This window comes from Rhodopila sp. (genome assembly GCF_965277825.1).
Classification (GTDB): domain Bacteria; phylum Pseudomonadota; class Alphaproteobacteria; order Acetobacterales; family Acetobacteraceae; genus Rhodopila.
On record NZ_OZ255846.1, the window covers coordinates 4,458,562 to 4,516,232 of the forward strand.

Here is a 57,671-nt window from a genome sequence, read left to right on the forward strand (position 1 = left end):
AGCCGACCATCACGATCAGCGGATAATCCCGCAGGTGGCGAAAGCTGGCGATGTGGCTGACATGGCCGGCGCCATCGCGAAGCCCGAGCGATCCGCTTGGATGGTCGAGCACCTCGCGCCGTTCGGCTTGTGTGGCGACGGCTTGCGGGCCGTTCAGCCCGGGCGCCCACGGACCGCCCGCCAAGGTGGTTCCGTTCAATGATAGGATCGAAATGAAACCGCTTCCCAGATCCAGCGATCCGGAATGCCGCGCCAGCTCGGCGCCGCCGACGGACAACGCCACCACCCCGGCGAAGGCGCCGTCCGGACCGACTAGCCTGCGGCTGAACTGGATGCTTCCCGCCCCGCCGTCAGGGCCGGTCATCGGCCGCCCGACGAAAAGATCGTCACGCGCCGGATCGAGCTGTGCCCGGAACCGCCTCCGTTTAGCGATGCTGCTGCCCGACGCCAGCGTGTCGGTGCTGGCAACCACCAGTCCGGTGCGGTCCGCCATCGCGACCCGCGCCGTCAGATCCTCGGCAAAGGTCTGGGTGCGGACCCAGCGCTGGAAATCGAAACGCTCACCCTCGGCGAGCTTCAATTGCCGTGCACTCAGCAGGATGTAGTCGATCTGGCCGATCGTGCGCCTCGTGCTTTCCTCCAGCGTCCGAGCCAGGTTGCCGGTGGCGCGCACCGCCGCGGCCTCGGCGCCGCGGCATTCGTGGTGCAGCCCGGCGATGATGCCGATCCACGGCAGGATCAGGAAACAGCCGATCGCGATCAGTTCCGGCAGCGGCGTTTCCGTCTTGGAACTTGGCAGCAACGAGCGGATCGCGTGGCCCGACCGGGCGAAAAACCGGCTTGCCCCGGCGAACGAATGCCACCGGGCCGTTGCCTCGTCTGGCGGCGGTGCTCGGCGGCCGTTTCGCGGCAATCCGGCAAGTCCCAGATCGGCTGTCTGCATGCGGGAAACCAGCGCCTTGGTGGTCAGGGTAACGATTGATCTGCCGTGGTCCTCCGCAGTAGCCCCGTGATTCCTAACATTCGGTTAATTTTGCCATAAAAACCGGACCGTCGGGCAACCCAAGGCGGCCTCCAACCTGGGTCGACCGAGATCATCCTCTAAAGCCCGGCCAGCCGGGGCCCACGGCCAGTTGGCGCGCCATGTCGAATGCAGCCGGTAGCGCTTCGGACGAACCCGCCGCCGAGGCGCGGTCACGCCGCCTCAGCCGAGGGTCGGCCAACGATGCCGGATCAGGCGGCCTTGCGGCGAAACGCGTCCAGGCTACCGGCATGGATCAGCTCGCTGGGCAACTGGTGCCCGACGATCTGTTCGGCCATCCGCCCGACCTCGATCAGCGCATCGAGGTCGACACCGGTCTCGATCCCCATCTCCTCGCACAGCAGCACCAGTTCCTCGGTGCAGATATTGCCCGCGGCCTTGGGCTGGCCGGCGAACGGACAGCCGCCCAGCCCACCGACGGTGGAGTCGAACTCGGTCACCCCCAGTTTCAGCGCCGCATGGGCGTTGGCCACCGCTAGGCCGCGGGTGTCGTGCAGATGCAACGCGACGGTCATGTCCGGCCAATGGCTGCGCACCTCGTTGACCACCCGCTCGATGCGCGCCGGCGTCGCCCAGCCCATGGTATCGGCCAGCGAGAACAGGCTGATCGGGGCATCGGTCTGTTCGGCGATCGCCATGCCGTCGCGCAACGTGCTGACGACCTCGGCCGGCGAGATGTCACCCTGGTAGTTGCAGCCGAACGCCGCCATCACCCCGATGCGCGTCACCTTGACCCCCTTGGATTGCTGCAAGGCGCTGTGTTTCTTCATCGCGTCGAGGTTTTCCGACGGGCTGCGGTTCAGGTTCTTGCGGGTGAACCCGGCCGACGCGGTCAGCGAGATCGACCCATTGATCGTCAGCTTGCCGCTGAACGCCAGCGCCCGGTCGAGCCCGTTGCCGTTGAAAAACAGCCCGGTGTAGTGCACGCCGGGCTTGGCGCGGAAACCTTCCACCACCGCCTCGGCGTCGGCCCACCCCGGCACCAGGCGGGTGTTGACGAAGGAGCAGGCCTGGATATGGCGCAGGCCGGTTTCCGCCAACGCCTCGATCAGCCGGATCTTGTCCGCGGTCGGGATCGGGCCGGGTTCGATCTGGAAGCCCTCGCGGGGGCCTTCCTCGTGGATTTCAACGCGGCGGGGCAGATCGGTCATGGCACGGTTCCTTACTCTGTCCGCTCCAGACTGCATCCGGTGCGCCGATTTTGCCAGAGGCTGACGGTCCGGCTTCGCTCCCTAGGCCATCCAGTTCTCCACGCTGAGGCCCGGGATGCGGCGAAATTCGTCGATGTTGCCGGTAACGACCGTGGCGCCCAGGGCACGGGCATGCGCGCCGATCAGAAGGTCGTTCGGACCGATCGGCCGGCCGGCCGCTTCCAGGGCCGCACGAATGCTTCCGTATTCGGCGTCCACCGGCACATCGAGCGGCAGGATCGGCATACGCCGCAGCAACGCCTCCACCCGCGCCAAAAGGCGGGAGGAACCACTCTTGGCCGCCCCGAACCGAAGTTCCGCTGCCGTGACAATGCTCAACGAGACGCTGTCCTCGCCCACCCTGGCAATGTGGCTCGTTATCTTCCCCGCCGGATTGCGCACCATCGCCGACACGGTGTCAGTATCCAAAATGTAGCCGGTCAAAGCTTCACATCCCGAAGTGGCAGCAGTGTCTCGTCCACATTCGGAAAGTGCTCATCGATCTCCGGCCAACTGGCAAGCAATTCGAGCAGGCTGCCGGTTGGCAGGGGCTCGATAATCAGCCGATCGCCGTCGCGGCTGATCAGGGCCTCCTTACCGGGTAGCTCGAATTCCACCGGGACGCGTATGGCCTGGTTGCGGTTGTTGCGGAATAGTCGGACTTGGCGCGACTCCGGATTACGTTTGACCATCATATCTGCTTTCTGGCATATGCCAGAAACATACCCCATCTCTGACCGCGGTTCAAGCTCGCATTTGGGCCACGCCCCACCGATACGGCCGGACCAGCCGGCGGTTACCGCCGGCTACTCATCCCGCACCACCCGATTGCTCGCCTCGTCCCACTCTGCCAGCACCGCCTGCCCCGCCTGCAACCCAGACGCCACCCCCGCGCCGCCATCCTGCTGGAACGCGATCAGCCGATCACCCCCCGGCAGGCGCAGGTAGTAATGCACCATGAAGCCGCGATAGACGACCTGCTCCAACGTCGCCACTACCGCGTTCGCCGCCGCTGGCTGGCCCAAATCCGGACTCACCCGCACCGCTTCGGGACGCAGCGCCACGCTGATCGAACCGTCCGCCACCGCCTGCCCCGCCACCGTCAGGTGCAGGCCATCCGGGCACACCACCCGAACCGAACCCATCGACCGGCCATCGACCGTTCCTTTAAAGAAATTAGACACCCCCAGGAATCCGGCGACGAACCGCGTCGCCGGATACTGATACACCTCAGCCCCCGAACCCACCTGTTCCAGCCGCCCGTCGCGCATCACCACGATGCGGTCGGCCAGCGTCAGCGCCTCGTCCTGGTCGTGCGTCACCATCACCGTGGTGATCCCCAGCCGCCGCTGCAGCAGCCGCAGCTCGACCTGCATGCTCTCCCGCAAGCTCTTGTCCAGCGCCCCCAGCGGTTCATCCAGCAGCAACATCGCCGGCTCGATCACCAGCGCACGCGCCAGCGCGACACGCTGTTGCTGGCCGCCGGAAAGCTGCGACGGCAGCTTGTGCTGATGATCGCCCAGCTGCACCAGATCCAACGCCTCCTGCACCCGAACCCCCGCCGCGCGGCGCTTGATGCCGCGCATCTGCAGCCCGAATGCCACGTTCTCCGCCACCGTCAGATGCGGGAACAAAGCGTAGCTCTGGAACAGCATGCCGATGTTGCGCCGATGCACCGGAATCCCGGTGATCGCCCGACCATCGACGAAAATCTCCCCCCCGTTCGGCTGCACCAGCCCGGCGATCATCCGCAGGCTGGTGGTCTTGCCGCAGCCGCTCGGACCCAGCAGCGCAACAAGCTCGCCAGGTTCGATGGCCAGCGAAAGCCGATCGACCGCAACCGAACGGCCGTAATACTTGGTCAGATCCGTGAGCCGGACGGAGGCGGGTTGCGTGTGCAATCCGCTCAGCTTCCGAAGATCTGGTTATACTTCTCCAGCCACGCCGGACGCCGCGGATTGACGTAACCCCAGTCGCAGGCGAACAAACCCATCGCATCCATCTTGCTATCCGGATAGGCGATGTATTTCGCCGCCTCCGGCTTCAGGTTCAGCCCGCTGATCGAAGGCGCGGTCAGCGTCGCCTCGGCCAGCCCCTGCTGCACCGAGGGCTCCAGCATCCGATTGATGAACGCCGCCCCCAGGTCCGGTTCCGGCGCGCCCTTGACGAAGCTCAGGCAGTTGATGCCGGCAAACGTCCCCTCCTTCGGGAACACCATGTCCAGCGGCGCCCCGGCCACGGTGTAGGGATAGATGTCCTTCGAGTAATCGATGCCGCCGACATCCGCCTGACCCTGCGCCACCATCATCACCATCGACGGATTGGCAAACGTCGTCAGCACGCTCGGCTTCAGTTGCGTCAGCTTGGGCCACGCCTCGTCGGCAACATACTGCGCCTCCTTCAGCGGCTTGCCGGTCACCATGCTGGCGGTCGCCACCAGCATGTAGATACTCTGGGTGTATTGCGGCGGAGCCATCAGGAAGCGCTTCTCGAACCGCTTGTCCCACAGATCGCCGTAGCTGACGATCTTGATGCCGTTCTGCGGATTGATGAACAGCCCGCCGGTGGAGATGGCGAACGCCGCGCCATAGCCCTCATTGAACAGAAACCGTTTGTATACCCGAGACAGATTGGGGATCTTGTCCACCGGCAACGGGTCCAGCAGACCCTCTCGCTTCGCCAGGTCGATGCCGATGTCGTCCATGAACATCGCGCTGTATTTCGGATTGTTCCGGGTCGCGCGCAACGCCGCGATCTGCGTCAACGTCACCCCCTCGGTGGTGAACACGCGGCATTTGTAGTCGGTCTGGAATTGGGGAATGATCTGCTTGCGCACATATTCGCCCTGCTGCGCACTGTAGATCCCGATCTGGATCGATTTTCCCTCGGCCCAGGCGCGCGAACTCAGAATGGTGGGCATCGCCAACACCACGGTGGCGCCTTTGGCTAGATCCCTGCGACCGATCGTCATCACCATCTCCCTACATCCCCATTGCGCGCCGCAGACCGACCAACCGATCCAGGATCAGCACCACGACGATCGCCAACCCGATCATCAAGGTCGAAATGGTCGCAACCGAGGGGTCAAATACGCTGCTCGCCTTGCGATAGATCAGCATCGGCATCGGATCGTTCTGCGCATCCGCCAGCCACATCGACACCGGGTAGTTGTCGAACGACACCATGAACGCGAACAGCCCGCCGGCCGCGACGCCGGGCGCGATCTGCGGCAGCGTCACCCGGCGGAACGTGCGCCAGCGCGACGCACCAAGCGTCCGCGCGGCTTCCTCCAGCGTGACGTCCGCCAGCATCAGGCTGGCGGTCACGGTGCGCACCACATACGGCGAGGTCACCAGGATATGCGCAATCAATAGGTTCACCGGCACCGAACTCCAGCCCAGGGCGGAAAACAGTTGCAGCAGCGCAAGTCCGGTCACCAGCACCGGGAAGATCAGCGGCGACAGCAGCAGCGACCGCACCGCCGCGGCCCCCGGCACCGGGAACCGCACCAGTGCGAACGCCGCCGGCAGTCCCAGCAACACCGCGCCCGCCGTCGCGAACCCGGCGAGCCACAGGCTGAACGACAGCGACGACAGGAACTCCGGGTCACGCAGCACCTTGCCATACCAGGCCAGGGTGAAGCCCTTCGGCGGAAAGCTGACGAACAGCGTATCGGACACCGACAGTGACATGGTCACCAGCAGCGGCGCGGCGAGGAAGATCAGGGTCGCGACGGCGGCGGTATAAAGCGTCGCCGAAGCCGCGACTCCATGCCGGTTCATGCCAGCTTGCGCCGCCGCTCGAGGAACCAGCTTGAAGCCAGGTTGATCCCCAGCACCATCACCACCAGAACCACCGCCACGGTCGCGCCGAACGGCCAGTCATACACCGCGGTAATCTGCTGTTCGATGAGGTTGCCCAGCATTTGGGCAGACGTGCCACCCAGTATGGCAGGCGTGACGTATGAGCTCGCGGTCAGCGAAAACACCAGGGTCAACCCGACGGCCAGCCCCGGCAGACTCAGCGGCAGGGTGACCCGCCAGAACACCCGCCACGACGCCGCCCCCAAGGTCCGCGCGGCATCTTCTAGCTGCGGATCGATTTTCGCCAAGGCCGAGGCCAGCGGCAGCACCATCATCGGCAGGAATACGTGCAGCGAACCGATCACCACCGCGGTTTCGGTGTAAAGGATCCGCATCGGCTGGTGGATCACGCCAAGCGACAACAGCACCCAGTTCACCACCCCGGAGCGGCTATTGCCCAGCAGCAGTTGCCAGCCATAGGTGCGCACCACGACGCTGACGATCAGAGGCGCGATCACCACGATCGTCATGATCCGCATCACCAGCGCGTTGCTGCGCACCATCACAAGCGCAACCGGATAGCCCAGCAGCGCCGCCAGCCCCGCGGTGACCGCCGCCATCCTCAACGTTGCAACCAGCACGTGGGTGTACAGCTCGGTGCCAACGAAGTGCTGAAAATGCGCCAGCGTAAACGGCAGCGTCACCACCCCGTCGGGCCGCTGCGTCAGCACGCTGTAGCCGAACAGAGCGAGCGCGGGGGCGATGAAGAACGCCAACAGGAACCCCGAAGCCGGCAGCAATAGAAGCAGCCCCGCCACCCGGCTCCCGCCCAGCGCCAATGGCCGTGCCGAGGCACGCACGACACGCAAGGCGGGGGAAAAAACAGCAGCGGTGACAGTCATCGTTTCGCCAACGCTCCACATGGGTTGAGCCGGCCGTATTGACCGGTCTGCAATACACATGCCATGCCACGATCGCATCCGCCCGCGGCCGGCGACCCCATCAACGATCAGCCGGCCGCCAAGGCGGGTAATAGGTGATATGACCGCGGCCGACAGGACCCGCCAGCCGGCCAGGCCCCATCGCGTTCGGTGCTTGCTTCGCTCCCGTCGATGTTGAACAGTGCGGCCTCAATAAATGCGGCTCAATAAATGCGGCCGACGAAGACCCCTGTTCGATATGTCGCCTGACGTGGTCCAGGGTCCACGATACGTCCCGCGCGCCCGACTTCAGCATCCGGTGCCACGCCGCATCCGATGGTAACGACCGGGAGCCCGGCGCGCTCCACAACGCGGAGAATTCGTCCATGCCGTTCAAGGTCCAGGTCGGCCCGCCGCAGATTGCCATCCATCAGGCCATGACGGTGCTGGTGACCGAATCCGACGGCCAGATCGACTGGCCCGGCGACAAGGGGCTGTATTTCTTCGACACCAGGGTGATCAGCGCCTGGTCGGTCTACGCCAACGGCACGCCGTGGGACCTGCTGAACGGCGGCGCGGTAAGCTTCGATGCCGCCCGCATCTTCCTGACCAACCAGCCGTTCCTCACCGAGGATGGCGCGATCCCCGCGCAAACCCTGGCGTTCGAAATCTCGCGCGCGTTGGACCAAGGCATGCACGAAGACCTCGATATCACCAATCACGGCCAGAAGCCGGTCCGCTTCAACCTTGAAATCGCCATCCGCTCGGATTTCGCCGACGTGTTCGACGTCAAGGCCAAGCGCGACATCCGCCGCGGTCACATCCACTCCGACTGGACCGAGACCCGCCAGACCCTGCGCACCACATACCACAACGCCGATTTCTCCCGCTCGGTCGCGGTTTCGGTCGGCAAGAGCGACTCCCGCGCAGTGCTCGCCAACGGCCGGCTCAGCTTCGAGGTCAAGCTGCCGCCGCGCGGACGCTGGCACTGCTGCCTGATGTATGAATTCGCCGACGGCGACAAACGCTTTCACGCGCCAAAGGATTGCGCCGCCGACTCCGGGCTGTCGTCACAGGCCAAGGCGCATCGTGACTGGCGCGAGACGGTGCTGAAGTTGCGCACCAGCAATGAAGAATTCTACCGCTTCTACCACCAGGCAATCGACGACATGGCGGCACTGCGCCTGCCGATCGGGGGCACCGACCACATGGTGTTCCTGCCCGCCGCCGGGCTGCCCTGGTTCATGGCGCCGTTCGGCCGCGACAGCCTGATCGTTTCTTTACAGAACATACTTGTCTACCCCGAGTTCGCGCGCGGCTCGCTGGAGGTGCTGGCCGGCTGGCAGGCCAAGCAGCGCGATGATTTCCGTGACGCCGAGCCGGGCAAGATCATGCACGAATTGCGCTATGGCGAGCTGGCGCATTTCAAGCTGATACCGCACACACCGTACTACGGCACCGCCGACGCGACGCCGCTGTTCCTGGTCACCCTGCACGCCGCCTGGCGCGCCACCGGCGACATGTCGTTGCTGGAACGCTATCTTCCCAATGCGCTGGCCGCGCTCGACTGGATCGACAACTACGGCGACCGCGACGGCGACCTGTTCCAGGAATATCAGACCCGTTCGCCGGTCGGCTACGAGAACATGGCCTGGAAAGACGCCGGCGATTCGATGATCTACGCAGACGGGTCCCCGGTGCGCGGCCCCAAGGCGCTGTGTGAACTGCAAGGCTATGTCTACGACGCCTGGGTCCGCATGGCCGAGGTGTTCGATGCGCTCAAGCAACCGGATCGCGCCGCCGCACTGCGCGAGAAGGCAGCGGCGCTGTTCACCAAGTTCAACCAGGCGTTCTGGGACGAGGACGCCGGCTTCTACGCCTATATGCTGGATGGCGAGAAACAGCGGGTGATGACCGTCGCCTCCAACCCCGGACACCTGCTGTGGTCGGGCATCGTGCCGCCGGATCGCGCCGCCCGCGTGGTGCGGCGCCTGATGCAGCCCGACATGAACTCGGGCTGGGGCATCCGCACGCTGTCATCCCTGCATCCCGCCTTCAACCCCTATTCCTACCAGAACGGCTCGGTTTGGCCGCACGACAACAGCCTGATCGCGCTTGGTTTCAAACGCTACGGGTTCAGCATCGAGGCGGGACACATCGCCCGCGACATCAGCGAGGCCGCGAGCTATTTCCTGCTGAACCAGTTGCCCGAACTCTACGCCGGGGTGCAGCGCGACGGAGCCAATTTCCCGGTGCAGTACCTGGGCGCCAACGTGCCGCAGGCCTGGGCGGCGGGGTCCTGTTTCGCGCTGCTGCAGGCGATGCTGGGCATCCAGCCGGACGCACCCGCCAACACGCTGTACGTCGATCCCGACCTGCCGCCCTGGCTGCCCGACGTCACCCTGACCGACCTGCGGCTGGGCAAAAAGCACCTCGATATCCGGTTCCACCGCGACGGCGACAAGACCCGGTGGGACGTGCTGCGCGGCGATGCCAAGCTGGTCAAGTACCGCGGCGCCGTCGAAGCGCGCGAAACGCTCGGCGTGGCTTGACGCGGTCAGTCCAACACAGTCTAGATCTCTCGTTACTTCGCTCGGTCCAGAAGGTGGTCCCTAATGTCTGACCCTGATCGAAACTTCGAAGCCGAACTGGACAACGCCCAGGATCACATGAGAACGAATGTCGTCGCCGCGATCGACCAGCGCACGAGGCTTTCGCGGCAACCATGTCGGCCGCTGGCACCAGCCGACCGCCGCCTCCCAGGCAGTTTTTCGCGAGCTGCGTCATGCAACTTGCCAACTGCCTGCAATGCGGCGCGGACATCAAACGCTTTCAAGGCGGCGATCCCAAGCTCGCTTGGCACGCCATCAAGAACGCGGTCGATATTTCCAATCACTATTGGGGGTCCAAGTTCGAGCTACAAGAGAAATAGGTGCTGCCCCAAAAGTCCGCCGCATTATGCGGCGGAGTTTTTGGATCAGCATGCCATTGAAACAAAGAGCTGGCTGCCGTCGGAGGAACCTAATGAAGATCACCAGCCACGAAACCACCACGCTGCGCCTGCCGGAAGATGACCCGCTGGCCAACATGCCCGAGCAAGCCGGCCGCACCCGCCCCGTTGTCATCCTGCGCCTGCGCACCGATAGCGGCATCGAGGGCATCGGCGTCACCTTCTACGGCGGCCGGATGACCGGAAGCCTGCACACCGCGGTCGACGAACTCGCCACCCTGACCGTCGGCGAGGACCCGCTGCGCATCGAGAACATCATCGCCAAGCTGCGCGCCGGCACCGGTGATTCCTGCGGCCCCGGCGGCATCTTCACCCTGGCGTTGTCAGCCATCGACGTCGCGCTCTGGGACATCAAGGGCAAGGCGCTCGACCAGCCGCTGTGGAAGCTGCTGGGCGGCCACCGCGACCGGGTGGCGACCTACGCCTCGGGGTCGCTGCGCCGGGGCTTGACCGACGATCAGGCACAGCGGGCGGCCCGCATCCTGGTGCAAAAGGGCTTCACCGAAATGAAGACCCAGATGGCGCTGCCCGGCAACCCCACCCCGGCCGAGGAATTGCGCCGCGTGCGCGTGGTGCGCGAAGCCATCGGGCCGGACGTCAAGCTGATGTGCGACATCAACCAACGCTGGCGCCCCGAACAGGCGATCGACATCGGCAGCCGCGCGCAGGACGTCGGACTGTTCTGGCTCGAGGACGTCACCGCCGCCGACGACTACCCGGGCCTCGCCCGCGTCACCGCCGCGCTGAACACGCCGATCGCGGGCGGCGAATACCTCTGGGGCATCGTTCCGTTCCGCCACATGATCGAGGCCCGCTCAGTCGATATCATCATGATCGACATCTGCCGTGTCGGCGGCATAACGCAATGGATGAAGGTCGCCGCCATGGCCGAGGCGTTCAACCTGCCGGTGGTCAGTCACGTGATGCCCGAAATCCTGCTGCACATGGTCGCCGCCTGCCCGAACGGGCTGACCGTCGAATACATGCCGTGGATGCTGGCGCTGTACGAGGAAACCCCGGCCATCGACAACGGCATGCTGGTGCTGCCGGAAAAACCCGGGCTGGGGCTGACCTTCGACGAGAAGGCGATCGCGGCGTTCAAGGCGTGAGCGCTGGTGGGTGACGATTGCAAACGCTCGGTGCTGTTGCCATTGATATTCGATTTGGTGGGTGGCTCTTGATCCAACACGAGGTTCCGAAACTCGCAAGACGCGGCCCGCGATGGTGCTCAGCGCCAATGGGCTGAACCGGGTACGCCGAACAGTCGTCGTCGTGTCGCTTTCCACCGGCCCGGAACCGCGCCCGCCGATCGTCGTGGAAGTGCTGTCGGCTGGCGAGGCATCGGTGGCGGTTTGTGACCAGATTAGCGCCGTGGACCGATCCCGCCTGACGCGCGCGACAGGAGCACTATCCCGTCAGGACCTGCAGGCAATCGAGGAAGCCATGCGCGCGGTGCTGATGCTAATAACACCGTCGTCGCCCACACCCTCAACTCGGGTCTGCGGTCAACCCCGCCGCCGCCAAACCCGCCAGCGCCGCCCCCTCGTCGTTGTCGGAACTGTCCCCGGTCACCCCGACCGCGCCGATGATCGACTTGTCGTCGCCGCGGATCAGTACACCGCCGGGCACCGGGATCAATGACCCGCCCACCGCATGGGTCACCGCGGCGATAAACTGCGGCCGCTCCTCCGCCCGCTTGGCCAAGGTGCGCGACCCCACCCCCATCGACAGCGCGCCATAGGCCTTGCCGATCGCGATGTCGGCGCGCCGCAACGCGGTTCCGTCCTCGGCCGCGTAAGCCTTCAACACGCCCCGCGCGTCCAGCACCGCCACCCCCATCGGGGCCAGCGACTTCTGCCGCGAGTGCGCCAGCGCGGCGGTGATGATGGTCTGCGCCTTGGCCAAGGTCAGTTGCGTCATCGTCTGTCTTCCCCCAATCGAAATCGCCAGCGGCGGAAGCGCCACGGACATTTCGTTTAAAACTGTTGCGGCACCCGCGAACCGATCAGTCCACGGACCACCGGCTACAAGAATACCCCGTCCGGATCACCGTTGAACATCGCTCGGCCAACCGCTTCGAAATGCGCCTCCCGCGACTGGATCTGCTGCGACAGCGTGTGGATATCGCGGAACCGCCGCTCGAACGGCGTACCGGGAAAAATCGCCGAGGTCCCAGCCGCCTTGAACACGTAGTCAGCGACCTCGATCGCGCTGCTGATCGCGTGCGCACAACCAAGCCGCACCCGCACCCTGGCCGCCAGGTCGATCGGGGCAACCTCGTCGGCCCCGGCCCAGACCTCCTTCAGGATCTCCACCAGCCAGGCGCGCGCCGAACCAAGCTGAGCCTCCCGCCGCGCCACGTCAGCCTGCACCACCGGACTGTCGGCCAGCCGCTGCAACCCACGTGGCGCCTTCTCCGCTGCCAGCGCGATGAACCCATCCAGCATCGCCCGAGCAATGCCGAAGCCGACGCCGGCGACGCCCACGGCATAAAGCCCCTGCATGGTGAACGCATACAACCGACCGCTGTCACGGCGCAGGGCCGGGTCCTCGCGGGTGCCGCTATAGGCCTCCGGGACGAACAGATCGGTCAGCCGATACCCCTCCGACGCGGTGCCGCGCATGCCGATCGGGTTCCAGTCGTGGATCGGTTCGGCATCCCGCTTGGGAAACAGCAGCGTGCGGACGGTCGGCCGGCCGAAGCGGTTCAGCCGCGCCGACCCGTCCGGCTCGATCACCGCACAGTGCGCTCCCATCCAAGTGGCTTGGCGGCACCCGCTGGCGAAATGCCACTCCCCGCTGACCCGATAGCCGCCCGCCACCGCCTGCGCCTTGCACTGATTGGGGGGTCCCCAGGCCACCCAGGCGCGCGGGTCGGCAAAAATCTCCCGCGCCGTCGGCAGCGGAATGAACGGAGCGATCAGCGCCGCGCTGTTGGCCACGAACAGGTTCCAGCCGACCGACCCGTCATGGCGGCTGATCTCCTCGATCGCCCTCAGGTAGGTCCACGGCTCTAGCTGGTCCCCGCCCACCGAACGCGGCAGCAGGATGCGCGCCAGCCTGGCGTCGTGGATCTGCGTCAGCAGCGGTGCGGGAATGCACTGGGTGCGCTCGATCTCGTCCGCCGCGGCGGCGATCGCCGGCCCCAGATCCCGCGCGCGGGCCACCGGATCGGTGCCAGCGGCCCCGCTCTCCATCGCGCTCGGGCTGATATGGTTCATGCAACGCTCCCTGCGCCGTTCCGGGGCAATTACCGGTCGGTCGCGCCTGGGTTGTCAATCCGCGCCCGACCTCCAGGCGCGCTCCATGACCCCAGCCACGCGCAACCGGTGCGCCACCGACAATGCGGCTTGGCGGCCACTGACGGATCGCGCACGGGATGGTTCATTGAACGGAATAGCGGCTTCCGCTACCACTGGTCGTAATGCGCCCGATGCCGATCCTGAGCGCGGTTTTTCTGACCGCCGCAACGCCCGCAGTCGCACAGGTCACCGTCGACCTGCGCGCGCTCCAGGCGCTGCCCGACCACTCGGCCGGCGACCGCCAGGCCCCCTACCGCCCAGCCCCGGACCGCCAAGCCTCGGACCGTCGCGCCCCGGACCGTCAAGCCCCGGATCGCCAAGCCTCGGATCGTCAAGCCCCGGACCGTCAAGCCCCGGACCGCCAAGCCTTCGTTCGCCAAGCCCCGAACGGCCAAGCCCAAGACAGCCAGACCCCGAACGCCCCGGCCTCCAACGCCCAGGCCTCCAACGCCCAGGCCTCCAACGCTCAGGCCTCCAACGCCCAGGCCTCCAACCGCTCCGCCGCCGATCATCCGGCCTCGGAACAAGCCCTGCGCACCGCACCCGGATCCCCGCCCTCCACCAGCCCACCCGCAACATCGACGCCGGGACCCGCGGCCACGAACCAAACCACCGTCGCCACAACCGACCACGCAACGACGCAAAAACCACCCCCCGCCGCACCCCCCGCGATGCCCGAAAGCGTGCCGCAAACCGCTAGCATCGCCCCGATCGCCCCCCCGCCCCCGGCTGCCGGAGTAGCGCCGCCACCGCCGCCACCGGTCTCCGACAAGGCCGCCACCGCCGTGGCGCCCACCACCACCGGCCTGCGCCTGACCTTCGCCCCCGGTGACGCCGATCTCAGCCCGGCCAGCGCCTCCTCGATCAAGCAACTGACCGCCGCCGCGCCAACCGGCGACTCGACCACCTTCAACGTCCTCGCCTACGCGCCGGGCAAGCCGGACGACCCATCCACCGCGCGGCGCGTTTCCCTGTCGCGAGCCATGACGGTGCGCAGCGCCCTGGTCGCCGACGGCGTGCCCTCCGCCCGCATCTTCGTCCGCGCCTTGGGTGAGCAATACGGCGACGGCCCGCCCGACCGCGTCGACCTCAGCGTCACCGGCGCGGCCACGCCCGCCCCCACACCCCCCGCCCCCACGCCCCCTGCCACGGCGGCCACCAGATGACCCGCCCGTCCGCCTACCTGGTCCGCATGCTGCTGTTCCTGGTGGCGGTCGCCGTCGTCGCCGCGCTGCTGTCGCCGGTGCTGATCACCGCGTTCAACAACAACCCGGTGCTGAACAGCCTGATCATGCTGATCCTGCTGCTGGGGATCGGCTGGAACCTCAACCTGGTGCTGCGCCTGCGGCCCGAGGTGCTGTGGCTGGAAACCTACCAGACCTCGCGCTCGCGCCTGGCCGCCTTGCCCTCGCCCAAGCTGCTGGCGCCGATGGCCTCCATGCTGGCGATCCGCGAAGGCCGCGGCGGCAACGCTGAGGCCCGCCACTTCACCCTGTCCACCGGCGCCATGCGCAGCCTGCTCGACGGCCTCGCCTCAAGGCTAGACGAAAGCCGCGAACTGTCGCGCTACATGACCGGCTTGCTGATCTTCTTAGGCCTGCTGGGAACCTTCTGGGGCCTGCTGAAGACCGTCACCTCGGTATCCGACGTGATCGCCAGCATGACCATGGGCAACGGCGACATGAACCTCATGTTCGATCAGTTGAAGACCGGCCTGGCCCGCCCGCTCGCCGGCATGGGCACCGCGTTCTCCGCCAGCATGTACGGCCTGTCCGGCGCCCTGGTGCTGGGCTTCCTCGATCTCACCGCCGGCCAGGCGCAGAACCGCTTCTTCAACGAGCTCGAGGAATGGCTCGCCGGCCTCACCCGGCTGTCATCGGGCGTGCTCTCGGAAGGCGAGGGTTCGGTTCCGGTCTATGTCCAGGCCCTGCTCGAACAGACCGCCGAGAACATGGAAAGCCTGCAGCGCGTGCTGACCCGGGACGAGGAAAACCGCTCCCAGGTGAACCAGGCGGTGGTCACCTTGAACGAACGCCTGGGCGCCCTGGCTGACACCATGCGGGCTAACCAGCAACTGATGATGCGGATCGCCGAACTCCAGACCACGCTCGGTCCGGCGATGCAGCGCCTGGCCACGATGCAGGGCGGCGACGAGACCAGCCGCGGCCATCTGCGCAACATCGAGCTCTATATGCAGCGCATGCTGGCCGAAACCGAACTGGGCCGCGCCCGCGCCACCGCGGACCTCAGAAACGATCTGCGGCTGCTGACCCGCACCGTCGCCGCCCTGGCCGAACCGCAGCGATAGATGGCCGCGCGCATCCGCAGGCATGGCGGCAACGGACTGGACGCGTGGCCAGGCTACGTCGATGCGCTGTCCACGCTGCTCATGGTCATCATCTTCGTGCTGCTGGTGTTCGTCCTGGCGCAGGCGTTCCTGACCGTGACCCTGTCCGGGCGCAGCCACGAACTGGACAAGGCCAACCAGCAACTCTCGGCACTGGCCGACGCGCTGTCGCTGGAACGCGGCAAGTCATCGGAACTGCAGGTCTCGGTGTCGCAACTGGGCAAGGAACTGGCGGCTCGGTCGGCCGAACGCGACAAGCTGGCGTCGCAACTGGCCGACGCCAACCTGGCGACCCAGGCGGCCACCGCCGCCAACACCCGGCTGCAATCGCAACTCACCGCCAGTTCGGCGCAGGCCACCACCACGCAGTCCCAACTGGCCGACGCGCAGAACCAGTTGGCCGCGATGAAGAAGCAGATCGCCGACCTCGATCGCACCGTCGCGGTCGACAAGAACACGTTGCAGGCCAAGCTGTCCGACCTGGCGACGCTGGACAACCAGACCCAGGCCCTGACCGCGCTGCGCGACGAGCTGGAAAAACAGGCCCAGGACGCCGCCGCCAGAGCGATGACTGAGCAAAAGCGGCGCCAGGCGGTCGAGGCGCAGTTGAGCGACGAAAAGAAACTGGGCGACAGCGCACGGGCACAGATCGCGCTGCTCAACCAGCAGATCGATCAGTTGAAGACCCAGTTGTCCTCGATCGCCGCCAGCCTCGATCTGTCGCAGAAGCAGAATACCGCCAAGGCCACCGAAATCACCAACCTCGGCCAGCGGCTGAACGTCGCGCTGGCCTCCAAGGTCGAGGAACTGCAGCAATACCGCAGCGAGTTCTTCGGCAAACTGCGCACCCTGCTGGCCAACCGCTCCGGCATCACCATCGTCGGCGACCGCTTCGTATTCCAGAGCGAGGTGCTGTTCCCGGTCGGCAGCGCCGACCTGACCGCACCCGGTATCGCCCAGATGACCACCTTGGCGGTGACCATCAAGGACATTGCCGCCCAGATCCCGCCCAGCCTGCATTGGATTCTGCGGGTCGACGGCCACACCGATCCGCAACCGGTGAAGGGTGGTCAGTTCAGCTCCAACTGGGAACTCTCGTCAGCGCGCGCGATCACCGTGGTCAAGCTGCTGATCGCCGACGGCGTGCCGGCCGATCATCTGGCGGCCACCGCGTTCGGCGAATACCAGCCATTCGGACCCGGCGACACGTCCGACGCCTACGCCAAGGACCGCCGCATCGAGCTTCGCCTGACCGACCGATAACCGGCCTCGACCTTTTGAGGCCCGATCGCCGCCTATGATCCGATCGTCCTTCCTCGAAACGAAACACGATCACCTCGCAAACACCGTTCTTCCCCGAAGTTTCACAGCGTCTCAAGCAATAAGAATCGACGCAGATGCACACAAATAAACCCGGATGAACACAAATCGCCCGATCGCAAGTTGCAATACCCGGTAATCGCCCGTAACCGCTGGCTGAAAACGGCGCTTCACCGCTGGCTGAAAACGGCGCTCCCGAAGAGCCCGAATTCTCACATCCCGCCACTCGAGCCGACCCGACCCACGCCACCCATCTCTGCCGTGCGCAAACCGCAGCCATTTCTGCAACAACAGAACAACAAGCCGCTCGCAAACCCAATCATCCTATCTGCGTTCCTCTGCGCCTATCCGCGTGCATCTGCGTTCCAAAAAACTGGCAAAGCCCGCACCAGCACCCCGGCCATTCCCGCAAACCGTCACCAATCGCGGTGACGCCAATACCGATCAAGCCCAACCGTCACCGCTCAACGCCGCTTAGGCGCCTTCGCCGTCACGATCTTAGCCCTCCCCACCGGCTTAGCCTTCCCCGACGGCTTAGCCGTCCCCGCCGGCCGCGCCGCGCTCTCGGTCAACCTCTCCCGCTCCGGCACAGCAGGCAAGCGCCGCCGCTTGCGCTCGAAATCCGCCCACGGATCGGCCTTCAGCTTGGCCAGCCTCGCCGGCACGGTCTTCAGCGTGAACGCCCCCGGATCCAGCTTCGGCGTCACCTCCCGCCACGCCAGCGGCGTCGCCACCCCCGCACCGGGCCGCGCCCGCGGGCAGAACGACGCCACCGCGGTCGAGCCCAATCCGTTGCGCAGCCAATCGATCAACACCCGGCCGCGCCGGTCGGACAGCTTGACGTGCGCCAGATACTTCCCCGGATCGGCCGCGCTGACCGTCTCGGCGAACGACCGGCAAAACGCCCGCACCGGGTCCCATGGCTGTTCGGCGATCAGCGGCACCACAACATGCAGGCCCTTGCCGCCGCTGGTGCGGCAGAACGACCCCAGCCCGATCGCCTCCAGTCTGTCGCGCATGTCCAGCGCGGCGGCGACGATCTCGGCCACGCCGACCCCTTCGCCGGGATCGAGGTCGAACACCAACTGGTCAGGATGCAGAGCATCGGCCTCGGTCGCGCCCCAGAGGTGCAGCTCGATCGCCGACATCTGCGCCATCGCGACAAGGCCCGGCAGCCCGTCGATCGCCAGGTATGGCGCCTTGTCGGCGGTGCCGTCGCGCACGCCGGGCGGCATCGTCCCGTGGCCGTGTTTCTGAAAGAAATGCTCGCCGTCGATGCCTTCCGGGCAGCGCACGATCGCCAGCGGCCGACGCGCCAGCCCGGGCAAGGCGTGATCGGCCACCGCCTGCCAGTAGCCGGCCAGATCGCGTTTGCTGATGCCCGGCCACAATTCCCGGTCCGGGTGGGTCAGCGTCACCCCCTCGATCGTCTCGGTGCGCGCAGCAGGCGCCTTGGCGGTAACGATGGCGCTACCGCCGCGCGCCGCCGCCGCTCTGGCCTGGCGTTTCGGCGGCACCGCGATAACCGGGCCCCGCTTCTTCGCCGACCCAGCATAATCCTTCGCCGCGACCGACCGGCGTTCCGCCTCGGGATCGGCCGGATCGCGCACCACCTGATCGGCCGGCTTGTCCTCGCGCAAGCCCAGGAACACCGCGTGCCGCACCCGCCCGGCGCCGGACCAGGTGCTGAAACTGATCTCCACCACCAGGTCCGGCTTCACCCAATGGATGTTGCGCTCCAGCTCCTCGCCGGCGACCATCAATGCCGCGGGCGGTCCCGAACCCAGCCCGTCCAGCCGATCCCGCAACAGCGCCAGGGTCTCGTCCGAGAACCCGGTGCCGACGCCGCCGGCATAATGCAGCCCACCGTCAGGGTCATGGTAGCCAAGCTGCAGCGAACCCAGACCGGTGCGGCTGCCGGCCGGTTCGGTCCAGCCCAGGACCAGCAGTTCCTCCCGCCCCTGACACTTCAGCTTCAGCCAGTCGTGGCTGCGCCCGGAGCGGTAGGCAGCGTCGGCTTTCTTGCAGATAACGCCTTCCAGCTTCATCTTGCAGGCGGCCTGGCGCATGCGATCGGTGTCGCCCTCATGATGGTCGTTGTAGCGCAGCATGCCGCGCCAGGTGTCGATCCCCTTCAGCCGCTGCTTGCGCTCGCGCAGGCCGCACGGCCGCAAGTCCCAGCCGTCCAGGTGCAGCAGGTCGAACAGATAGTACACCAGGGTCTGATCGCGGCCGCCGGACAGCGCCGCCTGCAACGCCGGAAAGCTGGGAACCCCATCCTTGTCCAGAGCCACCAGTTCGCCGTCCAGCATCGCCTGCTCGACGTGCAGCCGCCCCACCGCTCGGGCCACCGCCGGCAGCCGATCGGTCCAGTCGTTGCCGTTGCGCGTCAGCAGCCGCACCTTGCCGTGGTCCAGCGCCGCCAGGATCCGATAGCCGTCCAGCTTGATCTCGGTCAGCCAGCCGTCGCCGTCGGGCGGCGCCTCGGTGACCGCGGCCAGCATCGGCGCCTGCTTGTCCGGCAGTTCGCCGCGCACCGCACCCGGGATGGCCGGCTTTCCCGAACCGCGGCCGGGCTTTCCGGAGCCGCGGTCGGACTTTCCGGAACCGCGGCCGGACTTTCCCGGCGCCGGGATGGCGGCTTCCAGCGCCAGCGCATCGGTACCCGGCCGTTCATCGCCATCGTGGCCCTTGATCAGCAACCAATTGTCCTGCCGCCCGCGCTGGCCGGCTTTCGGCTTCAGCCGGACCAGGGTGAACTTGCCGTGCAGCCGCTGCCCGGACAGCACAAACTTGATCTCGCCGTCGCGCAGCCCGTCGTCGGGGTCGATCAATGGCTCCCACGTCCCGCGGTCCCAGGTTTCCACGCTGCCGGCGCCATACTGCCCATCCGGGATGGAACCCTGGAAATCGGCGTAGTCCAGCGGATGGTCCTCGACATGCACGGCGATTCGCTTGTCGGTGGGGTCCAGCGACGGCCCCTTGCGCACCGCCCAGCTCCACAGCACGTCATTGTGCTCCAGCCGAAAATCCCAATGCAGCCCGGCGCGGTGCGCCTGGTGCTTCTGCACCACGAAGATCGGCGCCGCTGCCTTGCCCTTGCCGCGTACAGCGCCCGGTGGCCCGTTAGCGGACCGGGCGGCTGGCGGCGGCTCCGCCGTGGCGGCGAAATCGCGCTTCGAGTGGTAACTTTGGATCGAAGTATCGCGTTTTGACGTAGCAGACCGAGCCATGCGACGACCCTCACGGCATGATCGAGCAAAACGGTGCCGCGACTGGCTTGGTTGCGTCCCGCGCCGGCTTGGATGAAAGATTGCGCCCCGACTATTGTGTGTTAAACATGCCCAAATCATGGGCAACTGTCGTTCACACATCACACCTACTGCCCTCGGAGCAGTCGATTTGCAGCCAATCGACCTCGGACACGGTGTCAAAATCGAAGTCCCCGTCATCCTCGCGCCAATGTCGGGCGTCACCGATCTGCCCTTTCGCCGCACCGCCAAGCAGCTCGGCGCCGGAATGGTGGTGTCGGAAATGATCGCCTCCTGGGCGATGATCCGGGAAAACCAGAAGACCCTGGGAATGGCGGAAATCGACGGCTGCGGCGGCGTCTCCGCGGTGCAGCTCGCCGGCTGCGACCCCACCGCGATGGCCGAGGCCGCGCGCCTGGCGGCCGACAAGGGCGCCGACATGATCGACATCAACTTCGGCTGCCCGGTGAAGAAGGTCGCCGTGGGCCAGGCCGCCGGGTCGGCGCTGATGCGCGACGAGGCAGCCGCGGCGGCGATCCTCGCCGCCACGGTCAATGCCGTGCCGGTCCCGGTCACCCTGAAGATGCGCATGGGCTGGGACCACGCCAGCCTGAACGCCCCCCGCCTGGCCCGCATCGCCCAGGACGCCGGCATCCGCATGGTCACCATCCACGGCCGCACCCGCCAGCAATTCTACACCGGCACCGCCGACTGGGCCTTCGTCCGCCAGGTCAAGCAGGCGGTCGCCATTCCGGTCATCGTCAACGGCGATATCCTGACCGAACGCGACGCCGTCGAGGCCCTGAGCCAATCCGGTGCCGACGGCGTAATGATCGGCCGAGGCTGCTACGGCCGGCCCTGGTTCCTGGCCCAGGCGGCGCATTATCTGCGCACCCGCCAGCGCCTGCCCGACCCCTCCCTGGCCCAGCAGAAAGCCATTCTGCTCGGACACTACCACGCCATGCTGACCCAGTTCGGCAGCGGACCCGGCGTCCGCCTCGCGCGCAAGCATCTGTCCTGGTACTCGCGCGGCCTGCCCGCATCGGCGGAGTTCCGCGCCACCATGAACCGGCTGGCCGACGCCGCCTCGGTGCTGGACCTGATCGACCGCTTCTACGACCCGCTGATCGCCCACGGGTATGACCCCCACGGACATGATCCCCAAGGCCTGGCCCCGGCGGCCACCGAACCCGACGCGGCGCTGACCGCGGCAGCGGCATGAGCGCGGTGATCACCAAGGCGTCCCGCCTGCTCGCCGGGCGCGGCGGCCGCGCCACCGCCGATGCCGCCGCCATCCTAGGCGCGCTGCCGGTTCCGGTGGTCCTGCTCGACGCCGAAAACCGCTTCCGCCACGCCAACCACGCCGCCGAACAGTTCCTCGGCATCTCCGCCGCCTGGCTCGCCCAGCACCGGCTCAGTGACCTGCTGCCGCCCGACAACCCGCTGTTCCTGCTGATCGAGCAGGTGCGCGGCACCGAGGCAACCATCGCCGACCACGACCTCAACCTGGAAAGCCCCCGCCTGCACAAACGCGGCATCACCGCGCAAGCCTCGCCGCTGCCCGAGGAACCCGGTTCGGTCCTGCTGGTGATGCAGGACGCCTCCACCGCCCGCGCGCTGGATCGCCAGTTGGCATTCCGCGGCGCCGCCCGCAGCGTCTCCGGCATGGCGGCGATCCTGGCGCACGAGGTGAAGAACCCGCTATCGGGCATCCGCGGCGCCGCGCAACTGCTGGAATCCAGCGTCGGCCCGGCCGACCGCGAACTCGCCGAACTGATCCGCGACGAAGCCGACCGCATCCGCGAACTGGTCGACCGCATGGAAGCGTTCGGCGAAAAACCGATCGCCCGCACCGCGATCAACATCCACCGCGTGCTGGAACACGTGCGCAAGCTGGCGCAATCGGGCTTCGCCGCGCATATCCGCTTTCAGGAACACTACGACCCGTCGCTGCCGCCGGTCTGGGCCAATCGCGACCAGTTGGTTCAGGTGGTGCTGAACCTGGTGAAGAACGCCGCCGAAGCCGCCACGCAAGAGGGCATCAACCACCCCGAGATCATCCTCGCCACCGGCTTCCAGCACGGCATGCGCGTCGCCATCCCCGGCAGCACCCAGCGCATGGACCTGCCGCTGTTCGTCGCCGTCCGTGACAACGGCCACGGCATCCCCGAGGACATCCGCCCGCATCTGTTCGAACCGTTCGTCACCTCGAAAAACCACGGCAGCGGCCTCGGCCTTTCGCTGGTCGCCAAGATCATCGGCGACCACGGCGGCCTGATCGAAGTCGACAGCCGCCCGGGCCGCACCGAGTTCCGCCTGCATTTGCCGGTGGTCAGCGAGAAAGACGCCGATCAATGACCCTGCCCACGGTGCTCATCGCCGACGATGACCGCTCGATCCGCACCGTGCTGACCCAGGCGCTGGGCCGCTCCGGCTACCAGGTGCGCAGCACCGGCAATGCCGCCACGCTGTGGCGCTGGGTGGAGGACGGCGAGGGCGATCTGGTGATCACCGACGTGGTCATGCCCGACGAGAACGGCCTCGATCTGATCCCGCGCATCAAGCGCATCCGCCCGGAACTGCGCATCGTCGTCATGAGCGCGCAATCGACGCTGATTACCGCGGTCAAGGCCACCCAGCGCGGCGCCTTCGAATACCTGCCGAAACCGTTCGACCTGCGCGAACTGCTGTCGGTGGTCGGACGCGCCCTGGCGGCGCCGTCCGAACCGGCGTTCAGCCCGCCCGAACCGAAGGACACCGACGAACGCCTGCCGCTGATCGGCCGCAGCCCGGCAATGCAGGAAATCTACCGCACCATCGCCCGCCTCACCACCGCCGACCTCACCGTCATGATCAATGGCGAATCCGGCACCGGCAAGGAACTCGTGGCTCGCGCCCTGCACGACTACGGCAAGCGCCGCAACGGCTCGTTCGTCGCCATCAACATGGCGGCAATCCCGCGCGAACTGATCGAAAGCGAACTGTTCGGCCACGAGCGCGGCGCCTTCACCGGCGCCACCAACCGCTCCCAGGGCCGCTTCGAACAGGCCAACGGCGGCACCCTGTTCCTCGACGAGATCGGCGACATGCCGCCCGAAGCACAAACCCGCCTGCTGCGCGTGCTGCAGGAAGGCGAGTTCACCAGCGTCGGCGGCCGCCAGCCGATCAAGGCCAACGTCCGCATCATCGCCGCCACCCACCGCGACCTGCGCACCGCGATCCGCCACGGCCAGTTCCGCGAGGACCTGTTCTACCGGCTCAATGTGGTGCCGATCCGCCTGCCGCCGCTGCGCGAACGGGTCGAGGACACCGCCGTGCTGGCCCGCCATTTCCTGGAACGCGCGCGCGAAGACGGATTGCCGGCGAAAAGCCTCGACCAGGGCGCGGTCGACCGGCTGAAGCAGCACGGCTGGCCCGGCAACGTGCGCGAACTGGAAAACCTGATGCGCCGCATGGCGGCGCTCTGCCCCGACGAGGTCATCGGCGCCGAGGTGGTCGACGCCGAACTGGCCGATCCGTTGCCCAGCCCCGGCCCGGCCGCCGCCGCCCAGGCGGCCAACGGCCCGGAAACCCTGTCCAGCGCAGTCGAGCGCCACATCAAGGAGTTCCTCTCGGCGCACAACGACGGCCTTGGCGTCACCGACGTCTACGACAAGATCATCGCCGAGGTGGAACGCCCGCTGATCCGCCTGACCTTGGCCGCCACCCGCGGCAACCAGATCAAGGCCGCCTCGATGCTGGGCCTCAACCGCAACACCCTGCGCAAGAAAATCCGCGACCTGGAAATCCCGGTCGTGCGCGGCCTGATGTAATGCCTCCGCCTGGCCCGCACCCGACCCTACGTGTCATGGCTCGCCCTACCCTCCGTGTCATGGCCGGGCTTGGCCCGGCCATCCACGTCTTGAACCCCCACAAGGGCTCAGAACCAACACAGATCGAACCCGCCCATACCGCCGCCGCAATCCCATCCCCACGCGGAACGCCCGATGGCTGACGATGTGAACGTCCCAACCCGCAACACCGCCCTGCAGCGCAGCGTGATCCGCGACGTCATTTCTGAACCGAGACTATCCGTGCTCGGCCGCCTCGGCGACATCATGCTGGGCAAGGTCGTCACCCTCGTGCTCACCATCCTGGCGCTGATGGTCGGCCTCGCCACCTTCATCATCCTGGCGCGCGGCTCCCCGCTCGGCTGGAAACCCGGCGTCACCGTCGGCCTGGTGCTGGCAAACCTCTCCGTACTTCTGTTGCTCGGCACCGTCGCCGCCGGCCGCCTCACCCGGGTCTGGGTCGAGCGCCGCCGCGGCTCCGCCGGATCGCGCCTGCACGTCCGCCTGGTGTTCCTGTTCAGCGGCGTCGCCGTCGCCCCCACCATCGTCGTCGCCTGCTTCGCCGTCGCCTTCTTCCACTTCGGCATCACCGCCTGGTTCAACGACCCGGTGCGCGACAGCCTGGAGGAATCGCTGCAGGTCTCCCGCGGCTACCTCGACGAGCACCGCAACAACATCCGCGCCGTGGCGCTGGAGATGGCCAACGACCTGGCCCGCGCCGGCCGCTTCATGTCGGCCGACCCGACCGTGTTCGCCGAGGTGCTGGATACCCAGACCACGCTGCGCGGCCTGACCGAGGCGGTGATCTACGAACCCAGCAGCGGACAAGTGCTGGCCGCCGCCGGCATGTTCGTCGGCATGGGCGTCGAGGCACCGCCACAATCGGTCACCCAGCAGGCGCTCAACGGCGACGTCGCGGTGCTCAACGCCGGCGACGGCACCCGCGTGCGCGCCGTGGTCCGGCTGGAATCCACGCCGCCGCTGATGCTGATGATCGGGCGCCCGATCGACCCCTCGATCCTGTCCTACATGAAGCGCACCGAACAGGCGGTCTCGCAGTACCATCGGCTGGATGAAAACCGCTCCTGGCTGCAGATCGCCTTCGCCTGGATCTTCGCCATCGTCGCCCTGCTGGTGCTGCTCGCCGCCGGCCTGATCGGCCTGATCATAGCCAACCAGATCGCCCGCCCGGTCGGCATGCTGATCAGCGCCGCCGAACGCGTGCGCAGCGGCGACCTCGGCGTGCGGGTCAAGGAAGCCGCGACCGGCGATGAACTCGCCGGCCTGTCACGTGCCTTCAACCGCATGACCGGACAACTCGCCGCCCAACGCACTGAACTGATGGACGCCTACAGCCAGATCGATGAGCGACGACGCTTCACCGAAACCGTGCTGTCCGGCGTCTCCGCCGGCGTCATCGGCCTCGACGCCATGGGCCGCATCGAACTGCCGAACCGCACCGCCGACGAACTGCTGGGCCTCGATCTGCTCGCCGTCATCGGTCATCCGCTGGCCGAGATCGTGCCCGAGTTCGCCGCCCTGTTCCGCGACGTCGCCGCCTCCCCCGACAAGGCCTGCACCGCCGAGATCCAGGCCGGCCCGAAAAGCCATCGCCGCATCCTGCTGGTACGGATCGGCGCCGAATTGTCGGCCGGGCGCACCGACGGCTTCGTCGTCACCTTCGACGACATCACCGAACTGCAATCGGCGCAGCGCAAGGCGGCCTGGGCCGACGTCGCCCGCCGCATCGCCCACGAGATCAAGAACCCGCTGACCCCGATCCAGCTTTCGGCGGAGCGCCTGAAACGTCGCTTCACCAAGGAAATCCAGTCCGACCCCGACACGTTCTCGCAATGCGCCGATACCATCATCCGCCATGTCGGCGACATCGGCCGCATGGTGGACGAGTTCTCGGCATTTGCCCGCATGCCGCAACCGGTGATAAAGCCCGAGGATATCGGCCGTGTCGCCCGGGAAGCCCTGGTCTTGCAGAAGACCGCGCGTCCCGGCATCGAATGGACGACCGATATCCCCGAACGGGGGCCGGTGATACCCTGCGATCGGCGCATGTTGCGTCAGGCGCTGACGAATTTGTTGCAAAATGCGGCTGACGCGGTCGCTATGTGTGAAGGTCGAGACGGCTCTGGCCATATTGCCCTGACGGTGCAAGACCTGCCGGACGCGGCGCTGATCAGCGTCGCCGACGATGGCATCGGCCTGCCGAAGGAAGACCGTGCGCGGTTGACCGAACCATATGTGACGCACAAGGCGAAGGGAACCGGTTTGGGACTGGCGATCGTGAAAAAGATCATGGAAGACCATGGCGGTGTCCTGACACTCGATGATCGGCCCGACCGTTCGGGAGCGGTGGCCAGCCTGCTGCTGCCGCGCCAACCCGCGGCGCTGCCATCCGGCGTCCCCGCCCGCGCCGAGATGACACAGGTGCAGCATGGCGCATGAAATCCTCGTCGTCGACGACGAACCCGACATCCGCCTGCTGATCGAGGGCACCCTGCGCGACGAAGGCTACGAAACCCGCGGCGCCGGCGACGCCGAGGCAGCGATCAGCGCGTTTCGCACCCGCCGCCCGTCACTGGTCATCCTCGACGTCTGGCTGCAAGGCTCCCGCATGGACGGGATCGCCATTCTGGAAACGCTGCAAAGCGAAAAGCCGCACGTCCCGGTAGTAATGATCTCCGGCCACGGCACCATTGAAGTGGCGGTCGGCGCCATCCAGCACGGCGCCTACGACTTCATCGAAAAACCGTTCCAGACCGACCGCCTGCTGCTGGTCGTGCGCCGCGCCCTCGAAGCCGCCGCGCTGGCTCGGGAAAACCAGGAACTGCGGCTGCGCGCCGGCCCCGAGGCCACCCTGACCGGCGACTCCGCGCTGATCGCCCAACTGCGCTCCCAGGTCGAGCGCGTCGCCCCGACCGGATCGCGCGTGATGGTCTCCGGACCGGCCGGATCGGGCAAGGAAGTCGTCGCCCGGATGATCCATGCGCGATCACGCCGAGCCGGCGGACCGTTCGTGGTGATGAACTGCGCCACGCTCAACCCATCCCGTTTCGAGGAAGAACTGTTCGGCCTGGAGGCGGGCAACGATCCCTCCGCCCATCCCAGGCGCGCCGGCGTGCTGGAACGCGCCCACGGCGGCACCCTGCTGCTCGACGAGGTGTCCGACATGCCGCTGGAGACCCAGGGCAAGATCGTCCGCGCGCTGCAGGATTCAACCTTCGAGCGCCTGGGCGGGTCGTCCCGCGTCAAGGTGGATGTGCGCGTGCTGTCCACCACCAACCGCGATCTGCAGACCGAGATCGCCGCCGGACGATTCCGCGAGGATCTGTACTATCGTCTCGCGGTCGTTCCGGTGAAGCTGCCGGCGCTGCGCGAACGCCGCGAGGACGTCCCCAACCTGGCGCTGCTGTTCATCGAGCGTTCAGCCGAAAGCTCCGGCATCCCGGTGCGCGCGCTGTCGGCCGACACGCTAGCGGCGCTGCAGGCCTACGATTGGCCCGGCAACGTGCGCCAGTTGCGCAACCTGATGGACTGGCTGCTGATCATGGCGCCCGGCCACGCCGGCGACCCGATCCGCGCCGACATGCTGCCACCCGAAATCGGCTCCCGCGCCCCCGCGCTGCTAAACATCGACCCCACCGCCGACATCATGTCGCTGCCACTGCGCGAAGCCCGCGACCTGTTCGAGACGCAATACTTGCATGCGCAACTTCTTCGTTTCGCCGGCAATATCTCACGCACCGCCCAGTTCGTCGGCATGGAGCGTTCGGCGTTGCACCGCAAGCTGAAGCAGCTAGGCGTGAACTCGGACGAACGCGTCGGCGGGTAGCCCGCGTTTGCCAAACATCGCGTCCCGCCTGAGCCGCCTACTTCTGACCCCCCTCCGCGTAGTATTTCCCATTCACTTCAGTACCGATCACAGCGAACGCCGCCGGCGGACATTTCTCGATCGGGTCGCTTTTCCAGGTGAACCCACCCGACGTCACCCGCGCCTCCATCCGGCAGCTCGCGACAAATCCTTCAACCCGAAACAGCTTGCTCTTGTCGTCATAGGTGACCGCCTTGTCGGTGGCCTCGAATGTCATCTTGAAGCTCATGCGCGCCGGCGAGGCAGGCGCACCGTGCGCCGGCCATTTCGGCTGGTCGATCACCGCCACGTCGCGCATCTCGATCGTCGCGGCTCTTCCGCCGTTGTCCCATTTCAACGCCCCGGTCGGCACCGGCACGACCCAATAAAGCCCGGCATCGGTGATCGGTGGATGAAAATCCTGAACCTGGTTTTCAGGGCCAAACTGGCCACGGAAAAGCGTCAGTCAGATGTGGGCAAAGGTTCCGGCCTGCGGTGATCGGGCGGCCCAGTATTCACCATCCATGATCCCGAAATCTGTCGTCTTCGTGCCGAACAGGAGTCGTTCACCCTTGCCGTCGGTGCCAATTCCATTGAACCCGGAGCACCGCGCCACCTTGCCCTTGAAGTGGAAGATGTGCGACGGATCCAGGTCAGCTCCCGCCGGCTGGTTATGGCTGCCGTTCATGTCGAGCCAGGGAATCGGAAACGGACCGGAAGGGCCGTCCGGATCGACATGACGTCCGGACCGCGCAACGCTCTGCGCCGATCCGTCACGGCTTGCCGTCAGCACCGCGCCCCCAGCCGCGCCGGCTCCAAGCACTCGGCGGCGTGACAGATCAGTAGTTTTATTCATGGCATCGTTCTCCTGCCCTTCGGTCTCGCTGGCACGCTGCGAGCGCATGTCCGTGGTCGTCTGATAGGCCATCGCACTCCGGGCGTCGATGCGTCCCTGAATACACGACGATGACAAGAACCATGCGACCGAGCCGAAGCATCAAGCGATTGGGATCATCGATGTGGTGTTGCTCAAGTCCAAACACCGCCAACCCGCCGCCGCCACAGCGCCGCGACCGCCCCCAGCACCACCGCGACCACCGCCACGATCACCGTCGCCAGCGCATAGATCTCAGGCGTCACCCCCAGCCTCGTTGCGGAAAACACCACCATCGGCAACGTCGACGCCCCCGGCCCCGAGGTAAAACTCGCCACCACGACATCGTCCATCGACAGGGTGAACGCCAGCAGCCACCCCGCCACCAGCGCCGGCGCCATCAGCGGCAGGGTGATCACCGCGAACGCTTTCCAAGGCGGCGCATACAGGTCCATCGCCGCCTGCTCCAACGTCACCCCGGCATCCACCAATCGCGCCCGCACCACCACCGCGACATAGGCCACCGACACCGAGGCGTGCGCCAGCGTCACCGTCCAGGCGCCGCGCCCGGCCGGCCAGCCGACCACCTGCTGCAAGGTGACGAACAGCAACAGCAGCGACAACCCGGTGATCACCTCCGGCAGCACCAGCGACGCGGCCAGCGCACCCTCGAACAGCAGGCGGCCGCGAAACCGGCCGAACCTGGCCAGCGCCAAACCGGCCGCCGCCCCGACGATACAGGCGATCGTCGCCGAAACCGTGGCGATCCGCAGCGACAGCCAGGTGGCGTCGATCAGCGTCCGGTCATGCCACAGCGCCACATACCAGCGCGCCGAAAACCCCGACCATTCGGTCACCAGCCTGGAATCGTTGAAGCTGAACACCACCAGAAAGCCGATCGGAGCATACAGAAACGCGTAGCAGGCGATCATCCACCCGATCAGCGGCGCCCGCCGCCTCGCCCCGCTCATCGCCACGCACCGACCCCCTGCCCCCAGCGCGCCAGGCCAGGCCGACGGCTCACAGCAGCAACAGCAGCCCAAGAGCCACCGCACCGGCGGCGATGCAGTAATAGGCGAACGGATTCAACGCCCACGAATCCTGCTGGCGGAAATACCGCATCAGGAAAGCCGTGCTCAGCAGCGCGGTCACCCCGGCCACCACCGCCGCCAACACCGACATCCCCAGCACGCCCTGCGCCACGTGCTCGTGCAGCAGCTTCGGCACCTCCAGCACGGTAGCGCCCAGGATGATCGGGGTGGCGATCAGGAACGAGAAATGCGCCGCGCCCTCGTGGTTGATACCGCGCAACAGGCCGCCGACAATGGTCGCACCCGACCGCGAAATGCCCGGAATCAGCGCCGTGCACTGCCAGCAGCCGATCGCCAGCGCATCGGCCCGCGACAACGACGAAAGGTCCCGGTTGAACCCGCCGCGGCCCCGCAGCCGCTCCCCGAACAGCAACAGCAACCCGTTGACGATAAGGAACAAAGCCGCCACCACCGGCGAGCCGAACAGCCCGCGGACGAATTTCTCCAGCACGAACCCCGCGATCACCGCCGGGATGGTGGCGATCACCACCAACACGAAAACCCGCCGGCTCTCCGCCACCTGGTGCGCGTCGCCGATGCCCAGCACCCCGGTGATGATCGCCCACCAGTCGCGCCAGAAATACCCCAGCAGCGCGGTCGCCGTGCCAAGGTGCAGCATCACCAGGAACGGCAGGAACTCCGCCGAACGCTGATCGATGCCCCAGTGCAGCAGCGCCGGCAGCACCACCGCGTGCCCCAGGCTGCTGACCGGAAACAGCTCCGTCGCGCCCTGCAGGATCGCGATCACCAGGGCTTGTAGGATGTTCATGCAGTCGCTCCGGCCGATTCGGCATGCAATTTAGCGGGTTGGCTCATTCATTCCAATATCGGACTCATCGCCACGCGACCAATACCCCGGGCACGTGTCCCCTGCTACACAAGCCCGCGCGCGATCGCCAGCAGCTCACGCAGATAGTCCGCGCCATCCCCCGGATGCGCCGACACCCCGATCCGCGTTCGGTAATCGGCCGCCAGATCGGCATAATCCGAGATCGCGTCCGATTCGCCCAGCCAGTTGCCGATCGAGCGCAACTCGGTCCACAGCGCCGCATGATCGTTACGCTGCAGATGGTCCGCCAATCGCTCCAGCACCCCGGCCGCGGCGGCGCTGACGCTATCACCGGGGTCGGCGTCAACCAGTCGCCGGCGCCATTCGGCGGCACGACGTAATTCATCGATCTCGGGCCTGTCGGCGGCATCATCGCCCATTGCGGCCTCTCTAGCCCGAACCACCGAACAGCGACCAGGCGCGCCTCAATCGTTCAGCGGATACCGCGCCATCAATCGCCGCTGATTCATCCAGTCGCGATACATCCGCCACACCCCCGACGACGAAAAGCCGCGCCGCCGGTTGGCCGCGCCGATCCGGAACGCCGCGCCGTAATGAAAGAACTGCGTGCGCCACGCATCCCACAGCCTAGTCGACGGATCCCAGATATGCGTCGCCTCCGATCCCACGCCGTTGATCTCGATCACCTTGAAGCCGGTGCCGCGCCGCAGCGACGCGGTCGAGCTGAACCGCACGTCGATCCGCCCAAAGTAGAACTCCGGCACCGACCGAGCCAGCCGCTCGATCGCCGCGGTCAGTGCCGGCGTCACCAGGCCGCTGCCGTCCTGGAAGATCGATCCCTTGCAGTGGTTGCCGACGAACACGAGCTGCACTGCCTCGCCCAGCGCCGGCACCGACTCCAACCGATCCGCCAACCGCTCAAAATACAAATGCGGCACCAGCCGCGCCCGCTCGTCCGCCAGGATCAGCGCCCGCAGCGTGGACCGGCCGTCGCCCAGCACCACCGGCGGCGTCTTGAGGGTAACCGAGGTGATCCGCCCCGCCGCTTCGTCCGGGCGCCGGACATAGAAGAGGCCGGCTTCGTTGGCTTCCTCGACGTAATGCTGCAGCACCACGGTCTCGCCCGGCGGAAATGCCGCCAGATAGCGCTCCATCCCGCCGCGGTCGCGGATCAGCCGCACCCCGGTGCCGTTGCAGCCGATATCGGGCTTCGCCACCACCGGGTAGTGCAGCCCCAGCGCCCGCATCGCCGCCTCCGCTGAACCGCTAGCATCGGCGTGGGCCACCACGCCACAGGCCGCAGCCACCAGACCCTGCCCGTCGGCACCCACCTGAGACAGGATCGACAGCTTGGATTCGCCGCACAGTCCCCCCGTGGTGATGCGCGGATTGGCCGCCGTCGGCAGGCTGAAATCGCCGTGCCGCAGGCCCAGCAGCAGCCAGTGCAACACCACCGGCGTGTAGAACAGCCAGCCCGGCCAGAATTCGAAGAACGACAGCGGACTGCCGCGCTTCTCGGCGACCCCCGACGCCGGCACGGCGGTGTTCAGACGCACTGGGCCCGCGCTGTCCAGATGCACCGGAACCGCGGTATCCAGACTCATCGCCTGGCCCCCTGCAGACCAGCCACCGCGACCCGGCCGGCGACGATGATGAAGACGACAAAGCCCGCCGCACCGGCCCAGCGCCAAGCCCCCAGATGATCCATCAGGAAATGTCCCAGTCGCAATGACGTGGCGAACAACAGGCTGGTCCAGCACGCGGTGGCGGCCACCGCCGCCAAGGTGAACTGGCGCAGATCGGCGCCGACGAAGCCGCAGGTGGTGTAGGTCGGCAGCCGCATCCCCGGCAGGAACCGGCTGACCAGCACCACCTTGAAGATCCGCCCCGATATCCACGACCGGATCACCTCCTGCCGGTGCGGCGGCAGTTGCCGGCCAACCCAGGGGATGCGCGCCGACAGGCGGCCCAGCCCATACAGACCAAGATCCCCCAGCACGATCCCGGCATACAGCGACACCAGGGCCAGCCACGGCGACAGCCCGCCGCTTTCCACCTGCATCGCCGCCGCCACCGTCGCGGCGTCCTCCAGGATGAAGGTCCCGATGATAATCGCCACCGCCTGGAACAGCGCGGAGTGGCCGGCAAGCGCCAGCAAGGAAGAGATCGAGCTGGCCAGCATACCCGGCGCGATAGCCTTTCCGTGAGATGGACACAGACACACCCAATTGGGCGCGGCGATGGGCAAACCTCATCACCAATTCGTCACCCGTGAGTGGCACGACCGCCGCCGTCATGGCAAGATACCGCCATGAATCCACCCGATGCGCCGCATGGCCACGATCACCCAGAAGCGCCCTCCCACGATCACCCAAACGCGCCCTCGCACGATCACCCAAACGCGCCCTCGCACGATCACCCAAACGCGCCTTCGCACGATCACCCAACCGCGCCTTCGCACGATCACCAGCACCACGCCCACGCCCACGGCGGCGGCCATCACCACGCCCCGGCGCGCATGGATACCGCCTTCGCCGTCGGCGCCGCGATCAACACCGGCTTCGTGCTGGCCGAACTCCTGTTCGGGCTGGCCGCCAACTCGGTCGCCCTGGTCGCCGACGCGGCACACAACCTGGGCGACGTGCTGTCGCTGCTGCTGGCCTGGGGCGCCGCCTGGCTGACCCGGCGGCCGCCCACCGCGCGGCGCACCTACGGCTGGGGCCGCAGCTCCATCCTCGCCGCGCTGATCAACGCCGCCATCCTGCTGATCAGCGTCGGCGCCATCGGCTTCGAGGCAATCCGCCGCCTGCTGCACCCCGAACCGGTCGCCTCCGGCATCGTCATGGCGGTCGCCGCCGTCGGCATCCTGGTCAACGGCGGCACCGCCCTGCTGTTCATGCGCGACCGCGACAGCGATCTGAACATCCGCGCCCAGTTCCAGCACCTCGCCGGCGACGCCCTGGTCTCGGTCGCCGTCGTCGCCGCCGCGCTGGCGATCCGGCTCACCGGCCTGAGCTGGATCGACCCGCTCGCCAGCCTCGCTGTCGCCGGCGTGATCGTCGCCGGCACCTGGAGCACCCTGCGCGAATCCCTCGACCTCTCCCTCGACGCCGTGCCCGCTCGGCTCACCCAGCAGGAGGTCAACGACTGGCTCGCCGCGCTGCCCGGCGTGCGTGAGGTCCACGACCTGCATATCTGGGGCCTCAGCACCACCGAGACCGCGCTGACCGCCCACCTGGTCTGCGATCCGGGCCGCGCGCCGCGCAGCCTGGACGAACTCGCCGCCGCCCTGCACGACCGCTTCCACATCGGCCACACCACCATCCAGGTCGAAACCGAGACCGAGGCCGCCCTGTGCCGCCTTCGCTCGGCGGCCGTGGTCTGACATCGACCGGCGACCGTGGTCTGACATCGACCGGCAGGCGTGGTCTGAAGCCGCCTGGCTGGCGTGGTCTGAAGCCGCCCGCCCGGCGTGATCTGACGTCGCCTGGCTGGCGTGGTCTGAAGCCGCCCGGCTGGCATGATCTGACGTCGCCCGGCGGGCATGGCGTGAAGCCGCCCAGCCGGCGCCCCCGGACCCGGATTGGACAGATCACGCTACCGATGAGTATCCTCGCTCGCGAAATCGGCCGAAGAGGAAACCAAGAATGAGCGTCGTTTGGACCGACACGGTCAAGGAAATCGCCGGCATCAAGCTGCATCTGTCGCGCGCCGGCAAAGGACCGCCGCTGCTGCTGCTGCATCACGATATCGGCACCGTCGATCGCCTGCCGTTCTACGACGCGCTGGCGGAAAAATTCGACGTGCTGATCCCGCACTACCCGGGCTGGGGCAAATCCGAACGCCCGCAATGGATGCGCCATCCGCGCGACATCGCCGCGGTGCACGCCTGGCTGCTGACCGAGCTAGACCTGTCCGGCGTGTCCCTGGTCGGACTGGGCTTCGGCGGCTGGATCGCCGCCGAGATGGCCAGCCTCGCGCCACGCGACTACCACAAGCTGGTGCTGGTCGGCGCCATGGGGATCAAGCCGCCCGAGGGCGACATCGCCGACCAGGCCATCGTCTCCTATATCGTCTACCCGCGCTCCGGCTTCCACGACGAAGCGGCGTTCGCCGCGGTCTACGGCGACGTCTCCACCGATCAACTGGAAGCCTGGGATATCGCCCGCGAAATGAGTTTCCGGGTGGCCTGGAAACCCTACATGTACAGCCAGACCCTGCCGCATCTGCTCGGCGGCGTGCAGTCCCCGGCTCTCATCGTCTGGGGCGACGACGACCAGATCGTTCCGCTCAGCGCCGGACAGGCTTACGCCCGAGCGCTGCCCGTCGCCACCCTGACCACCGTTCCGGCCTGCGGACATTTCGCCGAAATGGAAAAACCCGACGCCGTCGCCAAGCTGGCGATCGATTTCCTGTCTCGTAGCTGAAGGAGGCCTCTCCCATGCACATGATGTACTTCACGGAACAGCCGATGTCGGCCTACGACGCGCAGGCTGGCCTCGACTTCGGCGCCACCGCGCTGAACTTTTCCAACAGCCACTACGATCCTGTCGCCGGCAGCCGGCTGTATAACGAATACCTGGAAGAATATATCTTGGCCGAACAGTCCGGCGCCGACGGCATCATGCTGAACGAGCATCACAACGCGCCGTTCTGCATGCAGGCCCGCACCAACATGTTCGCCTCGATCCTAGCCGCGGTCACCAACCGGGTAAAGATCGTCATCCTCGGCAATCCCCTGCCGCTGACCGAAAACCCGGTCCAGCTCGCCGAGGAACTGGCGATGATCGACATGATCTCCAAGGGCCGCCTGGTCTCCGGCTTCGTGCGCGGCGGCGGCCAGGAACAGCTCGCCAACGGCGTCAACCCAGCCTTCAACCGCGAGCGCTTCATGGAAGCGCACGACCTGGTGCAAAAGACCTGGACCCAGCACGGACCGTTCCGCTGGGAGGGCACCCACTACCAGCAGCGCGTGGTCAACCCCTGGGCGCTGCCCTTGCAAAAGCCGTATCCACGGGTGTGGATACCCGGCGTGCTATCGAAGGAAACCGTGATCTGGACCGCCCAGCAGCGCTATCCCTACATCGCGCTGAACACCTCGATCGAGGCGACCAAGACCATCCACGAAACCTACGACAAGGCCGCCGCCGACGTCGGCTATACTGCCGGCCCGGAGAATTTCGGCTACCTGATCCGCGTCCACGTCCAGGACACCGAAGAAAAAGCCCTGCAAAACGCTCGGCAATTCATGTGGATGCAAGGTGAGTTCACCGGCCTGGCCAACCCGGTCTGGGCCAACCCGGCCGGTTACTTCTCCCCCTCCGGACGCCGCGGCTTCGTCGAATTCGCCGTCGGCCGCGCCAAGAACCCGCGCGGCAACCCGACGTTCGAGCAACAGGTCGCCGACACCATGATCATCGCCGGCACCCCAGACCAGGTGATCGAGCGGCTGAAATACCTGGTCCGGGAAACCCGCCCCGGCATCATGGCGGTCTGGGGCAACGACGGCACCGTCAGCAAGGACGACCGCCGCCGCTGCATCCAGTTGCTGTGCGGCGAAGTCATGCCAGCGGTCAAGCAATACGCCGCCAGCCTCGGCCTGAAGGACCCGTGGGAGGCGGACGCGCCGGTGCATCTGCGCTACTCGACCGACATCGCCCGCCACAAGGTGGCGGCGGAATAGTCGCCGCCGTCCCGCTGACCGACAAGTCCGGCAACCGGCCCGACGATTCCGGGCCGGAGGCGCCCGGTCGCGGAGGCAACCGTGTCGGTATCGCTGATCCGCGGCCGCTTCGTCATCGCACACGCGATCGGCCATGACGACTGAAACGAACACGCCGAAAGCGCCGATAAGCGGCAAGACGGCATCATCCGCGCCGTCGGCGTCTTCGACAAACGGACTGGCACCGGCCCTTCTACCGCCCAAGTCCGAGCGCCTTACTACTTCCCACCCTCGGCCAGGACATACCCCTTGCCCGTCATGCACGTCCTGATCGCCGCCCGCACCGCCGGAGGCCCGGTGATCGGTGAGATGATCCAAGGTCCCGGCGCGCGTGCATTGCGTAAATACACCGCGTGGGACGACGATTTCCGACACGCCTCCAGATCAGTCTTATACTTGTCCGACGCGTGATCCCCCTGCACCGGCGGATCGTACGGCGAGCACGCACCCACCCCCAGCAGCACCCCCGCGCTCACCAGCACACCAAACGATCGCATGCCGGCCGCAGGTGTCCCGCACCCGAAATTCGCCATACCAGGCGAACCTCGGCCTCGCGACACCGATCCCTTGTTTTCAGTCGCCTGCTGATCCCGTGCGTCCGCCGCAAAGCATGGCGAACGCATGCGGCAGAACATTACGAAACCTCCGACGTCCCGGTGTGCACCCGATTGCGGATATGTTCCGGCACCTCTTGCCCAGCATCGATGAACGCCTTGCGGAACGCCCCGGTCGCCGGTCCGAAGATCCCGCCACGATTTTCGCTGCACCACTCCCGCGACCCGATCGTAGTCTCGATGCTGCCCTGGAACCTGGGCATCACCCAGCGCGCGAACAGCTCGTAACTGCGCAACGTCTGCTCCCGGTTCGCCCATTCGTGCGAGCGGAACAGCACCGCCCCCGCCCCGCCCGAGGTAAAGCCCAACAACCGCTCGATCCCCGCCGCAATGGTCTCCGGCGAGCCCACCAGCGTCGAACCCGCCGCCAGACCCTCGGCCAGCGGGTTCTCGCTGCGCATCGGCGGCCGCCCCAGCGTCTCGCTGAAATAGGACAGCGTCTCCACCCGCTCGCCGCGCCGCACCTCCTCCATCGCCAGCTCGTCGGTCTCGGCGCAGTGCATGTTGACCACCAGGCGCCAGTCGTCACGGTTCAGCGTGTTGCCGTATTTCGCCGCCTCCGCCTCGCCCAGCTTCCAGTAATCCGCCAGCTTGGCCGATCCGCCCGGCAACCCCGCGCCCAGCGACAACAGCCCGACGCCATGCTTGCCCGCCGCCAGCACCCCGGCCGGCGTGGTGGCGCTCGCCACCGCGATCGGAAACCCGCCCCTGGTGTACGGCTTCAGGTGCAGCCGAGCATCGCGCAGCTCGAACCAGTCGGTCTTCATCGTCACCGGTTCGCGGCACGCCAGCAGCGCCATGATCGCGCCCAGCGATTCGTCCATCATCTCGCGCTGCCGTTCCGCCTCGATCCCCATCATGTAGGCGTCCGACACCAGCGCCCCCGGCCCGCACCCCAGCATCGCCCGCCCGCGCGTCATGTGGTCCAACTGCACGAATCGCTGCGCCACTAGCAAAGGGTGGTGATACGGCAGGCTGGTGACCCCCGACCCCAGCATGATGTGGCGCGTCCGTTCCGCCGCCGCACCGATGAAGATCTCCGGCGATGCGATGATCTCCCACCCGGCCGAGTGGTGCTCGCCGATCCACGCCTCGTCGTAGCCAAGCTGATCCAGCCACTGCACCAGCTCCAGGTCACGCCCGATCGCCAGGGTGGGGTTGTCGCCGACGCGATGGAACGGGGCAAGGAAGATACCGAAGCGCAGGCCCTCATGGGTCGCCATCAACAAAGTCCTTTCAGAAACGATAGGCACGGTGGCCGCGGCAGCACCATTGGTCAAGGCAACGGCCCCCGCCCACCAAGGCAATTGCATGCCCCAAACGCACGATGCTGGAACCACGGATGCGGGACAGGCTATCGAACCCAGTTTTCCGCGTAACTTCTATCTGCGTGCATCGGCGTGCATCCGCGGTTGCAAACCGCTTCTCCTGGTCACCCCGCGTCCGGCAGATAGCGCCGCCAGAACATCCAGATGCGATGACCGTGCCCCGCGCCCTCAGGCAAACGCCGCGAACACTTCCTCCAGCGCCTTGATCTGGTTGCCGGCGGCCGACGACGGCACGATGATCAAGTCGCGCACCCCGGCGGCGTACCACGCCTGCACCCCCTCGCGCACCTTCGCCGCCGGCCCGAACAACGTGTTGTCGGCCAGCCACTTGTCCGAGAAACACCGCGCCACCTCGGCTTGGCGGCCCTCGGCGATGGCCCACTCGATCGCCTCCATCTCCTCCTGGTAGCCGGCCTCTTTCCAGTAGTTCCGGTAATTCGGCAGCAAGCCATAGCTGGTCAGCGTCCGCCGGTTCACCGCCTTGGCGGCCTCGATGTCGTCGCTGATGCAGGTCGGGATCATGTTGCCGATGAAGAACCCGGGATCGTCACGCGCCGCCGCCGGCAGCGCCGCCAACGAAGCCGCCATGTGCGACAACGACGCGTTGGCGAACACCACCCCTTCGGCGATCTCGCCGGCCAGCGCCACCATCTTCCGCCGCAGCGCCGCGACGATGATCGGCGGCAACGGCCCCAGGCCGTCCTGCGCCCTGAACTTCTCCACGAAGCCGCGAATGTCGCCCAGCGGCTTGCCCGGCGTCACCCCCATGCGCACGTGCGACGGCCCGTGCGCCACCCCGATCCCCAACCGGAACCGGCCGCCCGAGACCTCCTGCATCACCGCCGCACTCTGCGCGAAATCGCCCACCGTGCGCTGGTAGATCGGCGCGATCGCCGTGCCGAACCGCAGTGTCGTGGTGTTCCACGCCAGCGCCTCGCAGAACGACACGTTGCCGAACATGCTGGGCGAGTAGATCCCGGCAAAGCCGCGCCGCTCGATCTCCTGCGCGATCTCGATGGTTCGGCGCCGGCGTCCCGGAACCGCGACCAGGCTGACCGCCGGCATGATGTCTGGCATCGGCATTCCTCGCTGCTATGCTTCCATCGCGGGCCGCCGCACCATCCGAATCGGAGCAAGCATCGCCGCACAGTCCCGCCATGTTACCCATACCCGGTCAGCCGCGCCATGCACCCAACCAGGCGTCTGGCGCTGAACCAGATGGATGCGCCGGCCGTATGACATCTATTCGCCTCGGCACCGTTCCCGGCGCTGCGACAGCCACGACATATCAATCTGCTGTAGATGATCCCTAAGGTGAAGAAGAATTCACCCGTGAAATTGCCTAATGATAGTATTCACCAGCAATACAGGGGACGTCCCAGCATGAACGTTGCGCGGCGCAAGCTGTTTGCCGTTAGCACCACGGCACTGGCTGCCACCATCACCTCCCCTGCCCCGGTCATCGCTGCTGGCACCACCGACCTCGCGGTGTCGTGTGACGCCGCCGTAGCGCCGGCAGTGCGCGCCGCCGGCGCCGCCTTTCGCCGGCGCAGCGGGGTCCGCATCCGGGTCTTCCCCACCCCTCCCGGCCTGCTGCTGCCGCAAATCGAGCGCCAGATCCAGAACGACATCATCGTCACACAGACCCGCACCATAGACCAGGCGAACCGCCAGTCTCTCATCCAGCTCGGCAGCCAAACCGAGCCGTGGCGCAACCGGCTGGTCATCGCCGCGGCCAAGCCATCGGCCGGGCCGGACGGGTCGTTCGTGGTGCCCGATCCCTCGTTCGGGTCCGACCTCGACGGCACCGCCATCCTGCGCCACCTCGGCCCCTCCCCCGCCACCCTGATCGGTGTCATCGATACCGGCGCGGTCGCCTGGACCCTGGCAAACGGCGCCGCCCGCCAGGGCCTGCTGCACAACACCGAGGTCGTCGCCGACCCGCGCCTGCAAACCATCCTCCCGGTGCCCGACGACGCCTGGCCGCCGATCCTCTACGCCGCGTCCATCACCACACTGGCCCGTCGCGGCAACCCCGGTGCGTTCATCGCCTTCCTCGCCAGCCCCGACGGCCAGACCGTGCTGCAGCAAGCCGGCCTGGAGCGAGTGGCATGACCCAACCTCCACGCAGCCCCGGCCAGCAGGTGCAAACCCACCCGATCGCCGCCCGCATCACCCACTGGCTAATGGCGCTGGCGATCCTGGTCATGATCGGCAGCGGCTGGCGCATCTACAATTCCAGTCCGATCTTCGGCTTCAGCTTCCCCGTCAGCCTTACCCTGGGCGGCAACGTCGAGGATGCGCTGGCGCTGCACAACGATCCCGGCGTCGCCAGCGCCATCGCCTGGCACTTCGCCGGGATGTGGCTGCTGCTGCTCAGCTATCTCGGCTTCATGCTGTGGAACACCATCACCGGCCATTTCTGGCGTGATTTCCTCCCCGTCGGCCCGGTCTCGTTCTGGCGCGACTTCACCGCCGCCGCCCGGCTCAAGCTGGATCACCGCCTAGGCGAGTATAACGCCGTCCAGCGCGTCGCCTACTGGGGCGTACTCGCCGCCGTCGCGATGATGCTGCTATCGGGGATCGCGATCTGGAAGCCGGTGCAGACCTACCCGCTGGAGACCCTGTTCGGCGGCTTCCAGGGCGCCCGCATCGTGCATTTCGTGTTCATGACCGCGATCGCGCTGTTCATCGTGATCCACGTCGCACTCGTCATCCTGGTACCCAAGACCTTCGTGGCTATGACCCTGGGACGCGCCACCGCCCACCCCCACACCGCCAGCCCGCACACCGCCAGCCCACAAAAGGAGGTCGCGTGATCGACCTTCCCCCGCACCGCCCCCTCATGCACCGCCCCTCCCTGCACCGCCGCCGCCTGCTCGGAGGCCAGCTCTCGATCGGCGCCCTGACCCTGCTTACCGGCTGCGACATCAGCGACCACGACAGCGTGCAGCGCGCCCTGGCCGCGGTCTCCCGCTTCAATGACCGGGTGCAGGCGGCGATCTTCCGCCCCGATCGCCTGGCCCCGACCTTCCCCGAAGCCGACGCGGTGAAGGATTTCCGCTACAACGCCTGGTACGGGCCGGACAAGGCCCCCAGGCAAACCCCAGCAGACTACCGCCTGACGCTAGCCGGCCAGATCGCCGACAAACGCCCCTGGACGGTGGAAAAACTTTACACCCTGCCCCAGCTCAGCCAGATCACCCGCCATGTCTGCGTCGAAGGCTGGAGCATGATCGGCAAATGGAGCGGCCCCCCGCTCAGCACCTTCCTGCACCGCATCGGCGCCGACACCACCGCCCGATATGTCGGCTTCGAGTGCGCCGACGGCTATTACGAAGGCATCGATATGGCAACGGCCCTGCACCCACAGACCCTGATGGCGTTCAAATTGTCCGATGACATTCTGCCGACACCGCACGGCTACCCTTTCAAAATCCGGATTCCAACCAAATTAGGGTTTAAGAATCCGAAATTCGTTACCACGCTATACGTGACAAACCAGCAGCCGAAGGGTTTCTGGCCCGATCGCGGCTACAACTGGTTCAGCGGGATATGATCCATGGGGTACACCTCCGAGATTGCAGCGGCCCAGATGGCAGCGGCCCAGATGGCAGCAGCCCAGACCGCAGCCGCTCAGACTACAGCCGCCCAGACCGCAGCCGCCCAGACCGCAGCCGCCCAGGCCGCCGCGACCCAGACTACAGCAACCCAGATGGCAGCGGCCCAGACTACAGCGACCCAGACTACACCGACCAGAACCGCGGCGGCCTGCTGTGCCATCGGCGTCATGGCCAAGGCGCCGCGCGCCGGCTTCAGCAAGACCCGGCTGTGCCCGCCGCTGCGACCTGACCAGGCCGCCCACCTCAGCGCCGCCTTCCTGCGCGACATCACCGAAAACATCGCCCAAGCCGCCCGGCACACCAAGCTGGCCGGCTTCGTCGCCTACGCGCCCGAGGGCCAGGAGGCGCTGTTCGACGGCCACCTCGCCGCCGGCACCGGCTTGCTGCTGGCGGATGGCTCGCCGCTGATGCCGCCCGACGTGCAGGGCTTCGGCCGCTGCCTGCTGCACGCCATCCTGGCGATGCTGGCCCGCGGCCATGGCTCCGCCGTGGTGCTCAACTCCGACAGTCCGACCCTGCCCACCGCCGTCCTGGTCCGCACCGCCGCCGCCCTCGCCGCCCCCGGCGACCGCATCGTGCTCGGTCCCGCCGAGGACGGCGGCTACTACCTGCTGGGCATGAAGGCGGCGCACGCCCACCTGTTCGCCGATATCGCCTGGAGCACCGAAAGCGTTGCCGCAACCACCCGCACCCGCGCCGCTCAACTCGGCCTCGAGGTCGTCGAGTTGCCACCCTGGTACGACGTCGACGACCAGGCCGCCCTGACCCGCCTGCTGCGCGACACCACAACGCCCCAGATGTGCAACGGCCTGCTGCCCTACGCCGCGCCGTTCACCGCCGCGGCACTGCAACGCATGACCTTGCGCGAACAGGGTGTGGATTTCGCCGCCGAATGATCCGCCTGGCGGTCCTGGGCTCATGCCTGCTGGCGCTGACCCTGGGCGCCTTGTCGCTGCACGTTCCCGGCGCCCTAGGGGTCGGCTCGATCCGGTTGAAAACCTGGTTCGTGGTGATTTCCGGCACCAGCGCCCTGTTCTACCTGGCGGCGGTGTTCACCGTGCTGCGCCGACCGGCGCAAACCCGCGCCGTCTGGCTGGTGCTGCTGGTCGCGGCGGCTCTCCGCCTGCCATTGATCGTCGCGCCGCCGTTCCTTTCAACCGACATCTACCGCTATGTCTGGGACGGCCGGGTGCAGGCCGCCGGCGTCAATCCCTATCGCTACCTGCCGGCCGATCCCGCGCTGGCGTCGTTGCGCGACCCCACGGTTTATCCATATATCAATCGGGCCGAGTATGCGCCCACGATCTACCCCCCCGCTGCCGAGGCGCTGTACGCGGCGGTCGCCTTCGTCTCGTCCAACCTGATCGCCGTCAAGGCAACCATGGTCGGCTTCGAAATCCTCGCCGTATACTGCCTGCTGCGCCTGCTCGGCCTCGCCGGACTGCCACCCGAACGCGTGCTGATCTACGCCTGGAATCCGCTGCCGGTCTGGGCATTCGCCGGCAACGGCCATATCGACGCCGCCGCCATCGGCCTGGTCGCCGCGGCGCTGCTGTTGCGCGTGCTGCACCGCGACAGCTGGGCCGGCACGGCCCTCGGCCTGGCAATCCTCACCAAGTTCCTGCCCGCGGTAATCGCCCCGGTGCTGTGGCGCCGCCGCACCGGATGGCGCACCGCCGCCGCCGCGCTCGCCACCATCGCTTTGCTCTACGCCGCCTACAGCGGCGTCGGCCTGCGCGTGTTCGGCTTCCTGCAAGGCTACGGCTCCGAGGAAGGCTACGACAGCGGCGCCGGCTTCTGGCTGCTCGCCGGCCTGTCACGCATCATGACCCTGCCGCCCGCCGCCGCGATCATCTACAAAGCCGTCGCCGCGCTGCTGCTGGCCGCGTTCGGCGCCTGGTTCGCCTTCGTCCGCCGCCCCGACAACGCGGTGTCGATCTGCGCTGCCGCCGGTGTGATGATGGCCGTCCTTAGTTTTGCCATAAGCCCGCACTATCCATGGTACTTCGCCTGGCTGGCGGTGCCCTGTGTGCTGGCACCAACACCCGCGGTGCTGTGGATGGCGACCGCGCCGATCCTGCTCTACCTCGACACTTTCGGGGACCGGTTCGTCTGGCCATCCGTCGTCTTCGTCCCGGCCCTCGGGCTCGCCTTGGCCGGACTGCGTCCGAAACACACCGCCGAACCGATCAAGGGAACCACCTGATGTCCACCACGACGCTGAAAGACCCGCGCCGATACTTCGAAACCGTCGCCGCGCAACGCAACGACCAAGCCGAAGCGCCCCCGGTCTGCCTTTATCTGGAGGTCACCAACCGCTGCAACCTGCTGTGCGAAACCTGTCCGCGTACGTTTGAAGAACTGGAACCGCCCGCCGACATGAGCTGGGAGTTGTTCACCCGCATCGTCGACCAGGTGCCCAACGTCGCCCGCGTGGTGCTGCACGGCGTCGGCGAACCGATGCTGGTGAAGCACCTGCCCAAGATGATCCGCTACCTGAAGGACCGCGGCACCCACGTGCTGTTCAACACCAATGGCACCCTGCTCAACCCGAAAAAATTCCAGGAGATCATCGATACCGGCCTGGACGAGCTGCGCGTCTCGCTCGACGCCGCCGACCGCAAAAGCTACGCCGCGATCCGCGGCAAGGACTTCTTCCCCCGCATCGTTCGCGACGTCGGCAAATTCACAGCCTTCCAACAGCAGATGGGCGTAACCCATCCGCGCGTCTCGCTATGGCTTACCGGCCTTAAGGAAACCGTCGAGCAGTTGCCCGAATTCGTCCGCCTGTCCGCCTCGATGGGCGTCAAGGAAGTCCACCTGCAGCGCCTGGTGTTCGACGAGACCGGCTTCGGCAAGGCGCGCGCCGAATTTTCGTTATTTGAGCAGACCAGAAACGACGAACAATCGGCGATCGAAGCCGCGCAGGCCGTCGGCGCCGAACTTGGCGTGACGCTGGATGCCTCCGGCGCCACCGAACCGGGGCTCAGCCTGAAGCGCGCCGCCGACGACAAGCCGTGGGCCACCTGCCGCCGCCCGTGGTCGCTGATGTACTTCACTGCCCATGGCCGCGCCCTGCCCTGCTGCATCGCCCCGTTCTCCGCCCGCGGCTACGAAAACTACACCCTCGGCGACGCCACCCAGGACACCCTGCGCGACATCTGGAACAGCCCGGCCTACCGCGGCTTCCGCACCTCGCTGCTGGGCGAAACCCCGCCCGCGCCCTGCCAGAACTGCGGCCTGCGATGGAGCCTCTGACCCCAGGGCACCGATGACCACCGACCCTGCCGCTACCGCGGCACCGGACGGAAACGCCACCGCCGCGCGGGACGGAAACGCCAGCGCAGCGAAAGGCGAGGTCGCCGCCGCGGCGCGGAACGGAAACGCCAGCGCAGCGAAGGGCAGGGTCGCCACCACGACGCGGAACGGAAACGCCAGCGCAGCGAAGGGCGGGGGCGCCACCATGGCTCGGGACGGAAACGCCAGCGCGGCGCTAGACGGGGTCGCCACCGCGGCGCGGGACGGAGTAAGCGTCGTCATCCCGACCTTCAACGAGGCCCACTCCATCGCCGCGGTGATCCACGAACTGCCCGCGGCGATCGCCCGCCAAATCATCGTCGCCGACGGCGGCAGCACCGACGGCACCCAGGACATCGCTGCCCGGGCCGGCGCCACGGTGCTGGACGCCGGCCGCGGCTACGGCCGCGCTTGCCAAGCCGGCGCCGAGGCCGCCGCATACCCCGTCATCGTGTTCCTCGACGGCGATGGCGCCGACCGCGGCGACCTGCTGGCCCAGATCGCCGAACCGGTGCTGGCCGGCACCCACGACCTGGTGCTGGCATCCCGCACCCGAGGCCAACGCGACCCTGGGGCAATGCTATGGCACCAGGTGCTCGCCGGACGCGCGGCCGGCCTCGGCATCGGCGCGCTGTATGGGGTCCACTACAGCGACATGTGCGCCTTCCGAGCCATCAGGCGGGACGCACTGCGACGTCTCGACATGCGCGAGATGACCTACGGCTGGAACATCGAGATGCAGATGAAGGCCGCCCGTCTCGGACTGCGCATCGATGAAATTCCGCTGCCCTATCGCTGCCGCTCGGCCGGCCAGTCCAAGGTCGCCGGCTCGTTGCGCGGCACGCTCCGCGCCGGCGGCAAGATCGTTTCCACCTTCATCCGCGTCGGCCTACAGCCGCGCCGCTGATCCCGTCCAGCCAGGTCGCTGATCCACCCGACCGCCGCCCGGCGGGTCCGCCCGCCGCTTTGCCTGCTCGTCAGCGGCCCCCGCCGCTTTGCCCGCTCGCCGGCGGCCACCGCCCCGTTGCCTGCTCGCCGGCGGCCCACCGCCTGCTGCCCCGCTTGATTGACAGCGACGCGACCCGGCGTAACCCTCTCCACACGTCGAGGTTGCTGAAAGGCCTTGGCGACAGGGAGGAAAAAATGCTCACCACAAAACCGGATCGTGGCCGTGCGCCCGATCGTGCTCGATCCAGGATGACGCGGGCCACGGCGACGAGGCGGCCAACACGATGGCAAACCAGGCGGCAAACCGTCCTCGGCACGCTGGCGGCCGCGGCAGTCTCCCTATGGCTGGCCCATCCGGCGCATGCCGCACCGAACGTCAACTGCGCGCCGGCCCGCGGCGTCAGTTTCATCTGCGGCGTCACCAACGTCGAGGACTTCGCGCCCATACCGAATACGAAATGGGTAATCGGCAGCGACCTGTCCACACCCAGCCATCCGCAGGGTTATCTCTACTTGTTCGACACCAGCAACAGAACTGTCACCGCGGCCCAGCCAACGCAGATCGCCGTCCGCCCCGACAAGAAGACCTATCCCGATTGTCCCGGCCCGGTCGACATGAAGACCTTCGGCCCGCACGGGCTCGACCTGACCCGAAGCGGCACCCATCGCGTACTCTACGCGGTCAACCACGGCGGCCGCGAATCGGTCGAGGTGTTCAACGTCGATCTGTCGAACGCCAGGCCGCGCTTCACCTGGGTCGGCTGCATCGTCGCCCCCAAGGGCTTCTGGCCCGATGCCGTCGCCTCGCTGCCGGATGGAGGCATCGTGGTCACCAGCCTGTGGGACCCCACCGATGCCGATCGCCTGAACAAGCTCAGCAACGACAAGCCGGTCGGCGCGCTCGATGAGTGGCATCCCGCCAAGGGCTGGACGCCGGTCGGGGGCACCGAGGCGATGTCCGGCCCGAACGGCGTCGTGGTCTCGCCCGACGGCAAGCAGATCTACCTGGCGCTGTGGTCTGGCAAGCAGGTCGCGCGGATCGATCTTTCAAGCACGCCACCGAAGGTGGACACCGTGCCCACCGCCATCCTGACCGACAACGTGCGTTGGTCTCCGGACGGCAAATCGATCTTCGTCGGCGGCCAGGACGTCACCGTCAAACAAGCGCTGGATTGCTTCGAATCCAATGCGACAAACTGCAACGTTCCGTTCAAGATCTACCGCATGGATCCGGCCACGCTGAGGCTCACCGATGTGGTCAAAAGCGGGGTCTATGGCGTGATGGGCGCCGGCACCGGCGCCATCCAGGTCGGCAACAAGATCTGGGTCAGCTCGTTCCGCGCCGATCGGATCGGAATCTTTCCGCAAAAGTAATCATCGCCTCCGCTGCCGGACGTCACCTTGACCGGGTGGCGAATCCGGCCGCCTCGGCCTGTTGTTTGCTGGGAGAACCAAAGCCTCGCCGGCCGCACCGCGAAGATGTCTTCGACAAAATCCGGGGCGGACGCAGCCCAGGCCCGGCGGCTGCTGGCGATCGCGATGATCCACGATGGCGCCTCGCGGCACGACGCCGCGCGCCAGGCTGGGATGGACCGTCAGACCCTGCGCGATTGGGTGCATCGCTATAACGATGCCGGGGTTGACGGCCTGCTGTCGCGCAAGCCGCCGGCGGCGAGTCCCAAGCTGACCGAGGCCCGGATGGCCGAACTGCGCGCATGGATGATCGCCGGCCCGGACCCGAAGATCCATTAAGGTCGTCCGTTGGCGCTGCGTCGATCTGCGTGCCAACAACTCCGGCTGCGTCTGGGCCGGCTACGACGCGATCGTCGAAGCTTGCGCGAAGGCCCGCAACCGGTTGGTCGGCTGGAATTGAGTGAAGAAGCTATCCGTCCCAGACGCTGGTGGGCATCGGCAGGTCGGCGAAGGCGGCGGCGTCCAGAGTGGCGACGGGGGTTAGGTTGACCATCCGCAGCAGCATGAACCACTGGCGGACGTGCTGGCCGCAATGCCAGGTGGTGCGTTCCATCACCTCGTGCAGGGTCTGTGGGCCGTAGTAGGTCCGCACGGTCTGCGCCCCGGTGTGGTCCGCGCCGTCATGCCACCAGGCGTTGAGTTCGGACTGCACTTGCTGGCCGTAGCCGGCGAGAGCGGCGCCGGTGTTCATTTCGGGTGGCGGGCCGCCGGTCAGCATGGCGTTGTCGAGTGTGGCACCTCTTGCGACCTCGATCACCCCCTCGGGGATGCGGAACAGGTGGTGGCCGAGCGCCAGGTAGCTGCGCGGGCGGTTGGGGACCTCGGTGGCGAGCAGCCGGTCGGGCATTTGCGGCACGATGAGGATCGCGGTGGCGAGGAACAGATCCAGGCGCCGCTTCAGGGCGATGGGGGACAGCACCGGGCCGGTGGCCTCGTTCAGGCCGAGGAAATTCACCACGTGGGCGATGTTCTGGGCGAACACCCAATCATCGCCGCGCGACAGGATCGGCACCGATCGGGCGCCGAGGCGGCGCAGTTCGGAAAGGCCGTCGGGGTCGGTCAGGACGTTGATGGATTTGAACCCGATCGCACGGACCGAGAGAAACTCCTTGAGTTTCAGGCAGCTCGTTCAGCCCGGCTGCCAGAACACGCTCAGGGTCGGGTCGCCTTGCATGGTTTTATCTCCTGGGTGTCGATCCGCCTGGGCTTACAAAGGCCTGGGCTTACAAAGGCCTGGGCTTAAGAAAGCCTGGGCTTACGACGGCCTTGGGCTTACGACGGTGTAGGCGGGGCGTCAATCGCGACGACGAGCCAGCCGCGCGGGTCGAAGCGGGCGGTGTCGCCGGGGCGCAGCAGGACGGTGGTGGTGTCGGATTCGACGATCGCGGGTCCGGCGATAGTCTGGTTGGCGGGCAGCGCGGCGAAGTCGAATACCGGCACACTGGTGGCGCCCCCGAGGTAGATCGTCCGCCGGGTCTTCGGGGCGGCGTGAGCGGACACCGGCGGCGCGACAGCGGCCTCGACGGAGGGTAGGTGTCCGATTACCGACAGGCGGGCGTTGACCAGCACGACCTCCTGGTCCGGTAGGGCGTAGGTGTAGAGCCGGTGATGCGCGGCGTGGAACCGATCGGCGAGGGTTGTTGCGAGATCGGCAGCGGTCCAGTCGATATCGTCGAGCGCGACCGGGATCTCGAACACCTGCTCGCCGTAGCGCATGTCGGCCGAGGGTCGCAGCGTCACGGTGCCGTCGAACCATGCCAGGCGGGCGCGGCCCTCGGCTTCCATCGCGGTGAGAGCGGCTTTCAGGGAGGCGATGTCGATGCTGGTTGCGATGGTGCTGGTGGTGTCGATGCTGGTTGCGATGGTGCTGGTGGTGTCGATGCTGGTGGTGTCAGTTTCGGCGGTGTGGGATCCGCCGATGCTGGATGCGTGCATGCGGGCGGTGTCGGTTCTGGGGGTGTTGGTGCTGGCGGTGTTGGTGCTGGCGGTGTCGGTTCTGGCGGTCTCGATGCTGGCGGTTTGGCCCTGGCTGCGGCTGAGTTCGATGCGCAGGTCGGTGTTCAGCATGCCCCAGGCCGACAGCACCGACGCGGTCAATGGCACGGCGACGCGACTGATACCGAGTTCGGCGGCGACCGCGGTGATGTGCAATCCGGCGGCGCCGCCGAACGCCAGCAGCGTGTAGCGGCGCGGATCGACGCCTCGGCGCACCGTGGCGACGCGCACGCCATCGGCCATCCGGGCGTTGACCAGGCGATGGATGCCGGCGGCGGCCGCTTCGGTGTCGATCCCAAGATCGGTAGCGAGGCGGTCCAGCGCGGCGGTGGCGGCATCGCGGTCCAGGGTGCGGCGGCCGCCGAGGAAGTTGGCCGGGTCGAGGTAGCCGAGCACGAGGTTGGCGTCGGTGACTGTTGCGGCAGTGCCGCCCTGGCCGTAGCAGGCCGGGCCGGGCGAGGCGCCGGCGCTTTCCGGTCCGACGCCAAGCAGCCCGGAGCGGTCGAGTTGGCCGATCGACCCGCCGCCCGCCCCGAGCGTGACGATGTCGAGGCTGGGCAGCGCGATGGTGGCGCCGGCCAGGGATTTGGTGCCCGCCAGCGTCGGGGCGCCGTTGCGCACCACGGCGATGTCGGTGGAGGTGCCGCCCATGTCGAAGCCGATGATGTCGGGGGCGAGGCCGTCGCGGGCCAGGGCGACCGCGGCGGCGACTCCGCCGGCCGGCCCGGACAGCGCTGTGCCGGCGGCGAGCCTTGTCGCCTCTGCCACCGAGGCGACGCCGCCATGCGACAGGATCACCAGCAGTTCGCCGTCGTGGCCGGCTTCGCGCAGGCGGGACTGCAGGCGCCCGAGATAGTTGTGGATCACCGGACCCACCGCGGCGTTGGCGACGGTGGTGGAAAAGCGCTCGAATTCCTTGATCTGGGGCAGCACGTCGGAGGAGGCGGTGACGTAGATGCCGGGCAGGCGACGGCGGGCCTCGGCGGCGGCCTGCTGCTCGTGTTCGGGGTTGCGCCAGGCGTGCAGGAAGCAGATCGCCAAAGCCTGGATGTCGGCGTCGCGCAGGCGGTCGATGGCGGCGGCGAGCGAGGCGGGGTCAAGCGGGATCTCGACCGACCCGTCGGCGCGGATGCGTTCGGTGACGGGCAAGCGCAAGCGGCGCGGCACCAGCGGGACGGGCGGGGTCATGCGCAGGTTGTAGCGGTCGGGCTTCAGCCCCTCGCGCATTTCGATGACGTCGCGATGGCCGGCGGTGGTCAGCATGCCGACGCGGGCGGCCTTGCCTTCGAGCAGGGCGTTGGTGGCCGCGGTGGTGCCGTGGACGATGCGCGCGGTGCGGCGCAGCAGGTCGGCGGTGGACAGGCCGAGGCGTTCGGCGGCCAGCGTGATGCCCTCGAGCACGCCGTCGGACTGGTCCTGCGCCGTGGTGGCGGCCTTGGCGATGATCGGATCCCGGCCGGTGGTGGCGACGACGACGTCGGTGAAGGTGCCGCCGACGTCGATACCGATGGTGGTGGTCATGCGTCGCGACGCGGACGTAACGACGAAGCGTCCCGCTGGACTTGGTAAAACTGGCAATTGTTTGCTGCTCTCGACACAAAAACTTCACGTCCCATTGGCGCTATCCTTCTAGTGCGAGGCAGATTCACTGCCATACTGAGGGCGATCATAGCACGATGACCGAGCGGATCACCAAAGTGGGAAGCCTTGTTGTCGCGCGCTGTATTTTTGACCGAATTCCACGTCCGGTTGTTTGCGCTGAGATGGAGCATCGGTCCTGGTCAGAAGGGAGAACAGCATGCGCTCGATTGCCCTGGGCCTATTGCTTTTGTCCGTAGCCGCTTTGCCGACATGGGCCGACGACCTCGCCGTCTGCTCGGCTCGTGGCGTTCAACTCGGCCAAAGGGCGCAGAAATTTACCGGCGACACGACGATGAAGCGGCTGATCGATGCAGACCTCAAGCGCGCGAAGAAAGAGGCGGCGGAAGGTGATGCCGATGAATGTACCGAGGCACTTGATCATGCGACCAAGCTGCTCGATGGCAATGCTGCCTGAGGCGCGAACGAGCCCTGCATCTGGATCGGCCGTCACCGCGGGTCTACTCCGCGACTTGAGGCTTCAAACCGATCCTCGCGCCGAGATCGAGCACGGCCCGGTAAGCGCGACGCCTGGGCGTTTGTTCCGCATGCCGCTGGTTTCGGCAACGGCGTTGCATGTGACCTGCCTTGCCGCGGCTTTGATGTTTACGCACGAAGCGAGACCACTCGCGCCGCTGGTTGTTGAACTGGTGGTGCAGCCGGAGCCCGCGGCGGTAAAGCCGGCGCCAAATGTTCCGACTGCCGCCATGACAGAGCCCGAGGCGGCGTTGATGACACCGCTGGAGAAGCCGAACTCTCCGGCGGCCGACCAGCCCCAGGCGTTGGCCGCGTCTCGATCCATGGCCGAGCAATCTCTTGCTCCGACGGAATCGATCATCACGCGGGCTGAAAATCTGCCTCAAGCGTCCGCGCCAGATTCGTCGGGTGGGGTTTTACCCCATCCTCGGTCGCTGCCGCCGCCGCCTCGGCCGGCAAATCACCAGGTACACAGTTCGGCTGCGCAACATTCAGTAAAGGCTGCGCGGGTCGAGATCCCGACCAATGCGCCTCGGCCAAGCAGCAGGGGTGCTGCCACCGCAGCCGGCGATAGGCCATTGGGTAGCGCGGTCGCCCTCCAGCGTGCTCCGCTGCCGGCTCAGGCCGCTGATCAGCAATCCGCGCTGGAGGCACGAATTCGGGACGCCGTGCAGGCCGCCGTCCATTACCCGGCCGCGGCGCGCATGATGGGAGTGACCGGGCAGGCGCGGGTGCGGCTTGATTATCGGAGCGGCGTTGTGGATGACCCGTCGCTTGCGCAGTCCTCGGGCGCGCCCATGCTTGACCACGCAGCGATCAGCGCCGCGCAAACTGCGCACTATCCGGCGCCGCCGCCGGAGTTGGCGGGCCGGCTGATGCGCTTCCTGGTGTGGGTGGAATTCAGGTCGGCCTGACCGGCGACGAATGCTGACCGGCGACGAATGCCCAAGCGCCTGAGCATTATCGGTTCAGGTTGAACCGATAATGCTTAGCAACTCATTGTTTCGGAGGGCGATTCACGCTTTTGGTGGTCCCACTAAAAGCGATCGCACTCTCAGAGCGTCGCCGACAAGGTGAAGAACACGCTGCGTCCTGGATCGGTCCAATAGAGACCGGTCTTGCCATCGCCGGCCAACTGGTTCAACCCGATCAAGCTGTTATTGTCGAAGATATTGTTGACATTGAGTCGAAAGTCTAACTTTCGGTGGTTCAGGATCGGCAGGACATAGCCCATCGCGAAATCGGCGGTCATGTAGGACTTTATCAGATATGTGTTGGTCGGCTGATCAATACCGTATTGCTTGCCGATATACTTTCCCAGCAGCGAGGCAGAGAAGTTGTTCAGTTCAAGGATTGGGCCGAGCGCCGCGGTGCGGTTGGGCGCGTTGGCAAGCGTGGTGGTGGAATGCTTGTAATGTGCGTCGTTCAGGGTCGCATTCCCATAAAGCGACAAACCGCGGATCATCCGAAAGGTGCCTTCGAGTTCGATCCCCTGGTAGACGGCGCCCCCGCCATTGGAGTAAAACGTTGTCCCGGCGACAGTCTGGCTGGCAATTCGGTTGCTGAAGTCGATGTAGTACAGATCGCCTGACACCGTGAAGCGATCCTTCTGCCAGGTGCCACCGATCTGGTAGTTCCAGGTCTGTTGCGGGCTGAGACTTTGCGGCTGCGTCGTCTGCAGCACCCCGAGCGGCGGGGCCAGGAAGCCCTTGGCCACCTGTGCGTAACCGACCAGCCCCTTGGCGAAGGTGTAGCGTGCATCGATGGCGGGCTGCAGGGCCGCGTATGTCTCGCTGAAATCGGCTGGAACCTTCGTGGTCTGGTTGATCGCCGCATCCAGGTAGCGGGTTGTCGAGGTGTATTTCAGGCCAGGTGTTATGACCAGTCCGGGCACCGGCCGCAGGGCGAATTCGAAGTATGGCTGATAGGTCCGCAAAGTCGTGTGGTAATTGTAGTCGGCGGCCGAACCGGTAGCAGTTTTGGTGTATGCGACGTTATTTTGCGACAGCAGGATATTCGTTCGGTATGCTCCCGCGGCATCGTTGTCGAACCACAGACCTGCCCGCGCCTGACCATAATCGGTATCCTTCGTCACCCGCAGCACGTTGCCCCAATCGCGAAAATCGCTATGCGCCGCACGGCCGGGGACGGCGTTTGTTAGGGCCGTCGCGCTGCCATTGACGAAATACTTCCCGGTCAGGTTGGGTGTGGTGCCGTTCGGGTCGAGGCCGACGATGTTGCCGTGATAATAAGACGCGGTGTAGGGCGTGTTCTCGATCCCCCAACCGTCGCCGAGGTTCGACCTGATACGGACATATTCGAAATCAGCCGAGTAATGATCCGCGTTGTAGCCCTTGAAGGCCTGCGACGTCGGGTCCTGACTGAGCCCATAGTTCGCGCCAAGTTGGCGAATTTGTGCCTGCGTTGCACCGATCGGCGTATGGTTGAATGACGTATTGACCATGCGGACAAAGGTGATGAGGGTGTTATCCCCGATCGGGACCTCGATCTTTGAAAACGCGTTGCGTCGCACGGTGGACGTGCCGGTAAGGTAACCATCGCTGTCGAGCGCCTGAAGGTCGAGGTAGCCGCGGGCGCCGTTCAATTCCGGCCGTGCACCGGAATCCAGCTCCACACCCGTCAACAAGGTGTTGAAGCTGCCGACCGTGGAGAACGGGTTCACCGTGAAGGTGTCAAGCGGCTCTTTCGACTGGATATCGACCGTGCCGCCGAACGTTGCGTAGCCGATGGTCGATGCCGTTCCCGGTCCGCGATCGACCTGCACCGCGCCGATGTCGTGTGCCATGAAGTAGGCTTCGCTCTGCGGCGCGAAGCTGCTTATCGTGCCGGGGATGACCAGCCCGTCAAACGTCGTGTTGAATTGTCTGTAGGTAAAGCCGCGAATGGTTTCCAGGAAGTTTTGCTGTAGTCCGGCACCGACCGGTTCGATGTTCTGAACACTGGGGGAGAATTTGATGATGCTGTCGTAGTTCTGCGTCGGAACGATCGAGTGGTCGATGAAGTGTTGCCCGACGATCGATGTCGGTTGGCTGGCGTCCAGCGGCGCTCGGCTTGGCGCGACATAGGCCGCCGTCCCCGGTTGCGGCGCGGCGCCCAGCCCACCCGCGCCGGTCGCGCTGACGGTGCCGATATCTGTCGGCGCCGAGTTGTCCCGCGGGGCGGACGCACCGGCGGGCACCTGTCCCGGTGCGGGATTTGTCTTGGTCAGAAAGAGTGCAAGCACAAGTAGCGAAACAGGAAGCAGGCCGCGCCGCCGGAGCAGAGTCAAACTACGCATAGATTACTCTTTCGAGGTCGGCTCGACACGCACGTCGCATGGAGTATCAGGCGTCGGCGTTATAAGACTTGGTTATATTGAGTAGGCTTATTTGGCCAAGCAGCGGGCGCAATGGCGTCCGCTCCGTATGGCGCCAAATCTTCTCCGGCGGCTGACGCAGCCGCCGGATTGTTGGATCTACCTGTTGCTTGCGCGCAGGGTGCCCATCCTGATGCCCGATCGATGCGTCGGGTAAGGCTTGCCGCCCATCAGCCCGTCCCACATGACCTCGTTCATGAGATCGACCGGCACGCGATCTTCACCCGAGAAGTCGAAACCACGCGTCTTTTCGGCCCAGTAAGCCGCGTCGTGTCTTGGCAGGATGTCCGGGCCGTCAGCGTAGCGAACGCCGGTGTCGGCCAGCGCGAGTGTCGTGGTCTTCAAAATCTTGGAGGCAACCGCATTGTAGTTCCATTTGCCGGGTGAGGTGACGTCGAACACGTCAGCCATCGGGGCCTGATAGGCAGTGTTCAGGTTGAGGTGCGGCGCGCCAAGGATATCCTCGATCGTGGTCAGCACGCTCACCTGGTTATAGCGCGTGTTGATGACCGCGTACTTCTTCACGTATGGCCCGATCATGTAGGTCGTGGAGCGATGTGAGTCGACGTGGTCGGGACCGTCCTGGGAATCGTCTTCGGTCACGATGATCAAGGTGTTGTCGGCGTAGGGACTATGCGCCACGGCCGCAACCAGACGGCCGACGGCGAGGTCATTGTCGGCCTCTTGGGTATCAGGCGTGTTCACCCCGGCGAGCGCGGTACTGAAGCTGCCGGTGTGGTCGTGGCTCAGGCGGACGGTTTCGAGGCTGGGAAGATTGTTAGCCTTGATGTACTCCTCGAACTCGCGGCTCCACTCGTTTACGTCCCACTGGTCGGAGTAGGTCTGGTCAAAGCCGCGGAAGTAGACGTCGGTCAACGGCACCAGGGTCGGGCTGACCTCGGCGGCCTGGACGATGCCGGCGACACCCGCGTTCTCGATTGGATTGCCGTCGCTGGTCGTTGTGGCGCCGATATTGTCGACCATCCAGCCGTAGTTCCGTACTGTCAGGCCAGCGTGCAAGACCGAGTCGAAGATGTAGCCCTCTTGGGTGCCGAACGGCGCGTCGGTGGCGGCGACATCGGCGGGCCCGGGAAGCAGATTGTCGGTGCCTCCGGGCAGCTTCGCCGAGGCGGAGGTGAACGCCCCTTTGGTGGCTGCGTCGCGGTCCGCGGTCGCGAGACCAACCGGCACGTTACGGTTAGAGCCCTCGCCTTCATAGGACAGACCGCGGTCGACGGCGGCGTAGTTGATCTGCTGCGTCAGTTCCTCGGTGCTGGTGACGCGGCCGCGCATCGACCAGGACCAACCGTCCATGCTGCCGTCGGAGGGATCCATGAAGTTGTCCAGCGTGACGAAGTCGGTCGCCAGACGATGGAAGTTTGGCGTGATGCTCCTGCCGAACTGGGTCAGCGACGGGTCGGCGTCCGCGCCGTTGTTGAGGTCGCCGAGTATCTGATCGAAGGTGCGATTTTCCTTAACGATGTAGATCACGTGCTTGATCCTGTTGTGCAGGAAGTCCATCACCGCCGCGTCGCTTTGGTTGGCCGGGAGGCTGTAGAGGTTGTTCTTCGCCACCGCCGCGGTCACGTCCGCGAGGTCTGAGCTGCTGGGAACCTGGGCACTGACCAGCGTCGCGTGTTCGAGCTGGAACTGGTATTGGTTGGTCGCCGTCGCGGCCGCGGCGGCGGCCTTGTTGCCGCCCGGATAGGTCAGATGCGTGATCAGGGCGGTGTTGCTCATCAGATGGCCAGGGTTCGGGCCGGTGTCGCTCTTGCCGTTGACGATATACATCCAGCTGCCGTCGGAGCTGAAGGTGATGTCCTTCGGCGCGTAGGCGGTCGGGATCAGGCCGGTGACCGTGTTGGCACCCGGGCCTTGCAGCGGGATCACCGCGATGCAGTTCGAACCGTCGTTGACCGCGTACAGCGTCTGCCCATCCGGCGAGATCGTTACGGCGAACGTCGAAGCGCCGGTGTAGTGCGGGCCCGGCAACATCCCCGCCGGCGCGCGCGCGTCGATTTCGTTGGTGACTGCGTTTTGCGCGGTGTCGATCACCGCGACCTCATCGGCGTTATCCTGCGCGACATAAAGTTTCGACTGCGTCTTGTCGAAGGTCAATCCGTTGGCGTTGCCGTCGAGCTTGATGCGGGTGACCAGGTGGCCTGCCGTCGGCGAGGAAATATCGACGACCACGACCTCTCGGTCGCGGTTCGAGGAAACGTAGGCGATGCCGTTGTTCTTGATGACGACCGCGATCGGATACTCGCCGCCGGCGACGCCGCTGGCGCCCTCGTTGTTGGCGAAATAGGGCCGCAGATCGTGTTCGTAGCGGACCGTCTTGGTCGCGGTGTCGATCACGCTGATCGAGTCGTTGAAGTTGTTGGCGACGACCAGCGTCTTGCCGTCAGCGGAAATGCCGAGGCCGCTGGCGTTGGGCTCGACGCCGCCGCCAACGCCGACGCCGACGGTGGCACCACTGGGGATGTGGCCCAGGGCGATCTTTGCCGATTGCGACCAGGTGCCGTTGGTCTTGGTATAGGCATAG

At 66.5% G+C, this 57,671-nt stretch carries 50 protein-coding genes and 1 pseudogene (2 of these 51 only partly in view); 26 read left to right on the plus strand and 25 right to left on the minus strand.

Annotation, left to right across the window (positions count from 1 at the left end; translation table 11 throughout):
* The 8 genes from ACQY4T_RS21515 to ACQY4T_RS21550 form a co-directional block, all read right to left on the minus strand.
* Nucleotides 1-943: the 5' portion of a bifunctional diguanylate cyclase/phosphodiesterase gene (locus ACQY4T_RS21515; RefSeq protein ID WP_428534853.1), read on the minus strand. Its footprint begins 1,862 nt before the window's first position; the window shows 943 of its 2,805 coding nt (coding positions 1-943); its start codon is at nt 941-943; its stop codon lies beyond the left edge, outside the window.
* 290 nt (nt 944-1,233) lie between these two features.
* Complete coding sequence (locus ACQY4T_RS21520) at nt 1,234-2,193, minus strand: hydroxymethylglutaryl-CoA lyase (protein ID WP_428534855.1); 960 nt, start codon at nt 2,191-2,193, stop codon at nt 1,234-1,236.
* A gap of 81 nt (nt 2,194-2,274) precedes the next feature.
* Entirely contained in the window at nt 2,275-2,676 is a 402-nt protein-coding gene (locus tag ACQY4T_RS21525) for a type II toxin-antitoxin system VapC family toxin (protein WP_428534857.1), read from the minus strand.
* On the minus strand, nt 2,673-2,927 hold the full coding sequence (locus ACQY4T_RS21530) for an antitoxin (RefSeq protein ID WP_428534859.1): 255 nt from the start codon (nt 2,925-2,927) through the stop codon (nt 2,673-2,675). Before ACQY4T_RS21530 ends, ACQY4T_RS21525 begins: the two co-directional genes overlap by 4 nt.
* Before the next feature lie 111 nt (nt 2,928-3,038).
* The gene (locus tag ACQY4T_RS21535) at nt 3,039-4,133 is read right to left on the minus strand and encodes an ABC transporter ATP-binding protein (RefSeq protein WP_428534861.1); all 1,095 of its coding nucleotides are present in this window, start codon (nt 4,131-4,133) and stop codon (nt 3,039-3,041) included.
* 5 nt (nt 4,134-4,138) lie between these two features.
* On the minus strand, nt 4,139-5,203 hold the full coding sequence (locus ACQY4T_RS21540) for an extracellular solute-binding protein (RefSeq protein ID WP_428534863.1): 1,065 nt from the start codon (nt 5,201-5,203) through the stop codon (nt 4,139-4,141).
* A 10-nt stretch (nt 5,204-5,213) separates the two neighbouring features.
* Nucleotides 5,214-6,014 (minus strand): ABC transporter permease, encoded by an 801-nt coding sequence (locus ACQY4T_RS21545; RefSeq protein ID WP_428534865.1) that lies wholly within the window; start codon nt 6,012-6,014, stop codon nt 5,214-5,216.
* Nucleotides 6,011-6,937: an ABC transporter permease gene (locus ACQY4T_RS21550; protein WP_428534867.1), complete on the minus strand. Its 927-nt coding sequence runs from the start codon at nt 6,935-6,937 to the stop codon at nt 6,011-6,013. Before ACQY4T_RS21550 ends, ACQY4T_RS21545 begins: the two co-directional genes overlap by 4 nt.
* A gap of 404 nt (nt 6,938-7,341) precedes the next feature.
* Between ACQY4T_RS21550 and ACQY4T_RS21555 the strand changes: the two genes are divergently transcribed.
* From ACQY4T_RS21555 to ACQY4T_RS21570, 4 genes and pseudogenes are all read left to right on the plus strand, one after another.
* On the plus strand, nt 7,342-9,507 hold the full coding sequence (locus ACQY4T_RS21555; RefSeq protein ID WP_428534869.1) for an amylo-alpha-1,6-glucosidase: 2,166 nt from the start codon (nt 7,342-7,344) through the stop codon (nt 9,505-9,507).
* Between the two features lie 233 nt (nt 9,508-9,740).
* Complete coding sequence (locus ACQY4T_RS21560) at nt 9,741-9,887, plus strand: hypothetical protein (protein ID WP_428534871.1); 147 nt, start codon at nt 9,741-9,743, stop codon at nt 9,885-9,887.
* Between the two features lie 92 nt (nt 9,888-9,979).
* The gene (locus tag ACQY4T_RS21565; RefSeq protein WP_428534873.1) at nt 9,980-11,074 is read left to right on the plus strand and encodes a mandelate racemase/muconate lactonizing enzyme family protein; all 1,095 of its coding nucleotides are present in this window, start codon (nt 9,980-9,982) and stop codon (nt 11,072-11,074) included.
* 61 nt (nt 11,075-11,135) lie between these two features.
* A pseudogene (locus ACQY4T_RS21570) lies at nt 11,136-11,411 on the plus strand (type II toxin-antitoxin system PemK/MazF family toxin); the annotation flags it as partial.
* 42 nt (nt 11,412-11,453) lie between these two features.
* Here ACQY4T_RS21570 and ACQY4T_RS21575 read toward each other — a convergent pair.
* Together ACQY4T_RS21575 and ACQY4T_RS21580 are read right to left on the minus strand one after the other, a co-directional pair.
* Nucleotides 11,454-11,885: a GlcG/HbpS family heme-binding protein gene (locus ACQY4T_RS21575; protein ID WP_428543031.1), complete on the minus strand. Its 432-nt coding sequence runs from the start codon at nt 11,883-11,885 to the stop codon at nt 11,454-11,456.
* Nucleotides 11,886-11,989: 104 nt separating this feature from the next.
* Nucleotides 11,990-13,186 carry an acyl-CoA dehydrogenase family protein gene (locus ACQY4T_RS21580; RefSeq protein WP_428534875.1) on the minus strand — a complete coding sequence of 399 codons (1,197 nt, stop codon included), beginning with the start codon at nt 13,184-13,186 and terminating at the stop codon, nt 11,990-11,992.
* Between the two features lie 212 nt (nt 13,187-13,398).
* Here ACQY4T_RS21580 and ACQY4T_RS21585 point away from each other — a divergent pair, with 212 nt between their 5' ends.
* The 3 genes from ACQY4T_RS21585 to ACQY4T_RS21595 are packed head-to-tail and all read left to right on the plus strand — an operon-like array spanning nt 13,399 to nt 16,877.
* A complete protein-coding gene (locus ACQY4T_RS21585) occupies nt 13,399-14,433 on the plus strand; it encodes an OmpA family protein (RefSeq protein WP_428534877.1) in 1,035 nt (344 codons plus the stop codon).
* Nucleotides 14,430-15,575: a flagellar motor protein MotA gene (locus ACQY4T_RS21590; RefSeq protein WP_428534879.1), complete on the plus strand. Its 1,146-nt coding sequence runs from the start codon at nt 14,430-14,432 to the stop codon at nt 15,573-15,575. Before ACQY4T_RS21585 ends, ACQY4T_RS21590 begins: the two co-directional genes overlap by 4 nt.
* Nucleotides 15,576-16,877 (plus strand): peptidoglycan -binding protein, encoded by a 1,302-nt coding sequence (locus ACQY4T_RS21595; RefSeq protein WP_428534881.1) that lies wholly within the window; start codon nt 15,576-15,578, stop codon nt 16,875-16,877.
* Nucleotides 16,878-17,398: 521 nt separating this feature from the next.
* Here the strand turns inward: ACQY4T_RS21595 and ligD are convergent.
* Nucleotides 17,399-20,167, minus strand: a complete 2,769-nt coding sequence (gene ligD, locus ACQY4T_RS21600; RefSeq protein ID WP_428534883.1) for a DNA ligase D — start codon at nt 20,165-20,167, stop codon at nt 17,399-17,401.
* Nucleotides 20,168-20,285: 118 nt separating this feature from the next.
* On the opposite strand from ligD, the gene dusB reads away from it, so the two are divergent.
* From dusB to ACQY4T_RS21625, 5 genes are all read left to right on the plus strand, one after another.
* Nucleotides 20,286-21,407: a tRNA dihydrouridine synthase DusB gene (gene dusB / locus ACQY4T_RS21605; protein WP_428534885.1), complete on the plus strand. Its 1,122-nt coding sequence runs from the start codon at nt 20,286-20,288 to the stop codon at nt 21,405-21,407.
* A complete protein-coding gene (locus ACQY4T_RS21610; protein ID WP_428534887.1) occupies nt 21,404-22,543 on the plus strand; it encodes a two-component system sensor histidine kinase NtrB in 1,140 nt (379 codons plus the stop codon). The genes dusB and ACQY4T_RS21610 overlap by 4 nt, the downstream gene beginning before the upstream one ends.
* The gene (ntrC, locus tag ACQY4T_RS21615; RefSeq protein WP_428534889.1) at nt 22,540-23,997 is read left to right on the plus strand and encodes a nitrogen regulation protein NR(I); all 1,458 of its coding nucleotides are present in this window, start codon (nt 22,540-22,542) and stop codon (nt 23,995-23,997) included. Before ACQY4T_RS21610 ends, ntrC begins: the two co-directional genes overlap by 4 nt.
* 285 nt (nt 23,998-24,282) lie before the next feature.
* Nucleotides 24,283-26,475 (plus strand): ATP-binding protein, encoded by a 2,193-nt coding sequence (locus ACQY4T_RS21620; RefSeq protein WP_428543034.1) that lies wholly within the window; start codon nt 24,283-24,285, stop codon nt 26,473-26,475.
* The gene (locus tag ACQY4T_RS21625; protein WP_428534891.1) at nt 26,465-27,862 is read left to right on the plus strand and encodes a sigma-54-dependent transcriptional regulator; all 1,398 of its coding nucleotides are present in this window, start codon (nt 26,465-26,467) and stop codon (nt 27,860-27,862) included. Before ACQY4T_RS21620 ends, ACQY4T_RS21625 begins: the two co-directional genes overlap by 11 nt.
* 37 nt (nt 27,863-27,899) lie before the next feature.
* On the opposite strand, the gene ACQY4T_RS21630 is transcribed toward ACQY4T_RS21625, so the two are convergent.
* The 7 genes from ACQY4T_RS21630 to ACQY4T_RS21660 all read right to left on the minus strand — a co-directional run bounded on the left by ACQY4T_RS21630 (nt 27,900) and on the right by ACQY4T_RS21660 (nt 32,817).
* Nucleotides 27,900-28,259, minus strand: a complete 360-nt coding sequence (locus ACQY4T_RS21630; protein ID WP_428534893.1) for a hypothetical protein — start codon at nt 28,257-28,259, stop codon at nt 27,900-27,902.
* 87 nt (nt 28,260-28,346) lie between these two features.
* Complete coding sequence (locus ACQY4T_RS21635) at nt 28,347-28,808, minus strand: hypothetical protein (RefSeq protein WP_428534895.1); 462 nt, start codon at nt 28,806-28,808, stop codon at nt 28,347-28,349.
* Between the two features lie 101 nt (nt 28,809-28,909).
* On the minus strand, nt 28,910-29,725 hold the full coding sequence (locus ACQY4T_RS21640) for an ABC transporter permease subunit (protein WP_428534897.1): 816 nt from the start codon (nt 29,723-29,725) through the stop codon (nt 28,910-28,912).
* A gap of 49 nt (nt 29,726-29,774) precedes the next feature.
* A complete protein-coding gene (locus ACQY4T_RS21645; protein ID WP_428534899.1) occupies nt 29,775-30,614 on the minus strand; it encodes an undecaprenyl-diphosphate phosphatase in 840 nt (279 codons plus the stop codon).
* 104 nt (nt 30,615-30,718) lie between these two features.
* Nucleotides 30,719-31,054, minus strand: coding sequence for a hypothetical protein (locus ACQY4T_RS21650; protein WP_428534901.1), 336 nt, complete (start codon nt 31,052-31,054; stop codon nt 30,719-30,721).
* A gap of 45 nt (nt 31,055-31,099) precedes the next feature.
* A complete protein-coding gene (locus ACQY4T_RS21655) occupies nt 31,100-32,239 on the minus strand; it encodes a D-alanine--D-alanine ligase (RefSeq protein WP_428534903.1) in 1,140 nt (379 codons plus the stop codon).
* Nucleotides 32,236-32,817 carry a DedA family protein gene (locus ACQY4T_RS21660; RefSeq protein ID WP_428534905.1) on the minus strand — a complete coding sequence of 194 codons (582 nt, stop codon included), beginning with the start codon at nt 32,815-32,817 and terminating at the stop codon, nt 32,236-32,238. Before ACQY4T_RS21660 ends, ACQY4T_RS21655 begins: the two co-directional genes overlap by 4 nt.
* A 336-nt stretch (nt 32,818-33,153) precedes the next feature.
* On the opposite strand from ACQY4T_RS21660, the gene ACQY4T_RS21665 reads away from it, so the two are divergent.
* The 3 genes from ACQY4T_RS21665 to ACQY4T_RS21675 all read left to right on the plus strand — a co-directional run bounded on the left by ACQY4T_RS21665 (nt 33,154) and on the right by ACQY4T_RS21675 (nt 36,318).
* Nucleotides 33,154-34,020: a cation diffusion facilitator family transporter gene (locus ACQY4T_RS21665; protein ID WP_428534907.1), complete on the plus strand. Its 867-nt coding sequence runs from the start codon at nt 33,154-33,156 to the stop codon at nt 34,018-34,020.
* 262 nt (nt 34,021-34,282) lie between these two features.
* A complete protein-coding gene (locus tag ACQY4T_RS21670; protein WP_428534909.1) occupies nt 34,283-35,062 on the plus strand; it encodes an alpha/beta fold hydrolase in 780 nt (259 codons plus the stop codon).
* 14 nt (nt 35,063-35,076) lie between these two features.
* Nucleotides 35,077-36,318, plus strand: coding sequence for an LLM class flavin-dependent oxidoreductase (locus ACQY4T_RS21675; RefSeq protein ID WP_428534911.1), 1,242 nt, complete (start codon nt 35,077-35,079; stop codon nt 36,316-36,318).
* Nucleotides 36,319-36,575: 257 nt separating this feature from the next.
* On the opposite strand, the gene ACQY4T_RS21680 is transcribed toward ACQY4T_RS21675, so the two are convergent.
* From ACQY4T_RS21680 to ACQY4T_RS21690, 3 genes are all read right to left on the minus strand, one after another.
* Nucleotides 36,576-36,854 carry a hypothetical protein gene (locus ACQY4T_RS21680; RefSeq protein ID WP_428534913.1) on the minus strand — a complete coding sequence of 93 codons (279 nt, stop codon included), beginning with the start codon at nt 36,852-36,854 and terminating at the stop codon, nt 36,576-36,578.
* Between the two features lie 137 nt (nt 36,855-36,991).
* Nucleotides 36,992-38,194, minus strand: a complete 1,203-nt coding sequence (locus ACQY4T_RS21685) for an LLM class flavin-dependent oxidoreductase (RefSeq protein ID WP_428534915.1) — start codon at nt 38,192-38,194, stop codon at nt 36,992-36,994.
* 273 nt (nt 38,195-38,467) lie between these two features.
* The gene (locus ACQY4T_RS21690) at nt 38,468-39,376 is read right to left on the minus strand and encodes an LLM class flavin-dependent oxidoreductase (RefSeq protein ID WP_428534917.1); all 909 of its coding nucleotides are present in this window, start codon (nt 39,374-39,376) and stop codon (nt 38,468-38,470) included.
* 306 nt (nt 39,377-39,682) lie between these two features.
* Here ACQY4T_RS21690 and ACQY4T_RS21695 point away from each other — a divergent pair, with 306 nt between their 5' ends.
* The 9 genes from ACQY4T_RS21695 to ACQY4T_RS21735 all read left to right on the plus strand — a co-directional run bounded on the left by ACQY4T_RS21695 (nt 39,683) and on the right by ACQY4T_RS21735 (nt 47,919).
* Entirely contained in the window at nt 39,683-40,414 is a 732-nt protein-coding gene (locus ACQY4T_RS21695) for a substrate-binding domain-containing protein (protein ID WP_428534919.1), read from the plus strand.
* Nucleotides 40,411-41,118 carry a cytochrome b/b6 domain-containing protein gene (locus ACQY4T_RS21700; protein ID WP_428534921.1) on the plus strand — a complete coding sequence of 236 codons (708 nt, stop codon included), beginning with the start codon at nt 40,411-40,413 and terminating at the stop codon, nt 41,116-41,118. Before ACQY4T_RS21695 ends, ACQY4T_RS21700 begins: the two co-directional genes overlap by 4 nt.
* Nucleotides 41,115-41,858, plus strand: a complete 744-nt coding sequence (locus tag ACQY4T_RS21705) for a molybdopterin-dependent oxidoreductase (protein ID WP_428534923.1) — start codon at nt 41,115-41,117, stop codon at nt 41,856-41,858. The genes ACQY4T_RS21700 and ACQY4T_RS21705 overlap by 4 nt, the downstream gene beginning before the upstream one ends.
* A gap of 3 nt (nt 41,859-41,861) precedes the next feature.
* Nucleotides 41,862-42,818 (plus strand): TIGR04282 family arsenosugar biosynthesis glycosyltransferase, encoded by a 957-nt coding sequence (locus tag ACQY4T_RS21710; RefSeq protein WP_428534925.1) that lies wholly within the window; start codon nt 41,862-41,864, stop codon nt 42,816-42,818.
* Entirely contained in the window at nt 42,815-44,128 is a 1,314-nt protein-coding gene (locus ACQY4T_RS21715; protein ID WP_428534927.1) for a glycosyltransferase 87 family protein, read from the plus strand. The genes ACQY4T_RS21710 and ACQY4T_RS21715 overlap by 4 nt, the downstream gene beginning before the upstream one ends.
* Nucleotides 44,128-45,180 carry a radical SAM/SPASM domain-containing protein gene (locus ACQY4T_RS21720; protein ID WP_428534929.1) on the plus strand — a complete coding sequence of 351 codons (1,053 nt, stop codon included), beginning with the start codon at nt 44,128-44,130 and terminating at the stop codon, nt 45,178-45,180. The genes ACQY4T_RS21715 and ACQY4T_RS21720 overlap by 1 nt, the downstream gene beginning before the upstream one ends.
* Nucleotides 45,181-45,193: 13 nt before the next feature.
* A complete protein-coding gene (locus ACQY4T_RS21725) occupies nt 45,194-46,126 on the plus strand; it encodes a glycosyltransferase family 2 protein (RefSeq protein WP_428534931.1) in 933 nt (310 codons plus the stop codon).
* A 236-nt stretch (nt 46,127-46,362) separates the two neighbouring features.
* A complete protein-coding gene (locus ACQY4T_RS21730) occupies nt 46,363-47,541 on the plus strand; it encodes a YncE family protein (RefSeq protein WP_428534933.1) in 1,179 nt (392 codons plus the stop codon).
* A 105-nt stretch (nt 47,542-47,646) separates the two neighbouring features.
* On the plus strand, nt 47,647-47,919 hold the full coding sequence (locus tag ACQY4T_RS21735) for a helix-turn-helix domain-containing protein (RefSeq protein ID WP_428534935.1): 273 nt from the start codon (nt 47,647-47,649) through the stop codon (nt 47,917-47,919).
* Nucleotides 47,920-48,049: 130 nt separating this feature from the next.
* Here the strand turns inward: ACQY4T_RS21735 and ACQY4T_RS21740 are convergent, their stop codons facing one another.
* Both ACQY4T_RS21740 and ACQY4T_RS21745 read right to left on the minus strand, forming a co-directional pair.
* Nucleotides 48,050-48,652 carry a hypothetical protein gene (locus ACQY4T_RS21740; RefSeq protein ID WP_428534937.1) on the minus strand — a complete coding sequence of 201 codons (603 nt, stop codon included), beginning with the start codon at nt 48,650-48,652 and terminating at the stop codon, nt 48,050-48,052.
* A 260-nt stretch (nt 48,653-48,912) separates the two neighbouring features.
* Nucleotides 48,913-51,156: a hydantoinase/oxoprolinase family protein gene (locus tag ACQY4T_RS21745; protein ID WP_428534939.1), complete on the minus strand. Its 2,244-nt coding sequence runs from the start codon at nt 51,154-51,156 to the stop codon at nt 48,913-48,915.
* 277 nt (nt 51,157-51,433) lie between these two features.
* Here ACQY4T_RS21745 and ACQY4T_RS21750 point away from each other — a divergent pair, with 277 nt between their 5' ends.
* Nucleotides 51,434-51,691, plus strand: coding sequence for a hypothetical protein (locus tag ACQY4T_RS21750; protein ID WP_428534941.1), 258 nt, complete (start codon nt 51,434-51,436; stop codon nt 51,689-51,691).
* 637 nt (nt 51,692-52,328) lie between these two features.
* Nucleotides 52,329-52,664, plus strand: coding sequence for an energy transducer TonB (locus ACQY4T_RS21755; protein WP_428534943.1), 336 nt, complete (start codon nt 52,329-52,331; stop codon nt 52,662-52,664).
* 140 nt (nt 52,665-52,804) lie between these two features.
* Here ACQY4T_RS21755 and ACQY4T_RS21760 read toward each other — a convergent pair whose 3' ends face one another.
* Together ACQY4T_RS21760 and ACQY4T_RS21765 are read right to left on the minus strand one after the other, a co-directional pair.
* Entirely contained in the window at nt 52,805-55,048 is a 2,244-nt protein-coding gene (locus ACQY4T_RS21760) for a TonB-dependent receptor (protein WP_428534945.1), read from the minus strand.
* 177 nt (nt 55,049-55,225) lie between these two features.
* Nucleotides 55,226-57,671: the 3' portion of a bifunctional YncE family protein/alkaline phosphatase family protein gene (locus ACQY4T_RS21765; protein WP_428534947.1), read on the minus strand. Its footprint extends 497 nt past the window's final position; only the last 2,446 of its 2,943 coding nucleotides appear in the window; its start codon lies off the right edge, out of view; the stop codon is at nt 55,226-55,228.

Coding starts and splice junctions, on each gene's coding strand:
- ACQY4T_RS21520 (WP_428534855.1), bottom strand. CDS start 2,193: ATGACCGATCTGCCCCGCCGCGTTGAAATCCACGAGGAAGGCCCCCGC.
- ACQY4T_RS21530 (WP_428534859.1), bottom strand. CDS start 2,927: ATGATGGTCAAACGTAATCCGGAGTCGCGCCAAGTCCGACTATTCCGC.
- ACQY4T_RS21540 (WP_428534863.1), bottom strand. CDS start 5,203: ATGACGATCGGTCGCAGGGATCTAGCCAAAGGCGCCACCGTGGTGTTG.
- ACQY4T_RS21545 (WP_428534865.1), bottom strand. CDS start 6,014: ATGAACCGGCATGGAGTCGCGGCTTCGGCGACGCTTTATACCGCCGCC.
- ACQY4T_RS21550 (WP_428534867.1), bottom strand. CDS start 6,937: ATGACTGTCACCGCTGCTGTTTTTTCCCCCGCCTTGCGTGTCGTGCGT.
- ACQY4T_RS21555 (WP_428534869.1), top strand. CDS start 7,342: ATGCCGTTCAAGGTCCAGGTCGGCCCGCCGCAGATTGCCATCCATCAG.
- ACQY4T_RS21560 (WP_428534871.1), top strand. CDS start 9,741: ATGCAACTTGCCAACTGCCTGCAATGCGGCGCGGACATCAAACGCTTT.
- ACQY4T_RS21565 (WP_428534873.1), top strand. CDS start 9,980: ATGAAGATCACCAGCCACGAAACCACCACGCTGCGCCTGCCGGAAGAT.
- ACQY4T_RS21575 (WP_428543031.1), bottom strand. CDS start 11,885: ATGACGCAACTGACCTTGGCCAAGGCGCAGACCATCATCACCGCCGCG.
- ACQY4T_RS21580 (WP_428534875.1), bottom strand. CDS start 13,186: ATGAACCATATCAGCCCGAGCGCGATGGAGAGCGGGGCCGCTGGCACC.
- ACQY4T_RS21585 (WP_428534877.1), top strand. CDS start 13,399: ATGCCGATCCTGAGCGCGGTTTTTCTGACCGCCGCAACGCCCGCAGTC.
- ACQY4T_RS21590 (WP_428534879.1), top strand. CDS start 14,430: ATGACCCGCCCGTCCGCCTACCTGGTCCGCATGCTGCTGTTCCTGGTG.
- ACQY4T_RS21595 (WP_428534881.1), top strand. CDS start 15,576: ATGGCCGCGCGCATCCGCAGGCATGGCGGCAACGGACTGGACGCGTGG.
- ligD (WP_428534883.1), bottom strand. CDS start 20,167: ATGGCTCGGTCTGCTACGTCAAAACGCGATACTTCGATCCAAAGTTAC.
- dusB (WP_428534885.1), top strand. CDS start 20,286: ATGGGCAACTGTCGTTCACACATCACACCTACTGCCCTCGGAGCAGTC.
- ACQY4T_RS21610 (WP_428534887.1), top strand. CDS start 21,404: ATGAGCGCGGTGATCACCAAGGCGTCCCGCCTGCTCGCCGGGCGCGGC.
- ntrC (WP_428534889.1), top strand. CDS start 22,540: ATGACCCTGCCCACGGTGCTCATCGCCGACGATGACCGCTCGATCCGC.
- ACQY4T_RS21620 (WP_428543034.1), top strand. CDS start 24,283: ATGCTGGGCAAGGTCGTCACCCTCGTGCTCACCATCCTGGCGCTGATG.
- ACQY4T_RS21625 (WP_428534891.1), top strand. CDS start 26,465: ATGGCGCATGAAATCCTCGTCGTCGACGACGAACCCGACATCCGCCTG.
- ACQY4T_RS21635 (WP_428534895.1), bottom strand. CDS start 28,808: ATGGCCTATCAGACGACCACGGACATGCGCTCGCAGCGTGCCAGCGAG.
- ACQY4T_RS21640 (WP_428534897.1), bottom strand. CDS start 29,725: ATGAGCGGGGCGAGGCGGCGGGCGCCGCTGATCGGGTGGATGATCGCC.
- ACQY4T_RS21645 (WP_428534899.1), bottom strand. CDS start 30,614: ATGAACATCCTACAAGCCCTGGTGATCGCGATCCTGCAGGGCGCGACG.
- ACQY4T_RS21650 (WP_428534901.1), bottom strand. CDS start 31,054: ATGGGCGATGATGCCGCCGACAGGCCCGAGATCGATGAATTACGTCGT.
- ACQY4T_RS21655 (WP_428534903.1), bottom strand. CDS start 32,239: ATGAGTCTGGATACCGCGGTTCCGGTGCATCTGGACAGCGCGGGCCCA.
- ACQY4T_RS21660 (WP_428534905.1), bottom strand. CDS start 32,817: ATGCTGGCCAGCTCGATCTCTTCCTTGCTGGCGCTTGCCGGCCACTCC.
- ACQY4T_RS21665 (WP_428534907.1), top strand. CDS start 33,154: ATGGATACCGCCTTCGCCGTCGGCGCCGCGATCAACACCGGCTTCGTG.
- ACQY4T_RS21670 (WP_428534909.1), top strand. CDS start 34,283: ATGAGCGTCGTTTGGACCGACACGGTCAAGGAAATCGCCGGCATCAAG.
- ACQY4T_RS21675 (WP_428534911.1), top strand. CDS start 35,077: ATGCACATGATGTACTTCACGGAACAGCCGATGTCGGCCTACGACGCG.
- ACQY4T_RS21680 (WP_428534913.1), bottom strand. CDS start 36,854: ATGCGATCGTTTGGTGTGCTGGTGAGCGCGGGGGTGCTGCTGGGGGTG.
- ACQY4T_RS21685 (WP_428534915.1), bottom strand. CDS start 38,194: ATGGCGACCCATGAGGGCCTGCGCTTCGGTATCTTCCTTGCCCCGTTC.
- ACQY4T_RS21690 (WP_428534917.1), bottom strand. CDS start 39,376: ATGCCAGACATCATGCCGGCGGTCAGCCTGGTCGCGGTTCCGGGACGC.
- ACQY4T_RS21695 (WP_428534919.1), top strand. CDS start 39,683: ATGAACGTTGCGCGGCGCAAGCTGTTTGCCGTTAGCACCACGGCACTG.
- ACQY4T_RS21700 (WP_428534921.1), top strand. CDS start 40,411: ATGACCCAACCTCCACGCAGCCCCGGCCAGCAGGTGCAAACCCACCCG.
- ACQY4T_RS21710 (WP_428534925.1), top strand. CDS start 41,862: ATGGGGTACACCTCCGAGATTGCAGCGGCCCAGATGGCAGCGGCCCAG.
- ACQY4T_RS21715 (WP_428534927.1), top strand. CDS start 42,815: ATGATCCGCCTGGCGGTCCTGGGCTCATGCCTGCTGGCGCTGACCCTG.
- ACQY4T_RS21720 (WP_428534929.1), top strand. CDS start 44,128: ATGTCCACCACGACGCTGAAAGACCCGCGCCGATACTTCGAAACCGTC.
- ACQY4T_RS21725 (WP_428534931.1), top strand. CDS start 45,194: ATGACCACCGACCCTGCCGCTACCGCGGCACCGGACGGAAACGCCACC.
- ACQY4T_RS21730 (WP_428534933.1), top strand. CDS start 46,363: ATGCTCACCACAAAACCGGATCGTGGCCGTGCGCCCGATCGTGCTCGA.
- ACQY4T_RS21735 (WP_428534935.1), top strand. CDS start 47,647: ATGTCTTCGACAAAATCCGGGGCGGACGCAGCCCAGGCCCGGCGGCTG.
- ACQY4T_RS21745 (WP_428534939.1), bottom strand. CDS start 51,156: ATGACCACCACCATCGGTATCGACGTCGGCGGCACCTTCACCGACGTC.
- ACQY4T_RS21750 (WP_428534941.1), top strand. CDS start 51,434: ATGCGCTCGATTGCCCTGGGCCTATTGCTTTTGTCCGTAGCCGCTTTG.
- ACQY4T_RS21760 (WP_428534945.1), bottom strand. CDS start 55,048: ATGCGTAGTTTGACTCTGCTCCGGCGGCGCGGCCTGCTTCCTGTTTCG.